We start from the raw sequence: 55,552 nt of genomic DNA, 5'->3' as shown, positions 1-55,552 counted from the left end.
ATCTGCATCTCATAGTCGAGATCGGTGCCGTCGCGCAGGCCGCGGATCATGATCGAGGCGCCATGCTTCCTGGCTGCGTCGATGACCAGCCCGTCGAAATCGACTACTTTGATACGCGCACCGTCGCTGCCGAATTCCGCCTTCGCGGCCGTTTCGATAAGATCGACCCGTTCCTCGAAGGAAAACAGCGGCTTCTTGCCGGGATGGATGCCGATCGCCGCGTAGATGGTATCCGCCACGGCCAGCGACGCCTTCAGCACGTCGAGATGGCCGTTGGTCAGCGGGTCGAAAGAGCCGGCATAAAGGGCGATGCGTTCGGTCATGGCAGGTGCTTCTAGCGAGCCTCTCCCCTAAACGCAAATCCGATCGGCAGGCCCGCCCCATGAACCTTTTGGCGACGTGAACGACAGATGAATGTGCCGCTCACAACGGCTTCACGCAGTGTTCACTAAGTTTGCAGCTGCAGAAGATGAAACCAAACACCCATCTAATCGTTGTTAGGCGCAGGAGAACACGCACATGCTGATCTACATGCTCGCCACCGCAATGACCGTCGCCATGCTGATCGCTACCGTATTCGGGTTGCATCAGGAAGCACAGCGCGTCCGCGCCAAGGCCAATACCAAGCGGTTCGAAGGCTTCGGCAACCGCAAGCCTTATCGCCACTTCTAGATTGCGGGGGTTTCTTCACAACGCCGGCCAATAGGGCTGGCGCCGCCGTGGCAAACTCACTCGACGGTAGTGTCAGGCTCCCCACCTTCGGCATCGGTAACAGCGCCAACTTCAACCTCGACACTCTCTTCGATCTCCTCGTCCGCTTGCGGCTCTGAAATCCGCTCCACCGAAACGACCTTCTCGCCCTCTGCGGTATTGAAGATGGTAACGCCCTTGGTGGCGCGGCTGGCGAAACGAATGCCGTTGACCGGGACGCGGATAACGGTGCCGCCATCCGAAACCAGCATGATCTGATCGTCATTGCCGACCGGGAAGGTCGCCACCAGGCGGCCGATTTCGGCCGTTTTCGACACGTCAGTGGCACGAATACCCTTGCCGCCACGGCCGGTCAGACGGAAATCGTAGGACGACGAACGCTTGCCGTAGCCATATTCCGTCACCGTCAGCACGAACTGCTCATGTGCCTTGAGGAATTCGTACCGCTCGTCGGAAAGCTCCGCCTCTTCGCCGACCTCCTCATTGGTGAGCTGGATTTCCTCCTCCTCGCCCGCCGCGATGTCGGCGGCAAGCCGGCGTTCGGCCACCACCCGCTTGAGGTAGGCGGCACGCTCGGCCGGCGGCGCATCGACATGCTCGATCACCGCCATCGAGATCACCCGGTCACCATCGGCCATCGCAATGCCGCGCACGCCGACCGAATTGCGGCTCTGGAAGACGCGCACGTCGCTGACCGGAAAGCGGATGCACTGGCCGGAACTTGCCGTCAAAAGCACGTCCTCATTGTCGGTGCAGGTCTCGACGCCGAGGATCTCGTCGCCTTCCTCGTCCAGCTTCATGGCAATCTTGCCGTTGCGGTTGACCTGGACGAAGTCCGAAAGCTTGTTGCGGCGCACGGTGCCGCGCGTGGTGGCAAACATCACGTCGAGCTCGCCCCAGCTCGTCTCATCCTCCGGCAGCGGCATGATGGTGGTGATGCGCTCGCCCTGTTCGAGCGGCAGCATATTGATCAGCGCCTTGCCGCGCGATTGCGGGTTGCCGATCGGCAGGCGCCAGACCTTTTCCTTGTAGACGATGCCGCGCGAGGAGAAGAACAGCACCGGCGTGTGCGTGTTCGCGACGAACAGCCGGGTGACGAAATCCTCTTCCTTGGTCGACATGCCGGAGCGGCCCTTGCCGCCGCGGCGCTGCGCCCGGTAGAGTGACAGCGGCACGCGCTTGATATAGCCGGAATGGCTCACCGTGACGACCATGTCCTCGCGCTGGATCAGATCCTCGTCTTCCATGTCCGCCCCGCCCTCGGCGAGCTCGGTGCGGCGCGGCGTGCCGAATTCGTCACGCACGGCGATGAGCTCGTCCTTGACGATCTGCTGGATGCGGGCGCGGGACGACAGGATATCGAGATAATCCTTGATCTCGTCGCCGATCGTGTTCAGTTCGTCGGCAATCTCGTCGCGGCCGAGCGCGGTCAGGCGCTGCAGGCGCAGTTCGAGGATGGCGCGCGCCTGTTCCTCGGAGAGATTGTAGGTGCCGTCCTCGTTGATGCGATGGCGCGGGTCGTCGATCAAAAGAATCAACGATTCCACGTCGCCCGAAGGCCAGCGCCGCTCCATCAACTGCTCGCGTGCCGTCTGCGGGTCCGGAGCGCTGCGGATCAGCTTGATGACTTCATCGATGTTGGCAACGGCGATGGCAAGGCCGACCAGCACATGGGCGCGGTCGCGCGCCTTGCGCAGCAGGAATTTCGTGCGCCGGCTGATCACCTCTTCACGGAAGGCGACGAACGCCTTCAGCATGTCGGTCAGCGTCAGCAATTCCGGCTTGCCGCCGTTCAGCGCCACCATGTTGGCGCCGAAGGACGTCTGCAGCGGGGTGAAGCGGTAGAGCTGGTTGAGGATGACATCGGCGACCGCGTCGCGCTTCAGTTCGATGACGACGCGGTAGCCCTGGCGGTCGCTCTCGTCGCGAATGTCGGAAATGCCTTCGATGCGCTTGTCGCGCACCAGCTCGGCCATCTTCTCGATCATCGACGCCTTGTTCACCTGATAGGGAACTTCGGTGATGACGATCGACTCACGGTCGTTGCCGCGCGCCTCGACGTTGACGCGGCCGCGCATGACGATGGAGCCGCGGCCGGTCGAATAGGCGCTGTAGATGCCGGAGCGGCCGAGCACGATGCCGCCGGTCGGGAAATCCGGCCCTGGAATGATCTCCATCAGTGCCGGCAGATCGATCGCCGGATTGTCGATGAGGGCAATGGCGCCGTTGCAGACCTCGCCCAGATTGTGCGGCGGGATGTTGGTGGCCATGCCGACGGCGATGCCGCCGGAGCCGTTGACCAACAGGTTCGGAAAGCGCGCCGGCAGGACTTTCGGTTCGCTGCCCGACGCATCGTAAGTGTCCTGGAAATCGACGGTGTCCTTGTCGATGTCTTCCAGCAACTCATGCGCGACCTTGGTCAGCCGCGATTCCGTGTAGCGCATCGCCGCCGGCGGATCGCCGTCGATCGAGCCGAAATTGCCCTGCCCGTCGATCAGCGGCACGCGCAGCGACCAGTCCTGCGCCATGCGCACCAAAGCGTCGTAGATCGAGGCGTCGCCATGCGGATGGTATTTACCCATCACGTCGGCGACCGGGCGTGCCGATTTCACATATTTGCGGTTCCAGTGATAGCCGCTCTCATGGGCGGCGTAGAGGATGCGGCGATGCACCGGCTTGAGGCCATCGCGCACGTCCGGCAGCGCGCGGCTGACGATCACGCTCATGGCGTAATCGAGATAGGAGCGCTGCATCTCCTCGATGATGGATATCGGCTCGATGCCGGTGGGGCCGCCGTCGGCGCCGCGCGGTGTCTTTTGGTCGGTCAAATCGGATCACAATCTAATCAGGAATCACTTGGTGCTTATATAGGAAGCCGGCCCGAAACTCCAACAATCGCGGCAGTTTTCCAGTGTCGTTTTTAGCGGCAAATTCAAAAGGATACACCAATTGCGACGATATGGCCGTGGCTCGCTTTCACGAGCGTCGCCGGCGGGCGCGATAAGTACCCGGCGCCTCGCCCATCAGCCGCCGGAAACGGCGATTGAAGGTCGACAGATCGTTGAATCCCGCCGCAAAGGCGATCGTCGAAATCGCCTGATCCGACGTCCGCAGCCGCACGGCTGCCCTGTGCAGCCGCGCTCTCAGCAGGAACTGGTAGGGCGTCATGCCGGCGACGTGCCGGAAGGTGCGCAGGAAATGGTAGGGGCTGGTAGCGGTCTCGTCGGCGAGTTCGGCAAGCGAGATCGGCCGGTCGGCATCGAGTTCGATGCGCCGCACCGCTTCGGCAACACGCTTCTGGTCACGGCGGCTCGGCGCGCTTTGTCCTTCCGTGGCACCGTAAGCCGCTGTCACCGCTGCACCAGCAATGCGCAGGGCGAGTTCCTCGAACGCGCCGGTGTCGGCCATCTCGCGCGCCGCCTCCGCGTCGGCGAGCAGCGGCACCAGCGCCGGCAAGGGCGGCAGGCGTGGCGTGCCGAAATCGAGCGTCTTCGCGCCCGGCACGTCGGCGACGATCCGCTCCATATAGGCCGGTCCGAAATGGAAGGAGAGGCAGCGGTCGCCAGCGCCATGCTCATGCCCGCATTCATAGCATGTGCCGGGATTGCCGAGCAGGAGCGCGCCCGGCGCCAGCATCGCCGTGCCCTGGCGCGCACGATAGCGGAAGGTGCCGCTGGTTACGGCGGCAATGCAGAAATCCCGATGCTCCTCCTCGAATGGCCTGTCGGCGGCGCTGGCGGTGCAGATGACATCCGACACCTGCCAGCCTCGGCCCGACGCCAGCCTGTGCGCGCTCGTCGCCATCGCCGAAATATAGCAATTTTTCCCAAGCGCAGAACCCCTGTCGGCCTCTATGCTTGCCGGTCTCCTGACAAGATGAGAGCGAAGCCATGTCCAATTCCTTTGCCAAGGCCCTGCATAGCGATGGACCCGTACCGGCTCTTGCCGAGAAACTGAACCTTTACGGCCGCTTCGTCGGCGCCTGGACGTTCGACGCCACGCGCCATCTCGAGGACGGCCAGGTGCTGACCGGGCGCGGCGAGGTGCATTTCGGCTGGGTGCTCGAAGGCCGCGCGATCCAGGACGTATGGATCCTGCCCGCCCGTGACGCCGGCGCCTCGCCGTCGCTCGGCAAATGGACCTTCTATGGCACGACGTTGCGCGTCTACGATCCCGGCGTCGACGCCTGGCACATCTTCTGGAGCGATCCGCGCAGCCAGTACTACAGCCGCCAGCTCGGCCGTGCCGAGGGCGACGCCATTATCCAGCAAGGCGCAGACGGCACCGGATCTGCTGTGCGCTGGAGCTTTTCGCGCATCACCGAAAATTCGTTCCGCTGGCTGGGCGAACGCTCACAGGACGACGGCGCCACCTGGCGTCTCGAAGTTGAGTTCCTGGCGCGCCGCGCCGCGAGCCCGTGATCCGCACGGTTTCCACTGGCTCCGCTTTGCTCTACCAATCCCGATATCCGGCATTGCCGGCGGGGGAGGGTCAGCATGCCGAGCTTCGACAGCCTGTTCAACGCCTTCGTCACCATACTTGTGACGATCGATCCGCCCGGCCTGGCGCCGCTCTTCCTCGCCGTGACCCGCGGCATGAACCGCGAGGAACGCAACCAGGTCTCCGTGCGCGCCTCGGTCATCGCCTTCCTGGTGGTGGCGTTGTTCGCAATCGCCGGCGCGTCGATCCTGTCAGTCTTCGGCATCACCCTGCCGGCCTTCCGCGTCGCCGGCGGCTTTCTGCTGTTCTTCATCGCCTTCGAAATGGTGTTCGAGCGCCGGCAGGACCGCAAGGAGAAGATCGGCGACGTCGCCATCACCAGGGATATGATCCACAACATCGCCGCCTTTCCGCTGGCGATCCCGCTTATTGCCGGTCCCGGCGCAATTTCGGCGACCGTCCTGCTCTCAAGCTCGTTTCAGGGTTTTGGCGCGCAGACAGCACTTGTCGGCATCATCGCCATCTGCCTTGTCATCACTTACCTGGTGTTCGTGCTGTCAGAGCGCATCGACCGTATCCTCGGCCAAACCGGCCGTTCGATCCTGACACGGCTGCTCGGCGTCATCCTGGCGGCGCTCGCCGTACAGTTCGTCGCCGACGGCATCAAGGCGCTGATGGCGACTTAGGAACTGCCCTACTTCGCTGTCGTTTCAATGACTTCGAAGTCGTGGGTAATCTCGGCGGTCTTGGCCATCATTGCCGAGGCCGAGCAGTATTTCTCGATCGAAAGCCCGATCGCCCGCTTCACCTTGTCGTGTGACAGCGCCCGGCCCTTGACGACAAAATGCATGTGGATGCGGGTGAACACCTTGGGATCGGCTTCTGCACGGTCGGCATCGAGTTCGACCACACAATCGTCAACCGCCTCGCGCCCCTTTTCGAGGATATGGACCACGTCATAGGCCGAGCAGCCGCCGGTACCGATCAGCACCAGTTCCATTGGGCTCGGCCCCGGCGTCTTGCCCTCCGGCCCGAACGCAGTGCCTAGCACCAGCTTGTGCCCACTGGCGGACTCGCCAACGAAGGTGCGCTCCTCGACCCATTTGACCCTTGCTTTCACTTGATACGTCCTTTCACCGCTCAAACGCATAACGTCCCGAAAATCCAAGACAGATTTCGGGACGCCATTTCGTGGCCAAGGTGCTGGCGCTTTTCGCCGCAAGGGCAGTCCGCCCCGAGAAATCAGAACGGGATTTCGTCGTCCAGCTCGCGCGACGAACCACCGCCGCCGCCCTTGTTGGCGCCACCGCGATTGAAACTTTCGCCCGGGCCGGACTGGCCGAAATCGGAACCGCGGCTCGCACCACCACCGGCATAGTTGCCGACCTGGCCGCCGCCCTCGCCCCGCGCATCGAGCATCTGCAGCTCGCCGCGGAATTTCTGCAACACGACCTCGGTCGTATAGCGGTCATTGCCGGTCTGGTCCTGCCATTTGCGCGTCTGCAGCTGGCCCTCGACATAGACCTTCATGCCCTTCTTCAGATACTGCTCGGCCACCTTGGCGATCTGGTCGTTGAAGATCACGACATTGTGCCACTCGGTCTTTTCCTTGCGCTCTCCGGATGTCTTGTCGCGCCAGCTTTCCGACGTCGCGATGCGAATGTTGACAACCGGGTCACCCGAATTCAGGCGGCGGATTTCAGGGTCCGCCCCGAGGTTGCCCACCAGAATGACCTTGTTGACGCTACCCGCCATGATACTTCTCCGCGCTCATCCGAAACCAGATTTCTGTCGCTGCACCTTACAGGCTACGGATAATCCCTGCCTGCCGTCGCTGCCTTTTCCCACAACGTTTTTGTTCTCTTTTCGTTCTACAGTACAGGCCCTGCACTGTCAATAGTTGTCAGTAAGAAGTAGTGTCTTGACGTCGAATTTCCACAGACCATGGGATCGAGGCGAACGCATGAAGATGGTTGCGCAAGACGATCAGCCGCAAGAAGAATGGCGGGCGGGAGTAAAGACCCGAATGCATGTCTCGGCCCGCAACGGCGCAACTCAACTTTGCATATTCGAACAATGGGTCGAACCAGCGGTTGGCGCCCCGACACATTGGCACCCGGTCGAGGAAGTGCTTACCGTCATCGCCGGCAGGGCCGAGATGTGGATCGACGAAGAGCATGTCGTCTTGACCGCCGGACAGTCGCTTGTTGTTGCCGCGCACAGGCAACATGGCTTCCGAAACGTCGGCTCCCAATATGCTTCATATCCATGCCGTGCTCGCGTCACCAGTTTTCGAGGCGACGTTCAACGGATCCCCCGACATGGTGAGACGCTGGCTTCCAGCGAGTTTGTAAAACCTCGCCTGTCTTTAAAAACACGGCTTGCCAAACCGATAAGTATTGACTTATGCTTTCGGCATGATCGAAGCAGAGATTTTTCGGGCACTGGCCGATCCAACGCGTCGCGCCGTCTATGAGCGGCTCGCCGACGGCGAGATGACGGTGTCTGAACTGCGCACTGGCATGCCGGTATCGCAGCCGGCGGTATCGCAACATCTCGCAGTGCTGCGCGGCGCCGGCCTCGTGGTCGAGCGCCGGGCCGGCCGCAACGCCTATTACCGCGCCGATCCGAAGGGGCTTGCGCCGCTGCTCGGCTGGATCGAACGCTACCGCGCGTTCTGGCCAGAGCGCATCGAAAGGCTCAAGACGGTTTTGAAGGACATGGACCAATGACCAGCCGAGGCAAAGAACGCGCGGAAATGGCGGCAGACAAGATCGAGTTCGAGTGCGAGCTGCCCGAGCCGCCGGAAAAGGTGTGGCGGGCGCTGACGGTGCCGGACCTGCTCGCGGCCTGGATGATGCCGAACGACATCAAGCCCGAAATCGGCAACCGCTTTGCCTTTAAAGCGCCGAATGCGCCGATCGAGTGCGAAATCCTCGACGCGGATCCCGGACGGCTGCTGCGCTATTCCTGGCGGGAGCGGGCGGCGCCCGGCGATACGCAAGTGCCGCCCGGCAACCCCCTGGACAGCCCAAAGAACGACAACCCAGTGGACAGCATCGTCACCTTTACGCTTGACCGCACCGTTTCCGGCGGCACGCATCTGCGCATCGTCCATGATGGTTTTGCTCGGGCAGCGATGCCGGAGATCGCGATGGTAGGTGCCGGTTGCCGGCTTTCGTTTGAAGCACGCGCTCCCAAGCATAAGCAGATCGCCGCAAACGCGCCGCGCCTCTTCCTGCGCGCGGCCTGAACGACAACAGTCAATGGAGACAAACGATGAGCGGCCTTGCCAATTTGGTGCCGATGGTGATCGAGCAGTCGAGCCGCGGTGAACGCGCCTTCGACATATTTTCGCGGCTGCTGCGCGAGCGCATCGTCTTCATCAACGGGCCGATCGATGACGGCACCTCGGCGCTGGTCTGCGCCCAGCTTCTGTCGCTGGAATCCGACAATCCCGACAAGGAGGTCTCGCTCTACATCAACTCGCCGGGCGGCGTGGTGACCAGCGGTTTCGCCATCTACGATACGATGCAGTATATCAGTTGCCCGGTCTCCACCGTTTGTATGGGTTTCGCCGCCTCGATGGCCTCGTTTCTTTTGATGGCCGGCACGCCAGGGCGGCGTATCGCGCTACCCAACACCAGCATCGTGCTGCATCAGCCTCTCGGCGGTTTCCAGGGCCAAGCCTCCGACATCCAGCGCCATGCCGAGGGCATCCTTCGCACCAAGCGGCGCATGACCGATCTTTACGCCCATCATTGCGGCCGCACCTACGAAGAAGTGGAACGCACGCTCGACCGCGACTTTTTCATGACTGCGCAGGAGGCCAAGGATTGGGGCCTCGTCGACCATGTTTTCGACACTCGCAAGCAGGCCGCGTGAAGCACCTTCGAACGGAACTGAGCGATATGAGGGCCGGCAACTCTCAGCGCCGCCGGTCTGGCTTCGGCGCTATCGCCGCACTATAGTCAGGTGATGACCGCCATTCGTTCATCCAGCCTATGCCTTGCCATTGCCGCCATTGTGGGCACGAACATGCTGGTGGGCATGGCACTTGCCCAAGATAATTCGACGTCTTCGCAAAAGGGCGCCCTGCCCGGTGTGACGAGTGACTATCGCATCGCCGAGCCAACTCCGCAGCCCGAGCCCGACGACGCGGTTCCAAGCAGCGGCAACGGTACGTTCAAGATCGGCGATACCGATGTTCGGATTTCCGGCAGCATCACCATCGATGTCGCTACCGGCGGGATCAGGCCCTCCAGCCGCTAAGTTCGCCTGGTGTGAACCACAAATATTGCGCTTCAAACGAACAGCCCCGCCATTGCTTTTGCAACTGACGGGGCTTCTTGGATCTAAAATCCAAATTGCCGGGAGTGTACTGCCGGCTTTTTATTTCGGATGCTTCGCGGCGTTCAGCCGACGATCCGACTAGCAGTCTCTGATTGTTGTGGGGATCGGCAGATCAACGTTGGCAGGTAGCGCTAAACGCCTGACCTGGCTACTTATACCTGCCGCGGCTCCAGCGACACGTGGAGCCTCAAGGAACTATCCGGTGGAGTCATGCCTCTGCTCTCCTTCTGTTCGTTGCGACTGTCGTCGTCGAAGCGCTCATCGCATAACCCGCAGCGTCTCGCAGGCTAGCCCCAGGCCGCGAGGCCATCGAAAGACGGCCAGCTTCGTTGACGTTTGGAGTCTGCCCCCGTGACGCATGGACGTCAACCTTGAATAGCCGATTACCGAAAAATGTGATCGCGAGACGCTTTGTGAAGCCGGCCGCACGGGCAGCTTTTGTCAGGAGCGTGTTCGGCCTTTGTTCTTTCCGCTTGCCCGTTCGCGCGAAAGACGGTTAAACGCTTTGGTCGAGAGTTGTGGCGTCTCTCGAAAAGGCGGCGAAATTTACCTACATAGGGGGTGGTCGGGAAAACCCGCCCATCCCATGAATTCCAGATTCTGAGGCGGCGACCGGCGATGGCCGACCATAAATATCTCTCCATTCGCGGGGCACGCGAACACAATCTGAAGAATGTCGATCTCGATCTGCCGCGTGACAGCCTGATCGTCATGACCGGCCTGTCGGGGTCGGGCAAGTCGTCGCTTGCCTTCGACACCATCTACGCCGAGGGCCAGCGCCGCTATGTCGAGAGCCTTTCGGCCTATGCACGGCAATTCCTCGAAATGATGCAGAAGCCGGACGTCGACCAGATCGACGGCCTGTCGCCAGCCATCTCCATCGAGCAGAAGACCACCTCGAAAAACCCACGTTCGACGGTCGGCACCGTCACCGAGATCTACGACTATATGCGGCTTTTGTTCGCCCGCGTCGGGGTACCCTATTCACCGGCCACCGGCCTGCCGATCGAGAGCCAGACGGTTTCGCAGATGGTCGACCGGGTGCTTGCAGTCGAGGAAGGCACCCGGTTGTTCATTCTGGCGCCGATGGTTCGCGGCCGCAAAGGCGAGTACCGCAAGGAATTGCTGGAGCTGCAGAAGAAGGGCTTTCAGCGCGTCAAGGTCGATGGCGTCTTCTACGAGATCGCCGACGTGCCGGCGCTGGACAAGAAGTACAAGCATGACATCGACGTTGTCGTCGACCGCATCGTCGTGCGCGGCGATCTGGCGACGCGGCTCGCCGATTCCATCGAGACCGCGCTGAAGCTGGCCGACGGACTGGCGGTAGCGGAATTTGCCGACAAGCCGCTCGACGCCAGCCAGACCGGCGAGGATTCGGTCAACAAGTCGAAGAACGAGACGCATGAACGCATGCTGTTCTCGGAAAAGTTCGCCTGCCCGGTGTCCGGTTTCACCATTCCCGAGATCGAGCCCAGGCTGTTCTCCTTCAACAATCCGTTCGGCGCCTGCCCAACCTGCGACGGGCTCGGCAGCCAGCGCGCCATCGATGCCAGCCTGGTCGTGCCCGACGAGAATGTTTCGCTGCGCGCTGGCGCCGTAAGCCCGTGGGCGAAGTCGACCTCGCCCTATTATGCGCAGACGCTGGAAGCGCTGGGCGTTGCCTATGGCTTCAAGCTCGGCGACAAGTTCAAGGATTTGAGCGAGGAGGCAAGGCAAGCCGTGCTGCACGGCACCGGCGAGCGCGAAATCACCTTCCACTACGATGACGGCCTGCGCTCCTACAAGACGACGAAAACCTTCGAGGGCGTCATCCCCAATCTCGAGCGCCGCTGGAAGGAAACCGAATCCGCCTGGATGCGCGAGGAGATCGAGCGCTTCATGTCGGCCACGCCCTGCCCGGCCTGCCGCGGCTATCGGCTGAAGCCCGAGGCGCTCGCGGTCAAGATCGCCGGCAAGCACATTGGCGAGGTCACCGAGCTGTCGATCCGCAAGGCCGACCAGTGGTTCACCGACCTGCCTGCTTCGCTCAATGACAAGCAGAACGAGATCGCGGTGCGCGTGCTCAAGGAAATCCGCGAGCGGCTGCGCTTCCTCAACGATGTCGGGCTCGACTACCTGACGCTGTCGCGCAACTCCGGCACGCTGTCGGGCGGCGAGAGCCAGCGCATCCGGCTTGCCTCGCAGATCGGCTCCGGCCTGACCGGCGTGCTTTACGTGCTGGACGAGCCGTCGATCGGTCTGCACCAGCGGGACAATGCCCGCCTGCTCGACACGCTGAAGCATCTGCGCGACATCGGCAACACAGTGATCGTCGTCGAGCATGACGAGGACGCCATCCTGCATGCCGACTACGTTGTCGATATCGGCCCGGCAGCCGGCATCCATGGCGGCCACATCATCGCCCAGGGCACGCCGCACCAGATCATGGCGACGCCCGCTTCGATCACCGGAAAATACCTGTCGGGCGAACTCGAAGTGGCGACGCCGGCCGTGCGGCGCGAGGCCAAGAAGAACCGCCGGCTGAAGGTCGTCGGCGCGCGCGGCAACAATCTGAAGAACGTCACCGCCGAAATCCCGCTCGGCACGTTTACCGCCGTCACCGGCGTGTCCGGCGGCGGCAAGTCGACCTTCCTGATCGAGACCCTGTTCAAGGCGGCGTCACGCCGCATCATGGGCTCGCGTGAACATCCGGCCGATCACGACCGCATCGAGGGGTTGGAATTCCTCGACAAGGTCATCGACATCGACCAGTCGCCGATCGGGCGCACCCCGCGCTCCAACCCTGCCACCTATACCGGCGCCTTCACGCCGATCCGGGACTGGTTCGCCGGCCTGCCGGAGGCCAAGGCGCGCGGCTACCAGCCGGGCCGCTTTTCGTTCAACGTCAAGGGCGGCCGCTGCGAGGCCTGCCAGGGCGACGGCGTCATCAAGATCGAGATGCACTTCCTGCCCGACGTCTACGTCACCTGCGACGTCTGCCACGGCAAGCGGTACAACCGCGAGACACTGGACGTCCTGTTCAAGGGCAAGTCGATCGCCGACGTTCTCGACATGACGGTCGAGGAAGGCGTCGATTTCTTCGCCGCCGTGCCCGGCGTGCGCGACAAGCTGGAGACGCTGAAGCGGGTCGGCCTCGGCTACATCCATGTTGGCCAGCAGGCAACGACTTTGTCGGGCGGCGAGGCGCAGCGCATCAAGCTGGCCAAGGAACTGTCGCGCAAGGCGACCGGCAAGACGCTCTACATTCTCGATGAGCCAACCACCGGCCTGCATTTCCACGACGTCGCCAAGCTGCTTGAGGTGCTGCACGAGCTGGTCGACCAGGGCAACACGGTCGTCGTCATCGAGCACAATCTAGAGGTGATAAAAACCGCCGATTGGGTGCTCGATCTCGGCCCCGAGGGCGGCGACGGCGGCGGCGAGTTGGTGGCGTCCGGCACGCCGGAGGACATCGTCCGCGAAAAACGCAGCTATACCGGGCAGTTCCTGAGGGAATTGCTGGAGCGGCGCCCCGGAGGCAAGCGCGAAGCGGCGGAGTGATGGCAAAGAACGGTCTCATCACGGTCCAAAGCAGCTTCGGCGTGGCCGAAACCATCGATCGCCTGGTCGAGACTGTGGAACGTGCAGGATTGCTGGTCTTCGCCCGCATTGACCACGCCGCCGGTGCGCGCAGTGTCGAAACATCACTGCGTCCAACCCAGCTCCTGATTTTCGGCAATCCGAAAGGCGGTACGCCACTGATGCAGGACCGGCAGCCTGCCGGCATCGATCTGCCGGTCAAGGCACTGGCTTGGGAGGACGAGCAAGGCAAGGTCTGGCTCTCCTACAATGACGCGCACTGGATGGCTGATCGCCACGGCTTGGGCGACGCCAGCCGCAATGCCGTCGCCGCGATCGCCGCCGGCATGGACAAGGTGATTGCGGCCGCTGGCGGTGCGGGCCAGTTTTGATCATGAGAGCCGCTCGGGCCGATGATCTCGCCACGGTGATCTCGCTCACCACCGACGCCTACGCGCCTTACACCGCGATGCTGGGAGCACCGCCGATCCCGATTACCGAAGACTATGCGCCGCGCATCGAGCGCGGCGAGGTCTGGCTTTCGGAGCAAGACGGGCAGACGGCTGGCCTGATCGTTCTCGAACGACATGCGGACCATACAATGATCTTCAGCGTCGCCGTTGCGCCCGCCTCTCAGGGCAAGGGTTTCGGCATCGGACTGCTCGATTGGGCCGAGCAACAGACGCGCCTATGGAGCTTGCCTGAAATCCGACTCTACACCAATGCCAGAATGGAACGGAACGTTTCGTTGTATAAGGCGTACGGCTTTCGCGAAACGGGTCGCCGGCCCAATCCATATCGGCCAGGATGGACGGTCGTCGACATGGCGAAAGCCGTCGAGACGACCGCCATCGCGTGATCCTTTTCTGCAAACCGGGAGGACTACCATGACTCAATCAGGAACAATCCGCGCCGGCATGGGGGGCTGGACCTTCGAGCCGTGGGACACGTCCTTCTACCCGGACAAGTTGTCGAAGGCCAAGCAGCTGAATCATGCCAGCCGGCAGGTGCCGACTATCGAGGTCAACGGCACCTATTATTCGAGCTTCAAGGAACCGACCTTCGTCAAATGGGCGAACGAAGCGCCGGATGGTTTCGTCTATTCGCTGAAGGGCAACCGCTTCGTCACCAACCGCCGCGTGCTCGGCGAGGCAGGCGAATCGATAATGCGCTTTCTCGGGTCGGGCGTCGCGGCACTTGGCGACAAGCTCGGGCCGATCCTGTGGCAATTCGCGCCGACCAAGAAATTCGACCCGGACGACTTCGAGGCCTTCCTGAAGCTGTTGCCGGAAAAGCAGGACGGCGTTGCGCTGCGCCACGCAGTCGAGGTGCGCAACGACAGCTTCGTCGTGCCGGAGTTCGCAGCCTTGGCGCGAAAGCACAAGGTCGCGATCGTCTATGCCGACCACGCCAAATATCCAGGGATTGCCGACGTCACCGGCGATTTCATCTATGCGCGGCTGCAGACCGGCAGCGACCACAATCCCGATTGTTACACGCCCAAGGCGCTCGATGAATGGGCGGCGCGCGCAAAAACCTGGGCGGAAGGCAAGGTGCCGGCCGACCTGCCGCGTGCCGATCCTTCAACCGACGCGCCGGTCAAGCCACGCGACGTGTTCGTCTACTTCATCACCGAGGGCAAGGTCCGCGCTCCATTCGGCGCCATCGCGCTGATGAAGCGGGTCGCAGGCTGACGCCCCCGCTGTCGGTGGTCTGCCTGGCCGGGTCCTCAACTACCGGCTATGCGGCGCGCTCGTCCGAACGCCGATCAACCCTGACGATCTCGTTGAAAGCATCGAGATCGACATAGAAGACCTTTGTGATCTCCGCGATGAGTTCGTCGTGGTCATACCCCTGCGATTTCAGAATGTTGATGGCTGTTAGGATGTCGACCCGCTCCGTGAGCCGTCGTTTCTGGTAGTCCTCGACATAGCGCTCCATCGACTGGCCCTAGCTCCCAAGCACCCGAAATGTTGGACGACAACAGATCGCTGGAAGGGAGCGGCTTGCGCGCAAGCATGCCGACGCGGCCCGCGCCTTCCCCTGATCTGCCAAGTTGGAACTGGTACGGAAAGCGGCCGACTCACCAAGGCCAAGCAAAATCTAGCACGCAATCTCCAGCGCGCCAGAGTTGCAAAGTAATGGAATCAATAAGAATTCAGACAGTCAGGAATTTGCGGACGTCCGCCCGGTCGAGATCCTCGGCGGGGCCGGTATGGACGATCTGGCCGCGGTCCATGATATTGACCTCGTCGGCCAATTCCCGGCAGAAATCGAGATATTGTTCGACCAAAAGCACGGCAATGCCGGCCTGGTCGCGCAGATAGCGAATGGCGCGGCCGATATCCTTGATGATCGACGGCTGGATGCCTTCGGTTGGCTCGTCGAGCACCAGCAGCTTCGGCCGCATCACCAGCGCCCTGCCAATGGCAAGCTGCTGCTGCTGGCCGCCGGAAAGGTCACCGCCGCGGCGCGCGAGCATCTGCTTCAGCACCGGAAACAATTCGAAGACGTGACCGGGAATATTGCGGTCGGCGCGCCTCAGCGGCGCGAAGCCCGATTCGAGGTTTTCCCGCACCGTAAGCAGCGGAAAAATCTCCCTGCCCTGCGGCACGAATGCGATGCCCGACCGGGCGCGATCATACGCCGCGCTCCGGTCGAGCGCCTTCCCCTCGAAGGCAACACTTCCGCTCGTCAGCCGATGATGGCCGACGATCGATCTCATCAAACTGGTCTTGCCGACGCCGTTGCGGCCGAGCACGCAGGTGATCTTGCCGGCGCCAGCCTTCAGCGAGACGCCGCGCAGCGCCTGGGCAGCGCCGTAATGCAACGTGGCATTGGAGACTTCGAGCATGGTCAGTGCTTTCTCCAACGCCTGAAGAACGAAAGGTCGAAATGATGGAACGGAACGCGCCAGACCATGTTCATCTCCCCAGGTAGACTTCGACGACGCGCTCGTCGGCCGAAACGAAATCGAGCGAACCTTCGGAAAGGACCGAGCCTTCGTGCAGGCAGGTGACCTTGACGCCGAGCTCGCGCACGAAATGCATGTCGTGCTCGACGACGATGACCGAATGGTCGCGCGCGATATCCCTAAGCAGCCGCGCGGTCTCTTCGGTCTCGGCGTCGGTCATGCCGGCAACCGGTTCGTCGACCAGCAGCAGCTTCGGATCCTGCGCCAGAAGCATGCCGATCTCGAGCCATTGTTTTTGGCCATGGCTCAAATTGGCGGCGAGCTCGTCGCGCTTGTCGCCAAGCCGGATGATGCCGAGAATGTCGTCGATCTGCCGCACGTCCGCGGCCGAGCGACGATGGAACAGTGCCGGGAAGATCGAGCGCGGGCCTTTCAGCGCCAGCATCAGATTGTCCTCGATCGTGTGGCTTTCGAAGACGGTCGGCTTCTGGAATTTACGGCCGATGCCCATCATGGCGATTTCGGCCTCGTCGTGTTTGGTCAGGTCGACCTCGCCGTCAAAGAAAACCTCGCCCGCGTCGGGCCGCGTCTTGCCGGTGACGATGTCCATCATCGTCGTCTTGCCGGCGCCGTTGGGGCCGATGATCGCCCGCATCTCGCCCTTATCGAGCACCAGCGACAGGTTGTTGATGGCGCGAAAACCATCAAAGGAAACCGACACGCCGTCGAGATAGAGGATGGTGTTGCTCTTCGACATCAGGCCATCACTCCGCCGGCTGCGGTTCGGCGCCGGAGGCCGACCAGTCGCCCGGCCTTCTCGCCGCCGAGCGATCGATTTTCGGCGGCACCGGCGCGTCGGGATCGATGCCGGCTTCCTCGGCGGCCGAGGCTGCCCGCATCGCCTTGGCGTTGCCGCGCCAGGAATCCCACATGCCGATGATGCCCTTGGGCAGGAACAGCGTGACGGCGACAAACAGTCCGCCCAGCGCAAACAGCCAGAATTCCGGCAGCACGCCGGTGAACCAGGATTTACCGGCATTGACTAGAAGCGCGCCGATGATCGGCCCGACGATGGTGCCGCGCCCGCCGACGGCCGCCCACACCACCACCTCGATCGAATTGGACGGCTCGAATTCGCCGGGGTTGATGATACCGACCTGCGGCACGTAAAGCGCACCGGCGATGCCGGCCATCACCGCCGACACGGTGAAGGCGAACAGTTTGACGTTCTCCGCCCGCCAACCGAGGAAGCGTGTGCGGCTCTCGGCATCGCGCACTGCCATCAAAAGCTTGCCGTATTTGGAACCGACGATTGCCCAGGTGACGAAGACGGCAAACGCCAGCATGACGGCGCTGGCCGCGAACAGCGCCGAGCGTGTCATGTCGGCCTGCACGTTGAAGCCTAAAATGTCCTTGAAATCAGTCAGGCCGTTATTGCCGCCGAAACCCATGTCGTTGCGGAAAAACGCAAGCAGCAGCGCATAGGTCATCGCCTGGGTGATGATCGACAGATAGACACCGGTGACGCGGCTGCGGAAGGCAAACCAGCCGAAGACGAAGGCGAGCAGGCCGGGTACCGCAAGCACCATGACCGCCGCGAACCAGAAATGGTCGAAACCATACCAGAACCACGGCAATGCCTTGTAGTTAAGGAATACCATGAAATCCGGCAGCAGCGGATTGCCGTAGACGCCGCGCGAGCCGATCTGGCGCATCAGATACATGCCCATCGCATAGCCGCCGAGCGCGAAGAAAGCGCCATGGCCGAGCGAGAGGATGCCGCAATAGCCCCAGACGAGATCGAGCGCCAAGGCGAGCAGTGCGTAGCACAGGTATTTGCCGGTGAGCGCGACGATATAGGACGGCACGTAAAACGCACTTGTCGGCGAGACCGCAAGATTGAGCAGCGGCACGACGATGGCAACCGCCAGCAGGATGAAGATGGTGATGGCGACGCGGCGGTCGGCGCCGGCGGCAAAGAAGCGTCCCGTGATCATGCTTCCACCGACCTGCCCTTTAGCGCGAACAGCCCGCGCGGGCGTTTCTGGATGAACAGGATGATCAGCACCAGGACGACGATCTTGCCGAGCACCGCTCCGGCATAAGGTTCGAGGAACTTGTTGACGATGCCGAGCGAGAAAGCGCCGACCAGCGTGCCCCAGAGATTGCCGACACCGCCGAAGACGACGACCATGAAGCTGTCGATGATGTAGCCGCGGCCGAGATTGGGCGAGACGTTGTCGATCTGGCTAAGCGCGACACCCGCGATGCCGGCAATGCCGGAGCCGAGTGCAAACGTTAGCGCATCGACCCAAGGCGTCCTGATGCCCATCGAGGCGGCCATGCGGCGATTGGCGGTGACGGCACGCATCTGCAGCCCCCAAGGCGTACGTTTCATCACGTAGAGCAGCACCGCGAACACGCCGAGCGCGAATACCAGGATCCAGAGCCGGTTCCAGGTCACGGCAAGCTGGCCGATATTGAACGAGCCGGACATCCATGACGGGTTGCCGACCTCCTGGTTGGTCGGCCCGAAGATGGTGCGTACGGCCTGCTGCAGGATCAGCGAGACACCCCATGTCGCCAGCAGCGTCTCCAGCGGCCGGCCGTAGAGGAAGCGGATCAGCCCGCGCTCGATGACGAGACCGACGAGCGCCGCCACCAGGAAGGCCAGCGGCAAGGCGATGACCAGCGACCAATCGAACAGGCCGGGAAAGGAATTGCGGATCACCTCCTGCACGACGAAGGTCGTGTAGGCGCCGAGCATGACCATCTCGCCATGCGCCATGTTGATGACGCCCATGACGCCGAAGGTGATGGCCAGGCCGATCGCCGCTAGCAGCAGCACCGATCCAAGCGATATGCCGTACCAGATATTCTGGCCGGCATCCCACAGCGCCAGCGTCGAATTGATGTTGGCGATCGCCGCCGTCGCCGCGTCCTTCACCGCACCTTCGGAATTGGCCTCTACCGACGTTAGCAGCGACACCGCATCGCGGTCGCCGCGCGCGCCGATGAGCGCGATCGCCGCCAGTTTGTCGGCCTCCGGCCTGTCTGAAACGAGAACCGACGCGGCGCGGGCCTGTTTGAGCAACGCCTTGACGCTTGCCACGCTCTCATTGGCGATGGCGGTGTCGAGCGGCTCAATGTTTGCCGCGTCCGGCGTCTTGAACATGGTCTCGGCGGCGGCAATGCGCACGGCCGGATCCTTGGAGCCAAGCGTCAGCGTGCCCAGCGCGTCGCGGATGACGCGGCGCAGCGTGTTGTTGACCTTGATCTTGGTGATGTCGCCCTTGGCAACTTCGCCCGATCTTTCGCCGGTGAGCGCATCGAGCAACTCGATGCTGTCGCCGCTGTCCTTGCCGACAAAGACCAGTGAATCGGCCTTGCGGACGTAAAGACTGCCCTCCGCAAGCGCGGCAAGCGGCCGTTCTACGGCCGGATCGCCGGAAGCCGCAAGCTCCCGCACGACGGCTTCGATCGCCGGAAAATTGGTGGCGGTGGCGAATTTGGCGATGACGGCGCGCAGATCCGCTTCGGCAGCGTTTGACGGCGGCAGCGTCCCCAGGAGGAGGAGCAGCATCAGGCCAATCGCGCGGATCAGGATCATTGGTTTCTGGTGGCTGTTGAAGGTTGAATGTCGCCTCCGGGCAGGCTGGAGGAGGAACCTGCCCGGAGGCTTGCGGGTCTGGGAGGACAGACCGGGAGGATCAGTTGGTTCCCTTGCCGCCGCATTTGCCGGTGGCAACGTTGAAGTTGCCGCAGGACAGAGGCGCGCGCCAATCGGAGATCAGGTCCTTGGAGTCAGGCAGGTAGTCGGACCACTCGTCGCCCATCACGAGGCCCGGCGTCTGTGAGACGGTTTCGAACTGGCCGTCGGCCTGGATTTCGCCGATCAGCACCGGCTTGGTGATATGATGGTTCGGCATCATGGTTGAATAACCGCCGGTCAGGTTCGGCACCGAGACGCCAACCATGGCGTCGATGACCTTGTCCGGATCGGTGGTGCCGGCCTTCTCGACCGCCTTCACCCACATGTTGAAGCCGATATAGTGGGCTTCCATCGGGTCGTTGGTGGTGCGCTTGTCGTTCTTGATGAACTTGTGCCAGTCGGCGATGAACTTCTCGTTCTCGGGCGTATCGACGCTTTCGAAATAGTTCCAGGCGGCGAGATGGCCGACCAGCGGCGCGGTGTCGAGACCGGCAAGCTCTTCCTCGCCGACCGAGAAGGCCATGACCGGGATGTCCTCGGCCTTGATGCCCTGGTTACCGAGTTCCTTGTAGAACGGCACGTTGGCGTCGCCGTTGACGGTCGACACGACGGCGGTCTTCTTGCCGGCCGAGCCGAACTTCTTGATCGCCGAGACTTCGGTCTGCCAGTCGGAGAAACCGAACGGCGTGTAGTTGACCATGATGTCTTCGGCAGCAACGCCCTTCGCCTTCAGATAGGCCTCGAGGATCTTGTTGGTGGTGCGCGGGTAGACGTAGTCGGTGCCTTCGAGCACCCAGCGCTTCACCGAACCGCCATCCTCGCTCATCAGATAATCGACGGCCGGAATGGCCTGCTGGTTCGGCGCCGCACCGGTGTAGAACACGTTGCGCTCGCTTTCCTCGCCCTCATACTGGACCGGGTAGAACAGGATGTTGTCGAGTTCGCTGAACACCGGCAGTACCGACTTGCGCGACACCGAGGTCCAGCAGCCGAACACCGCCGCGACCTTGTCCTTCGAGATCAGCTCGCGCGCCTTTTCGGCGAATAGCGGCCAGTTCGAAGCCGGATCGACGACCACCGCCTCGAGCTTCTTGCCGAGCAGGCCACCCTTGGCATTCTGCTCTTCGATGAGCATCAGCATGGCGTCCTTCAGCGTCGTCTCCGAGATCGCCATGGTTCCCGACAACGAATGGAGGATGCCGACCTTGATGGTGTCGTCGGCCGCCTTGGCGGGAACGCTCATCAGCAGGCCGGCGGTGACCACGCCGGCCGAAAACATTTTTGCTATTGTCGAGAAACTACCCCTCATACTTTTTAACTCCCAAGCTGGTTAACTGCATCGGAACAGACCATGCAACGGCTGTGCCAATCACGGGAGCAAGGTCGGAGGATTTGAGATTTCCCAGCTCTGTCAGTCGGTTAATGTATTAGCCGCAGGAGATGAACCTCGCCTGCCATGTTCGAAACGAGAAAGGATCACCCGTATCGGCCTAAGTTTTACTCACATATAGGCCAATGCCCTAATTTTGAGCAGCATCATATGAGCGCTGGCGAGGATTGCAGCGCCGGAGCGAAATGAGGCAAGTTCGAACCCTTAACGGGAGACTCCATGGCCTTCAGAGCTTCTTGCATTTTCACCGCCATGCTTCTGCTGGCGACGACGACCGTAGCGCGCGCCGGCTTCAGCGACGGCAAGCTGCCGGACGGCTCCTATCATTGCGAAGTCTACCTGCTTGGCATGTTCCTCAGCCTCGGCGACATCACCATCAAGGGAAACGTCTATAGCGGTCCGGTGAGCTTCGGCATCGCGCCGCAGAGCTACAATTACCAGATGGATGCGGACGGCGTGATCACCTGGCTAGGTCCGCTGGGCGGCTACACCAGTGGCGGCAACTCGATCTCGCTTACGCAAGCGACGCTGGAAAGCGGAACCACCCCGTCCTTCGACATTATCATGAAGCAGCCGGACGGCGCCTTTACCGCCTCGACTTGCACGAAGCGTTGAAAAAGTACGGAACCTTGCGAGGTTTCGTATCCCGAAGCAGAAAGCCGCCTAGCTCTCCGCCGCCAGATCGAGCGCCAGCCGGGTCATATCGGCGAAAAGCCCCTGGCGTTCGGAATAGTCGGTTTGCTCGCCGGTTGCCACGTTATCGACGACGGTCAGGATCGACAGCGCCCGGGCACCGAAATCGGCCGCAATGCGGTAGAGCGCGCTGGTTTCCATATCCACGGCGAGCGCGCCCTGGGCCTGCGCTTCGGCAAAGCGTTCGCGCCCCTGCGGATGATAGAAAATATCGCTGCAGATGGTCCGCCCGGCCCGATGGTCGATGCCGAGTTCCGAAGCCCGGGCCAACGCCTGGGCCAACAATACCGGATCGGGGTCGGCATCGGCACGATAGAGCCCAAAAATCTGGCCGCTCTCCGCATTTTCGCCGCGCACCGATTGCGCGATGACCAGGCTGCGCAGCGCCATCTCGGCGGTCAGGCCACCGCAGGTACCAGTGCGGATCAACGTTTTCGCACCATAGAAGTCCAGCAGCTCATGCACATAGACCAGGAATGACGGGACGCCGATGCCGGTGGATTGGATGCTGACAGGCTTGCCGCGAAACAACCCGGTAAAGCCGAGCGCGCCGCGTCGGCGGTTGACGCAGCGCGGCGCTTCCAGAAAAGTCTGCGCCATCCATTCAGCGCGCTGCGGATCGCCCGGCAGCAGCACCGTGCTTGCGTAGTCGCCCTTGCTTGCCTCGTTGTGTGGCGTCACGGCATGCTTTCCAAAACCCGTCGCCCGTTTCGCCTGCAATCATGGCAGTCTCACGACATTGCGCAAGCTGAGCATTGGAAGGGTCAGGATTCCAGCATGTCCTTTACGATGGTGGCCAATTGCTTGAGCGAAAACGGCTTCGGTAAGAAGCCGAAATGCGCGTCGGCCGGCAAGTTCTTAGCGAACGCGTCTTCGGCATAGCCGGACACGAAGATGAACTTGATGTCGGGCTGCCGTTTGCGCAATTCGCCAAGCAGCGTCGGGCCGTCCATTTCCGGCATCACCACGTCCGACACTACGATGTCGACCTTGCCGCCGAGCGCTTCGTAGACTTCAAGCGCCTCGACGCCCGAGGACGCCTCGTGGACGGTGTAGCCGCGCGATTTCAGCGCCCGCATGCCACCCATGCGCACGGCGTCCTCGTCTTCGACCAGCAGCACCGTGGCCGAGCCCGACAGATCCTTGGCTGAGTCGGCGATCTTGGCAGGGGCGGCCGGCACTTCTCCAGCCTCGCCCGCCTTTCTTGCCTCCGCAATGTGCCGCGGCAGGAAGATGCGGAACACGGATCCCTTGCCGACTTCGGAATCGCAGAAGATGAAGCCGCCTGTCTGCTTGATGATGCCATAGACCATGGACAGGCCGAGGCCGGTTCCCTTGCCAACCTCCTTTGTCGTGAAGAAGGGCTCGAAGATCTTTTTCAGCACATCAGGCGCGATGCCGCTGCCGCTGTCCTCGACCTCGACCAGCACATAGTCGGCCGGAGTAAGTTCGCGGTAGGAAAAGGTTTTGCACTCTCCGGCGCTGACATTGCGGGTGCGTACGGTGAGGTCGCCGCCAGCCGGCATCGCATCGCGCGCATTGACCGCCAGATTGACCACCACTTGCTCGAACTGCCCGATATCGACCCTGACCGGCCACAGGTCGCGGCCATGGTCGATCTTGAGCTTGATGTCGTTGCCGACCAGCCGGGCAAGCAGCATCCTGAGATCGGCGAGCACGTCGGTCAGGTTGAGCACCTCCGGCCGCAGGGTCTGCTTGCGCGAGAAGGCCAGCAACTGCCGCACCAACGAGGCCGCCCGGTTGGCATTCTGCTTGATGTTCATGATGTCCGGGAACGACGGATCGGACGGCCGGTGGTTGGTCAACAGCAGGTCCGAGGCCATGATGATGGCGGTCAGCACATTGTTGAAATCATGCGCGATGCCGCCGGCGAGCTGGCCGACCGCCTGCATCTTCTGGCTCTGCGCCATCTGGCCCTCGAGGGCTTTTTGCTCGGTGGTCTCGACGGCATAGACGATGGCCGATTCCTCGGCGCCTTCGCCGCCGGTACCGTCTGCGACCGCGTTGACGTAGAAGCGTATGTGGCGCTCCTCATTGCCGGGCAGCACCGTATCGATCGGCTCGATGTCAGCCTGTTGCTGGCGTGCCTTTTCGAACGCCGCGGCGAAAGCCGGCCGGTCGCGCTCGTGGATCACCGTATCCAGCCGCACACGCCGATCGACCGCGTCGCGGTCGACGACCGAGGAAAACAGCGACAGAAACGGCGCATTGGTGCGCAGGATGCGGCCGACGTGGTCGACGCCGGCTATCGCCATCGGCGTCGAGTTGAAGAACCGCGTGAAGCGTATTTCCGAGGCGCGGAGGTCAGCCGAAGCGTCCTCGCCTTGCGTCCGGTTGAGCACGATGGTGCGAGTCGGGCCGTTGAGGCCCTCTCGACTGGCCGAGACACGATGCATGAAGCGCACCGGCAGCGCCTCGCCGGTCATCGTCGTCAGATCGAGATCGATAACAGCATTGCGCGTGGTACCCGCATCGGCCTTGACCGAACGGACCAGCGCCATGCCGTCGCCGGCGACGATCTCCGGCAGCGTGATGGCGCCGGGGGTGAAGCTGGCCAGGTCGATGCCCAGCCACTCCGCGAGGGTCGCGTTGATATAGGTGACGCGGCCTTCCTGGTCGGCGGAAAAGAAACCGGCCGGCGCATGGTCGAGGTGATCGATGGCCTTTTGCAGGTCGAGAAAGAACCGCTCCTGCTCGGCCCGTTCCCGCGAGATATCGGCAAGCTGCCAGGCAAGCATCGGCAGCCGCTGGCCGGGAACGCTGAAGGCGCGGGCCCGGACGCGGTACCAGCGCGCGCCCGGTTCGGCGCCTGGCCGAATGGACTGCGCGAGCCGAAACTCGCCGTCGCCCGGCTGGCCGTCGCGCAGGCCTGACGCCAGCCGGTATATGGTCACCGAGGCCTCGGGAACGTCTGAAAGCAAACCTTCGACCGTCTTGAGGTCGGCGGCCGACTCGGCACCCGTCATATCAGCATAAGTCCGGTTGGCGTAGATGATACGGCCTTTGGTGTCGGTGACCAGGAGACCTTGCGACATCGAATCGACGAAAGCTTTCGACAGTTCGTCGCTTGTCGAGCGCGGCGTGATATGCACGAAGCCGATTGCAGTGGCGAATAGAAAGCCGACACCGATCATCGCCAGCACGCCAAGCATGCCGAGCAGGAATGGATCGCCAAGTCGCTCACGGAAAAGGCCGAAGACGATCGCTGCCCCTGTCAGGACGACGATGAAGACGATGAGCCGGGTGACCGCTCCCGGCCGCGTGTTCTGGTCGACGATAGGTACCGGATAGAAATCGCCGCGCGCTTCCTTGGCCATGTGCCCCCTGCTCGTGAATTCCGGTGTCGGTTGAATCATATTCTCAGGGTCGGGAAAAGGCCCGGCTGCAGATGTCCGCTAAAAATGACGCCGTTCGGCTCCCGGTGTTTCGAGCTGTTCACGAAGCGTGAAAGGCAACTTGCGGTCGCCTGCCGCAACAGTCTAGTGTCGCCTCTCTTCGAAAGCTGATTTTGGGGGAACCAATGCTGCAATGGCTGGATGGCGTGGCGGGTCCTGGTTATGCCGCAGCAATCCTATGGACGTTTGCAGTACTTGTCCTTCTGCTCATCATTCTTCTTATCATCAGGCTTGTCCGCAGCCTGACATTCGGAACATTCGTCGCCGGCGGCAGGAACCGCAAGACGCGGCTGGCTGTCATGGATGCCACAGCGGTCGACAGTCACCGGCGGCTAGTGCTGGTGCGCCGCGACGACATCGAGCACCTGCTCTTGATCGGTGGTCCGACCGATGTCGTCGTCGAGCGCGACATCAGGCTCTCGGCGCTGCGGCGCCCGGCATTGACCGGAGACAACAGCCACCAGCCGGCAGCAAGGTCGGCTTCGACCACAGCCGCGCCGGTGAGGCAAGCGCCGCCGCAGCCGGCAAGCGTGGCCGCAACCCCTGTCCGAGCCCGCCAGACGGCGACGATGCCCGCAACAATGCCGGCGCCCGCGCCGAAACCGGCATCGAACGTCACACCGTTGCCAAGTTATGGATCCGTCAACGCCAATGCCTCGCGACATGCGCCGCCGCCGGCAAAACAGGACTCCCCGGCAAGATACGAGCCGCCGGCACAGCATGAGTCCATCGACGATGCGCTGATGAAAGAGCTGGAGGTTTCCCTCGACGAGCCACGCTTCAGCCAAACGCCGAGCAAGCCGGCGGCGAAGGCATCGCCCTCTCTCGACGACGAGATGACGAAGCTCCTCGGCGAGTTGTCCAATCAGAAAAGATAGGCCGATAGCGACCGGCCAATGAAAATGGCCGGAAAACCGGCCATTTTGAACGCTTTACCGATGCCGCTGATTTTCCCGCCGACTCAGTCGTCGCGGTAGACCTTCTCGCGCCGCTCATGGCGCTCCTGTGCCTCGATCGACAACGTGGCGATCGGGCGCGCGTCGAGCCGCTTCAGTGCGATCGGCTCGCCCGTCTCCTCGCAATAACCGTAAGTGCCTTCGTCAAGGCGCTGGAGGGCGGAATCGATCTTCGAGATGAGTTTTCGCTGGCGATCGCGGGCGCGAAGTTCGATGGCGCGGTCGGTTTCCGAGGAGGCGCGATCGGCGAGGTCGGGGTGGTTAGCGTTTTCCTGCTGCAGGATTTCGAGAGTTTCGCGCGCTTCGCGCAAGATGTCGTTCTTCCAGGTGACGAGCTTCAGGCGAAAGTAGGATTTCTGCCGCTCGTTCATGAACGGCTCGTCTTCGGAGGGTACGTAATCGGCGGTAACGATGTCGTTCATTCGACTCACCCAACAAACCCCAAATTTGGCGCCTATATATTCGCGGACCGAAAACTGCACAAGATCAATCGACGACAGTTTCACGCAATTGTTAGTGCCGGACAAACCAGCATCTGCGATGCCCTTTTTGCGAAGAATACGACCGAATCCGTACATGATTCGCTATGCTTGAGGGGCGCTTGCCATTGCGCACGGAGCTCTTCTGATGGCAAATCCTGCGGCGTGTTGACGGGTTCGGTGCCCGGCACAACGGGAATCCGGTGACCAGACTTTATCTGCTGAGGCATGCGAAGGCCGGCTGGGCACTGCCTGGCGTGGCTGACTTCGACCGCCCGCTCGATGCATCCGGCTTCGCCGATGCCGAAGCGATGGGCGCGCTGATACGTTCCCGCAAATACGTACCGGGCCTCACCCTTTGCTCAAGCGCCAGGCGCGCCCGCCAGACGCTGGAAAGCTTGGCTGGCCACACCGACACGGGCCGGGTGCTGTTCCTTGACACGCTCTACAGCGACGATGCCGCCGCGTACCTCGCTGCCATCCGGCAGAATGGCGGGCTGGATGCCCTGCTTGTCATCGGCCACAATCCGATGATTGAGGATCTCGCCATGGCGCTCTCAGGCGACGGCGAGGAGACCGCGCGGGCCATGCTGAACCACGGCTTCCCGGCCTCCGCACTTGCGGCGGTCCGGTTCAACGGCAGTCTTGCCGAGGCTGCGCCGGGCGCCGGCTATCTCGAAGCCTTCCTGACGCCTGCCGATATCTGAGGCCATTTCAAAGCCGCGCATCAAAGCCTATATCGGATCCTGACCGGCCCGCGAGAACAGATTTGGCATCATCGCTGACGACTTTTACCGACGAGGCGAAGATTGCCTTGGATACGTTGTCAGGCCGCGCTGCCGGGCTTTTCGCTCCGTCGCTGCGCCTTGGCGTGACTGGGCTGTCCCGCGCCGGCAAGACGGTGTTCATCTCGGCCCTGGTGCACAATCTGGTCCATGGCGGACGCTTGCCGCTGTTTGAGGCACAAAAATCGGGGCGCATCGCCCGCGCTTTTCTCGAAGAGCAGCCGGACGACGCGGTACCACGCTTCCAGTACGAGGATCACATCGCGGCTCTTGTCGACGATCGGGTCTGGCCGGATTCGACGCGTGCGATTTCCGAACTGAGGCTCACCATCGAATACGAATCGGCCTCTGGCTGGAGCCGCATGTTTTCCGCCGGCAAATTGTCGGTCGACATCGTCGATTATCCCGGCGAATGGCTGCTCGACCTGCCGCTGCTCAGCAAGTCCTACGCCGATTTTTCGCGTGAGGCCTTCGAGATGGCCGTGTTGCCGGTTCGTGTCGATCTTTCGCGGGAATGGCGGGCGCTCTCCGATCCGGTCGACCCGAACGCCGACGCCGACGAGATGACGGCGCGCCGTCTCGCCGAGAGCTTCGCGGCCTATCTCAAGGCCTGCAAGCTCGACGAGCGGGCGCTTTCGACCTTGCCGCCCGGTCGCTTCCTGATGCCCGGCGATCTTGAAGGCTCGCCCGCTCTCACCTTCGCGCCGCTACCGAATCTGGGCGGCCGGCGCGCCCGCTCGGGATCGCTGCAGGCGATGATGGAGCGGCGCTATGAGGCTTACAAGACGCATGTCGTCAAACCGTTCTTTCGCGAACACATCACGCGTCTCGACCGCCAGATCGTGCTCATCGACGCATTGCAGGCATTGAACGCCGGCCCCGGCGCGATGGCCGATCTGGAACGTGCGGTCACCGAAATCCTGTCCTGTTTCCGCCCCGGCCGGGGCAACTTCCTGACCGACCTGTTTTCGAGGCGCATCGACCGCATATTGGTGGCCGCGACCAAGGCCGACCATCTGCACCACGAAAGCCACGACCGGCTGCAGGCGATCGTGCGGCGGCTAGCCGACCGCGCCGTGGCGCGAGCGAATTTCACCGGCGCCGACGTCGACGTCGTGGCCATGGCGGCCATGCGCGCGACCCGTGAAGGCACGGTCAAGCAGAGCCGCGAGACTTTGCCGGTCATTATCGGCACGCCATTGCGCGGCGAAAAAATCAATGGCGAAACCTTTGACGGAAAGACCGAAACAGCCATATTTCCCGGTGACTTGCCGAAGAAAGTTGATGCGGTGTTCGACGTTTCCGAATCGGCCCGCCGCCAGAACAATGACGACCCCGCGATCCGCTTCGTGCGCTTTCGCCCGCCGAAACTCGAGCGCACCGCCGAGGGCGTCACGCTGTCGCTGCCACATATCAGGCTCGACCGCGCGCTGCAGTTCCTGATCGGAGATCATCTCGCATGAGTGCGCCCCGCAGGCCGGCGGCCTTTCGCATCGAGCCAGAGCCCCAGCAGAAGGAGGATCCGACGGCTCGCCATGCCGCGTCCGAGGCCGCGCCGGCGCGAAAGCCGCGCACCGTGAAGGCGGATCTTGCCGTGGTCACACCGGCGGAGATCGACGTCTTCGAGGAGCCTGATATCGTCGCTGCCGAACCGCCGCCGGCGATTGCGCCGCGAAAACGTTCGCTGCTTGGCAGCCTGTTCTTCGGCGCGCTGGGCGTTCTGGTTTCGCTCGCCGTCGGCCTCTGGACCGACCAGCTGATTCGCGACCTGTTCGAGCGCGCCGAGTGGCTGGGCTGGCTGGCTGCCGGTATGGCCGCGATCGCCATCCTGGCGCTTCTGATCATCCTCGTGCGCGAGTTCATGGCGATTGCCCGCCTTGCCGAGGTCGAAAAGTTGCAAAAGCGGGCGCTCGATGCGATTGCCCGCGACGATCCGAAGGCCGCCCACGCCGTGGTCGACGAGTTGTCGGCATTTGTCGCGGCCAAGCCTGAAACCGCGGCCGGCAGGCGCTCGCTGGCCGAATTGCGCGGCGAGATCATTGACGGCGGCAATCTGGTGCGGCTGGCCGAGACCGAGATCCTCGGCCCGCTCGATGCCCGCGCCAGGGTGATGATTCTCGAAGCGGCGAAGCGCGTCTCCCTGGTGACCGCGGTCAGCCCCCGCGCGCTGGTCGACGTCGCTTACGTCGTGTTCGAAGCCGGCCGGCTGATTCGCCGCCTGTCGGAGCTCTATGGCGGCCGCCCCGGCACGCTTGGCTTTTTCCGCCTGGCGCGCAGCGTTCTCGCCCATCTCGCGGTCACCGGGTCGATCGCCGTCGGCGACAGTTTCGTCCAGCAGATTGTTGGCCACGGCCTTGCCGCCAGGCTCTCGGCCAAGCTCGGCGAAGGCGTCGTCAACGGCATGATGACTGCGCGCATCGGCATTGCAGCGATGGAAACCGCAAGGCCCCTGCCCTTTTACGCTGTCAGGCGGCCCGGATTGGGCGATTTCCTCTCCGCGCTGACCTCCTTTGCAGCAAAGAAAGAAAAAGAAACATCCGCTTCCGGAACGTGACTGTCGCCTTGGGGTGACAAAGCATTAACCAATCTTGTCCATGGTCGGAAGCGTCCAAACCAGTCTCTTTGTTGCCGGGTGTCGTCGATGAAAAGCGTTATTCTGTCCAGCGGGCTGCCCGTGGCGCTCGCGCTTGTCGCAACCGTCGGCATTGCCGGAAAGACCTCGGCGGCGGAACCGGACAAGCAGTTCTTTCGGTCGGTCGAAGGCAAATGGGTCGGCCCCGGGGAAATCGTTGCCGGCAAATACAAGGGCACGAAATTCACCTGCAGCTTCATCGGCTCGACGCCTGACGGCAAGGTTGGCATGTCGCTCGACGGCGGCTGCCGGGTAGGCATGTTCACCCAGCAGATGTCGGCAACGATCGAACACAAGGGCCGGCAGGGCTACAAGGGCAGCTTCATGGGCGGGGCCGCCGGCTCCGGCCTCGACATTATCGGTGGCAATGTCGTCGATGCGCACAAGGTGGTTTTCACCATAAATCGCAATCAGTTGCGCGGCGTTATGCAGGCGCTTGTCCCCGACGACAATTCGATGACGGTGACCGTTGCCGTGCGCGTCGACCAGCAGCTGGTACCGGTCATCGGCATGAAGTTGAAGCGGATCGACGCAGTCGAGGTCGGCTCCATAACTCCGAACTGACTTTCAGCGTGAGAAAGGCGGCGGCCAGACGGCGCCGCCGTCTTTTGATTTGCAATTAAGTGCTCAGCCCTTGATCGCGGCAATCACCTCGTCATAGGCCTTGCAGGCCTCGGCCGCTGTCGTGCCGCCCTGATATTTGGTTGTGACCGCCTGGACCTTGGCCGCGAGGTCGGCTGCCTTGGCTGGATCCTTGGTAATCGCAGCCTGAAGTGCCGCAGTCATGTCCTGAGCCTTCTTGGTCAGTATCTCGGTCGTGCACTCGGGTGCTTTCGAACAGGCAGAGCCGGCAAGTGCCGCGATGCCAACGGCAACCAGCAAAAACGTCTTCATGTCAGTCATCTCCTCAAAAAAGGGGCCGCGACTTGATCGTCGTTCACCCTCCACTGGCCGAAGCCGGGCGTCCTTAGCGCCGGATTGCTAGAACAAGCAACGCCAGGGAGACCATTATCCTGTGCAGTGCGCCTGCAATATCGCCTTCACAATGCGCTGCATTCGCACTGTTCGATCCGCCGCGAACCCCCTATCTTGGCCGCTTGTTGCAAGAGAGCGGAACGGCAGGCATGGCGGCAGAGGCATCGAACAGCGATCTGATCCAGGTGGTGGCGCTGCTTGCCGCCGGCGTCGTTGCGGTACCGATCTTCAGGCGCATGGGACTCGGCTCCATCCTCGGCTATTTGGCGGCCGGTGTCGTGATCGGCCCGTTCGGACTGCGCATTTTTTCCGAATCGGAAGCCATTCTTCATGTCGCCGAACTCGGCGTCGTCATGTTCCTGTTCATCATCGGGCTGGAGATGCAGCCGTCACGGCTATGGGGCCTGCGCCGCGAGATTTTCGGGCTTGGCGCGCTGCAGGTCGGCGTCTGCGCGGTCCTGCTGACCGGCGTCGGGCTGGCGGGAGGTTTTCCTATCGCGCAATCCTTCGTCGCCGGCGCCGGTTTCGTGCTCACCTCGACGGCCATCGTCATGCAATTGCTGGAAGAACGCGGCGAACTGGCCACGCCCAAGGGCCAGCGCATCGTTTCGGTCCTGCTTTTGGAAGACCTGGCCATCGTGCCATTGCTGGCGCTGATCGCCTTCCTCGCGCCGGGCGGCGCCGATATGAGCCTGTCGGATCGGTTGACGGAGGTCGGCATCGGCCTTGCCGCGATCATCGGGCTGGTGCTTGCAGGACGCTATCTGCTCAATCCGTTCTTCCGTATCCTGGCGGATGCGCGCGCCCGTGAGGTGATGACCGCTGCCGCCCTTCTGGTCGTTCTCGGGTCAGCGCTTGCCATGCAGCTTTCCGGCCTGTCGATGGCGATGGGCGCCTTCCTGGCCGGCGTGCTTTTGTCGGAATCGACCTTCCGCCACCAGCTGGAGGCCGACATCGAACCGTTCCGCGGTATTCTGCTCGGGCTGTTCTTCCTCGCCGTCGGCATGTCGCTCGACCTGCATGTGGTCGTCATCAACTGGCAACTCATTGCCATTTATGTCGTCGCCTACATGGTGATGAAAGCGATCGGCATCTATATCGTTGCCCGCATTCTCAAAACCGGCCACCGGGAAGGGCTCGAGCGCGCGGTCTTCATGGCGCAAGGCGGCGAATTCGCCTTCGTCCTCTATTCCGCAGCGGCGGCGGTCGGGATCATCGATAGCCAGGCCAATGCGATGCTGACCGCCATCGTCATCATTTCCATGGTGCTGACGCCGTTGGCGATCATAGTCCTGCGGTATCTGACGCCGCGCGACGAGCAGTCGCTTGAAGGCGTCGATGTCGCGCAGGGCCTGACCGGCAGCGTGCTGATCATCGGCTTTGGCCGGTTCGGCCAGATCGCCAGCCAGCCGCTTTTGTTGCGCGGGATCGACGTATCGATCATCGACAATGAGGTCGAAATGATCCAGGCGGCAGCCGATTTCGGCTTCAAGGTATATTATGGCGATGGCACGCGGCTGGATATCCTGCGGGCCGCGGGAGCCGGGCGGGCACGCGCCGTGCTGATCTGCGTCGACAAGCCCGATGCCGCCGTGCGCATCGCGGAACTGATCAAGGCGGAGTTTCCCTTGCTGACGGTGCTGGCACGGGCGTTCGACCGCGGCACGGCGTTGCAGCTCATTCGTGCCGGCGTCGACTATCAGCTCCGCGAGACGTTCGAATCGGCGCTTGTCTTCGGCGGCTCGACCCTGGAAGCCCTCGGCGTCGACCCGGAAGAAGTCGCCGAGGTAGTCGAGGACGTCCGCCGCCGCGACGCTGCCCGTTTCGAGCTTCAACAGGCCGAAGGCATCCGCGCCGGACGGCGCTTCCTCAAAGGCAATATCGGCACGCCCATCCCGACGCCGCTCAGCACGCCACGGCGCGCGGGCCAGGCGCTCAACGAGGAGACCGCCGGCGTGCTGCAGAAATCCGAACCGGCCGATTAAACCTTGGAACGACGCGAATGATGAACGAACTGGACGAGCGCGCTCTCTCCGTCACCGGATTCTGGCGCGACGCGGGGGAGGACGCGTGGTTCGAGAAGAACGACGCCTTTGATATCGACTTTCGCACCCGGTTTTTCGATCTGCACTTCGCCGCCGCCCGCCGCGAATGCGACGGCTGGTCTGAACACGCCGAAGGGTCGCTGGCACTGATGATCCTGTTCGACCAGTTTCCGCGAAACTGCTTTCGCGGCACCGGCCACGTGTACGCCACGGACCCGCTGGCGCGGCATTTCGCCGGGAAAGCGATCGCCGCCGGCCATGACCTGGCGCTCGACGAAAACCTCCGCGTCTTTCTTTATTTGCCCTATGAGCATTCGGAGGACCTCGCCGATCAGCTCAGATCGATGGAGCTTACCGCCGCCAAAGCCCCCTCCTACCTGAAATATGCGATCGAGCATCGCGACATCATCCAGCGCTTCGGCCGCTTTCCGCATCGAAACAGGATGCTTGGCCGCGAGACGACACCAGACGAACAATTGTTCCTCGACGGAGGTGGGTTTTCCGGCTGACTTCGGGCACCGATGGCGGCAGCGTCAGGCCTTCCACCAATCCCGGCCCGACGGCAGCCGTTCAATGCCCGATGTGTCGACGGCGGCCAGTCGCTCCGACACGCTCTTGCCGTCGACCACAAGCTCCGGCGCAATTTCTGCCAGCGGCGCCAGCACGAAGGCGCGCTCCAGCATGCGCGGATGCGGCACCTCCAGTCCGGTCTCGTGGATGATGCGGTCGCCGAACACCAGAATGTCGATATCGATCAGGCGTGGACCCCAGCGCTCCTCGCGCACCCGCTTCAGTTTTCGCTCGGCGTCGAGGCAAAGGTCGAGCAAAGCCCGCGGCGCGAGCGCGGTCGAGATTTCGGCCGCCGCGTTGAGGAAATCCGGCTGATCGAGCTTGCCCCAGGGCGGCGTGCGGTAGAGCGACGAAACGGCAATGACGCGCGTGCTCTCGTCGGCATCCAGAATGCCCAGTGCCGCAGCCATCGACTTCGCCGGATCGCCGAGATTGCCGCCAAGGCTGAGATAGACGGTGTTGTTGTTGTTACTATTCTGGCCAGACAACGGTCACCTCGACATGATCGAGCACACCCGGCACCGGGGCGTTCGGCTTGCGCACCGTGATCTCGGCCTTTTTGATCTGCGGAAACCGCGCCGTCAGCGCCCTCGCCACTTCGAGCGCCAGCGCTTCAATCAGAAAGCGCCGTTCGCCGGTAATGATCTTCTCGATGACCGCAAAGGCGATGCCGTAATTGACGGTGTCCTCGATGGAATCCTCGACCAGTGCCCGCCCGGGATCCACCGTGAGTGCCGCATCGACATAAAAGCGCTGGCCGAGCGTCTCTTCTTCGTCCAGCACACCGTGCCGGGCAAAGAAGGCGCAGTTCTTCATGCGGATGACATACATGGCTCAGCTTTCCCCGATCTCACGTGCCAGCATAGCATCGGCGATGGCCAACGCGTCCACGTTGATTGCGACATCGTGTACGCGAAAAAGATGCGCGCCTTTGAGCCTCAGGATTACGCTGGTGGCCGCGGTTCCGGCGCCTCTTGCGGCTGCGTCGCGGCCGGTGACGGTGCCGATAAAGCGCTTTCGCGATGTGCCTGCCATCAGTGGAAAACCTAGCGCACGAAGCTCGGAAAACCGTGCCATCAGGTCAAGATTTTCCGCGGCCGTCTCCTTGGCGAAGCCGAAGCCCGGATCGAGCACGACATGATCGTCGGCAACACCGCTCCGCCGCGCAATTTCCAGCGACGTCCTGAGGAAGAAAAGCTGATCGGCAATCACGTCGGGCAGTTTCTGTCGGTCCCGTCCCGTGTGCATGATGACAAGCCCGGCGCCGGTTTCGGCTGCGACGCGGGCAATGCCCGGTTCGCGCTGCAGGCCCCAGACGTCATTGACGATATGTGCGCCGGCTTGGACGGCAAGCTGGGCCGTAGCCTCGCGATAGGTATCGACCGAGATCAGCATTCCGCCAGACGTCGCGAGCGCCTCGATGACCGGCAATATGCGGGCCTGCTCTTCCTTTGCGGAGACCGCAGACGCCCCGGGACGTGTCGATTCTCCGCCGATGTCGATGACGGAGGCCCCCTCCTCCACCATGCGGCGCGCCTGGGCCGCCGCTTTTTCCGGCACATCGAACAGGCCGCCGTCGGAAAAACTGTCCGGCGTGACGTTGAGGATGCCGACGACCACGGCCTTACTGCCAAGGTCGAGATGGCGCCCATGCGCCAGCTGCCATCGCCCTGTCATCATTGCCCATCAACCATGTTCGATCCCGCGGCGTGGCCGGGGATCAATTCCGTTGCGCCGAGGACGGCGGTAAAGCAAGGTGGGGAAAGAGGCAACACGATGAAACGATCCCTCCTCTGCGCCCTGATGCTCGCTCTGACCGCATTCCCGGCCGGCGCTGCAACTCTCATCAAGACATATAGTTATTTCCCGATCGGCGGCAGGACGCTCGACGACATCGAGACCCAGCTGTCGAAACTCGGGCCTCAGGTGAAAAGCACCGGGTCGCGGCATCCAGGCGCTACCCAGATGGCGTTCACCACCCGCGTCAGCTATGCGCAAAACCCGGGCTCGTGCTGGATTGCCGACGCTGTCGTCACCGTCAAGGTCAAGGTCATCCTTCCCGAGTGGCGCCGTCCGCGCAAAGCCGATGCCGGCGTCAGGCTGTTCTGGGATACGTTATCCGCCGACATCAAGCGCCATGAGGAGCGCCACGTCGAGATTGCCAAGAACCATGGCCGCGAACTCGAAGACGCCCTGAAGGCAAGCTACCCGGAAAAGACCTGCGAACTGGCCAAGGCCAAGGCCGCGAAAATTACAGCGGTCATGCTTGCCAAGCACGACCAGGAGCAGATGCGCTTCGATCGTGTCGAAAGCGTCAATTTCCACAGCCGTATCCTGCGGCTTTTGCACTATCGCATCGAGCGCATTGAGAACGGCCGGCTCGCTCCCGGCTGAACTCCGCGTCGTTGGACAAAGCCAATTTGGAACAAAGCCAATTTTGCCGAAGCATGGTGCCAGCTTCGAAAAACTTTCGAGCCGCTGTCGAAATCGGCCTATAGCGAACGACATATGTCAAGTTCGCAAGGGTCAGTCCCAAAGGCACGAGTACACGGGCCAATCTGCACACTCGACGCACTCCAGCCGTCCCGGACGTGCATGCAAGTGTAATGGATGAATGGATATGGACCAGGCTATTGACAAGCAAGCGATGGTGGAAACCAGCACGCCGCTGACCGAAACCGAGAAAAACGCCATTATCGGCGGCGTGCTTTTGTCGATGCTGCTGGCGGCGCTCGACCAGACCATCGTTGCGCCGGCGATGCCGACGATGGCACGTCTGCTCGGGCATGCCGAATATCTGCCGTGGATCGTGACCGGCTATCTGCTGACCGCGACCGCCGTGGCGCCGCTCTACGGCAAGATCTCCGACATCTATGGCCGCCGGCCGACCGTCTATGCGGCAATCCTGATCTTTCTCGCCGGGTCGTTGGTCAGTGCCATGGCGCCCAATATGCTGATCCTTGTCGTTGGCCGGGCGATCCAGGGCGCTGGCGGCGGTGGTCTGTTCGCGCTGACACAGACCGTGATCGGCGACCTCGTGCCGCCGCGCGAGCGGGCCCGCTACGCCGCCTGGATCTCGGGCACCTGGGCCGTCGCCAGCATCGCCGGGCCGCTGCTCGGCGGCACCTTCGCCGAACATCTGCATTGGTCGCTGATCTTCTGGATCAACATCCCGCTCGGCCTGCTGGCCATGGCGATCATCAACAACCCGCTCAAGAAGCTGCCGATCGCCGCAAAGCATCACCGCATCGACGGCCTCGGCGCGCTCCTTCTGGTCGCGGCCACCTCGCTGCTGCTGCTTGCCTTGAACTGGGGCGGCAGCGAGTATCCGTGGCTGTCACCTGAAATCCTTGGACTGCTCGCCTGCTCGGCGGTGTTCTGGAGCGCGTTCGCACTGCGGCTCATGCGCGCGGCCGAACCGCTGATCTCGCTCGAAGTGCTCGGCAATCCGATCGTTCTCGCCGGCACGCTGTCGATGTTCCTGCTGCAGGCTGCCAATGTCGGCTTGTCGGTCTATCTGCCGGTCTACCTGCAATCGGTCGTCGGCCTGTCGGTCAGCGAATCGGGCACCGCGTTGCTTGGGCTGATGCTCGGCACGGTGGCCGGTGCGACGTTCAGCGCGCGAATGATCCCGCGCTTTTTCCACTATAAGCGCATTGCCATGATCGGCACCGTTTTCTCGATCCTGTGCCTTGGCGTGCTCAGCCTGATCGCCGGGAATGCCTCGCTATTGCTTGTCGAGGTGTTAACGACCTGCGTAGGGCTGGGCACAGGCACGACCTTTCCGGTTGCCACCGTCTCGGTCCAGAACGCCGTCGATCGTATGCACCTTGGCGTGGCGACCGGCGTTCTCACCTTCCTCCGCTCGCTGGGCAGTGCGCTTGGCGTCGCCATGCTTGGTGCCGTCGCCCTTGGCTACGGCCTGCCGCTGGCCAGCGAAGGCACGCAGCCGGCCGGCCATATCGCCTCCGCCACACCGTTCGTGATGATCTTTCTTGCCGCGGCCGCGACCTTGCTGCTGTCGTTCATCACGCTCTGGCTGATGCCGGAAAAAACGCTTCGCGGCCATGCCGAGGCTGTGGCCCCAGCCCTGGCGGAGTAGACCGGCCCGACGAGCGTATAGCGAGGTTCAGTCGACCACGCCGAGCTTCTTGTGCAGGCTGGTCGACGAGGTCGTATACTGGAATACAATGCGCTCGCCAGGGCTGACGATGCGCTTGGCTGCCTGCGCCATTAGAGCGACCTCATGGAAGCCCGACAGGATCAGCTTCAACTTGCCGGGATACCAGTTGATGTCGCCGACGGCGAAGATGCCGGGCACCGACGTCTGGAATTTTTCGGTGTCGACCGGGATCAGGTTCTCGTGGAGATTGAGGCCCCATTCGGCGATTGGGCCGAGCTTCATTGTCAGGCCGAAGAACGGCAGCATCCGCGTACACGGCACTTCGATATCGCCCTCCGGCCCCTTGATGATGGCGGTGGCGAGTTGGCCGTCGTTGCCGGTCAGGCCAGTCACCTGTCCAACCTGGAATTCCAGCTCCTTCATCTCCTGCATGGCATACATCTTGTTGACGCTGTCGGGCGCTGCCCGGAATTCGGGCCGCCGGTGCACCAGCGTCACGCTCTTGGCCACCGGCTGCAGATTCAGCGTCCAGTCGAGCGCCGAATCGCCGCCGCCCACGATGACGAGGTCATGGCCGCGAAAGTCCTCCATCCGACGCACCGAGTAGAATACGCTCTTGCCTTCATAGGGCTCGATACCGGGAATTGGCGGCCGCTTCGGCTGGAAAGAGCCGCCGCCGGCGGCAATCACCACAATTTTGGCTTCGAACACCTCGTTTTCGTCGGAAGTGACGCGGAAGCTGCCGTCCTCTAGCCTTTCCAGGCTCGAAACCATGCGGTTATAGGTGAATTCGGGCTTGAACGGCGCGATCTGCTCAAGCAGCTTGTCGACCAGACCTTGCGCCGAGATCGAGGGCCAGCCCGGAATGTCGTAGATCGGCTTTTCCGGATAGAGTTCGGCGCACTGCCCTCCGGGCCGGTCGAGTATGTCGATCAGATGGCACTTCATGTCGAAGAGGCCGAGCTCGAATACGGCAAACAGGCCGACAGGCCCTGCCCCGACAATGAGAACGTCCGTCTTGGTGATAGCGGTCATGAAGCATGCGCCTTTATGGGAAACGGCGCGACACTGCATGACCATTGGCCCGCTGCCAAGCGGCAGCGGCAAAAATCGGCGTCAGCCCTGGCGAGCCGGCACGCGCACGACCAGCCCGTCGAGGGCGTCGCGCACCTTGATCTGGCATGACAGCCGCGAGTTCGGCTGGACCTCGTAGGCGAAATCCAGCATGTCCTCTTCCATGGCTTCCGGCTCGCCGACCTCCGCCGTCCAGGCTTCGTCGACATAGACATGGCAGGTCGCGCAGGCGCAGGCGCCGCCGCATTCCGCTTCTATTCCCGGCACCGCATTGCGGATCGCATTTTCCATGACGGTCGAGCCGTTTTCGGCATCCACGTCAAAATGCGTGCCGTCATGGGCGATGAAGGTCAGCTTGGTCATTTGTCACCTGAAGGGAGTCTGAGCCGACATAATCACTCTGCCGGACAAGTCAACTGCGGCGCGAAAGCGCCGCTGCGTGGCGTTTTGGGAATAAGTTCTATCGGCTGATGGCGGCGACGAAGTCGCGTACTTCTTCGATCAGCGAGCCAAGCCGCTTCAGCGTGCTGGCGTCTTCGGGCCGGCATTCGATCGCACTGGCGCAATCGGCAATGGCGAAGGCGCCGACCCCGCGCGCCGAGCCTTTGAGCCCGTGTGCCAATAGCAGCCGCTGCCTGACATCCGCATCGACGATCTTGTCGCGCACCGACAGCGCCTGCTGCACGAACAGAGCCAACACCTCCTGCTCGAGGCTCCGATCGCCCATCGTCTGGCGCGCAAGGTGCGCCAGGTCGATCGGCCGCGCCCCGGCTGTCCCCGACACGTCGCCGCCGGGCATCGAGAAGGCAATGCCGTTTTCGCCACGTATCACTTTGAGACTCCGTTCTTCGATCGCCGCAAAAACTAGGCGTATCCGGTGGACAACGGGTTAATGATTGGCCCGGAAAAATGTCGCGATAACGGCGCCGGAATCACGGCTGTGTTAACCTTATATTTAAAGTTTTACGTATCGGGCGGAATGCATGTTTTCTTTACCCGGCTGTGTCATTACGATACGACAGGTCCATTTTCAGCCTCCTGCGCGGGACACGCTAGGCAGAATCAATAAGCAGAACCATAAGTCCCGCGGCAGCTTGTACAGGGTAGCGAAGGCATGGCGAAGAAACCAACGACGACAAGAACGCTCGACAGCGACGTAGCCAGGGAACTCGAAAAGGCACTTGATATCGATCTGAGCGGCGATGCCGGCGGCGACTTCGACATCGCGGCATCCATGGAAGATCTGGAAGCGCAAATATCGCAAGCCGCCGACGAACTGGCGCGCGAAGGTCGCAGCCAGAACGAAGGTCGCAGCCAGAACGAAGCGCCTGCCCCCGACCAAGCCCAGAACGCAGCACCTGCCGCCAATCAAAGCCAGAACATAAACCCCGCGCCGAAAGCCAAGCCGGCTGAGTTGCGTCCTGTCGCAACGCGCAATGGCTCGCAGCCGGCAGCTTTCTCGCCGGCCAACGACGATCGTCAAAAAGACTATAAGACGCTCCTGCACACCCTCAATCGGCGCGCCTCGAACACGATCTATTGGGTCGTGGCTTTCGTTTCGCTGGCCTGGATCGCCGGCGCTGGTGGCCTTGCGAACCTGTTGTTCGGACCTGGCATCTGGAACATCCGCACCTTCGATCAGTTTTTCGCCCGTCCCGAGCTGATCGGCCTGGCGGTCGCGGCAATTGTGCCCGTGATCCTGTTCTGGGCATTCGCAGTGATGATTCGCCGTGCTCAGGAGATGCGCCTTGCCGCGCAGTCGATGACCGAGGTGGCCTTCCGTCTGGCCGAGCCGGAAAATCTTGCCCAGGATCGCGTCATGATGATCGGCCAAGCGGTTCGCCGCGAGGTGGCGGCCATGGGCGAAGGCATCGAACGCACGCTTGCGCGTGCCGTCGAGCTCGAAACGCTGGTTCACAGCGAAGTGAACCAGATCGAGCGCTCCTATTCGGAGAACGAGTCCCGCATCCGCTCGCTGGTCGATGGGCTGGGCAGCGAGCGCGAAGCGGTCGTCACCCATGCCGAGCGCGTGCGCGCCTCGATCACCGGCGCCCACGAGACGCTGAAGGACGAGATCAACGCCGCCAGCGATATCATTCGCGACAGCATTCTCAACGCCTCGACCAAGCTGTCGATGACGATCAACGAATCCGGCGACACGCTGATCGACAGGATCAACGGGAGCTCGATGTCGATCTTCGATTCGGTCGAAGGCCGGCTCGAATCGATCACCGACCGGCTGTCGACGTCGGGCGAGGCCTTCGCCAGCCTGCTCGACACCCGCATCGCCAAGCTGACGGACACCACCGATGGCCTGACGCGGTCGCTGACCGACCTGCTCGACGACCGCACGACCGGCATGGTGTCGCTGCTCGGCGGTGCCGCCCGCACACTCAATTCCGAATTCGAAGCCAGCCTTAACGGCATCGAGCGGACGCTTGCTGAACGTGGCCAGGCGCTTATCAGCGAGTTCCAGACCCGCGCCGAGGCGCTCGACACCGGTACGCAGAAGCTCAACGCCGCGCTGGAGGCTCGCGCACGCCAGATCAACGAGACGCTGGTCGAGCGCGCGCGCGAAATCGCCCACACCTTCCAGGATAGCAAGGAGACGCTGTCGGCGATGATCGATCAGGGCAAGACCCAGATCGGCGCCGACATGGCCGACATCATTTCATCGACCTCGACCATGCTTGAAGCCCGCGCCGGCGATTTCGCCGGGCGCATGGAGGCGGCGCGCCATGTCGTATCGCGTTCGTTCGATACGGACATCCAGCGGCTTGCCGATGCTCGCGCCGGTATCGAGGAAGCCGTCGAAAACCACAGCCGCAAGCTTTCCGAAAGCCGCGACCGGATGGCGGCGGCAATGCAGGCCGATCTGGCGAAGTTCGCCGAGGGTCGCGCCGAAATCGACGCAGCGGTGGCCAACCAGGTGCAGAAGCTTGCCGAAGGCCGCGGCATGATCTCGCGCGCCCTTGAAGAGGATCTGCGCAAGGTCAACGAGTCGCGCGCAGCGATCGACGCTTCGCTGGGCAGCCATCTCGAAAGCCTTGAAGAGGGTCGCAACAGGCTTGCCCAGGCCTTGAACGAAGACTCTGGAAAACTCGTGCAAGCCCGCACGATAATTGATGAAATGGTTGCCGGGCACGTCGGCAAGCTCGCTGAAGGCCGCAGCATTCTTTCGCGCGCGCTCGAGGCCGACCTCGGCAAGCTGGCAGAGAGTCGCGCCAGCATCGACGGCCTTGTCGCCGGTCAAGTCGAAAAGGTCGCCGAGGGTCGCGCCATACTCGCCAGTGCGCTGGAAGCCGACATCGCCGGCATCAATGGCCTCATCGAGGCGCATTCGGCGAAATTGGCGCAAGACCGCAGCGGGCTTTCTCAGTCGCTCGATAACGACCTGTCCGACATCAGGAGCCTGATCGCCGATCATTCTGGCAGGCTCGCCGATGACCGCAGCCTGCTTTCGAAGACGCTTGAAGACGATCTTGCCAAGTTGGCCGAAAGCCGGTCGAGCATCGATGGGCTGGTTGCCGGCCAGGTCGAGAAGCTGGCCGAAGGCCGCGACATCCTCAAGCGCGCGCTTGAATCGGACCTGAACGCGATCAAGGGCGTCATCGCCAGCCAGTCCGAAAAGCTGGCGGAAGACCGTGGCCAGTTGTCACGGGCACTGGAGAGCGACCTGGAGGCTGTGCGGGGCGTTGTCTCCGATCACATGAACAAGCTCACGGAGGACCGTTCGACCCTTTCGAAGGCGCTCGAAGACGATCTCGCCAAGTTGGCCGAAAGCCGCTCGAGCATCGATGTGATGGTTGCCGGACAGGTCGAAAAGCTGGCCGAGGGCCGCGACATCCTCAAGCGCGCGCTCGAAGCCGATCTGAGCACCGTCAAGGGCGTCATCGCCAGTCAATCCGAGAAGCTGGCGGAGGATCGCGGTCAGCTGTCGCGGGCACTGGAGACCGATCTCGAGGCCGTGCGGGGCGTCGTCTCCGATCATATGAACAAGCTCGCCGACGACCGTTCGGCCCTTTCGAAGGCGCTCGAGGACGATCTCGCCAGGCTGGCAGAGAGCCGGTCGAGCATCGACGGGCTGGTCTCCGGCCAGGTCGAGAAGCTGGCCGAGGGTCGCGACATCCTCAAGCGCGCGCTGGAAGACGATCTTGCCAAGCTGGCCGAAAGCCGCTCGAGCATCGACGGACTGGTTTCCGGCCAAGTCGAGAAACTGGCCGAAGGCCGCGACATTCTCAAGCGGGCCTTGGAGGCCGATCTCAGCACGATCAGGGGCGCCATCGCCGATCAGTCGCAGCTATTGACCGACAATCGCGCACAGTTTTCGCGTGCCCTGGAAGCCGATCTCGGCAATGTCAACAACCTTGTCGCAACCCACGCAGAGAAGCTTGTCCAGGACCGCTCGACGCTGTCGAAGGCGCTCGAGGACGATCTCGCCAAGCTGGCCGAAAGCCGTTCGAGCATCGATGGGCTGGTTGCCGGCCATGTCGAGAAACTGGCCGAAGGCCGCGACATCCTCAGGCGCGCGTTGGAAGCCGATCTGGAGAGGCTTGCAATGAGCCGCAGCGAGGTGGACGAGATCGTCGCCGGTCATGTCGGCAAGCTGAGCGAGGGTCGCGACATGCTGACCCGCGCATTGCAGGATGATCTCTCCAGGCTCGCCGAAACGCGCAAGGATGTCGACCGTTCGCTGTCCGGCCATATCGACCAGATCGCCGCCAGGAGCACCGACATCTCCGATGCAATCGCTGCCGACGTAGAAAAGATCGAGCAGGTGTTCAGCCGGCAGACAGGCGTCATCGAGGAGCGCGCCAGCACCATGGAGCGGGCGCTGTCGACGGGTGTCGACAACGTTCGCAGTGTGCTCGAAAGAAGCGCGGTCTTCGTCGCCGGGGCGCTGCGCGAGAAGGTCATGGAAGTCACCAGTGCGCTGCATGAGCAGGCGGGCGCGGCATTCAGCGATGCCGACCGCAAGATCGCCGAGCGCGCCGAGCAGACCTCGGCGGCCCTGCTCGCCAGGGCGGAGGACATCGCCCGCACCTTTGAAGAGGCGGATCGTCGCCTTGCCGCGCGCGCCGAGGATACGTCGAGCGCACTGATTGCCCGCGTCGACGACACGTCGAACACCTTGCTGGCGCGTGCCCAGGAGACAGCCGATCAGCTGGCAGCCAGAGCAAGTGAGATTGCCGGCACCTTCGACGCGGCGGACCACAGGCTGGTCTCTCGCGCCATCGAAACGGCCCAGTCGCTGGCTGCACGTGCCGGCGACATCCTGCGCAATTTCGAAACAGCCGACGAGCGGCTGGGCGTGCGCATCGGCGAATCCGCCGAAGCTCTCGCGGCACGCGCGTCGGACCTCGGTCGCATTTTCGATGCCGCCGACCAGCAACTTATCTCGCGTATTGCCGAAGGGTCCGAAGCACTTTCGGCCCGCGCGTCCGAGATCGGCCGCATCTTCGAGGAGGCGGATCATCGCCTGGTGTCCCGTATCGCCGACAGCAGCACCGCCATCGGCGAACATGCCGACACCATTGTCGGCGCCTTCACCAGCACCGAGCAGCGGGTTGCCGAACGCGCCAGGCAGACTGGCCAGGAACTCGCCGTCCATGCCCGTGAAATCGAGCAGGTGCTTGCCGGTGCCGACGAACGCCTGGCATCGAGTGCTGCTGTTACAGCCGCCCGCGTCGAGGAGCAGGTCGCCAGCGTCGAGAACCGCCTCGCCTACTCCGCCGAGACAATGGGCCAAAAGCTCAACGAACAGGTTTCGAATGCCGAGGCGCAGCTGGTCTCGCGTGCCAACACGATCGCCGAAACCTTCACCGCGGTCGGCCAGCATATCGGCCAGAGCACCAACGACGCTGCAAAGACCATCGGTGCCAATACTCGCGAGCTCAGTACGATGCTTGCGGCACGTTCGGCCGAAATATCGAAAATCCTGGACGAGACGGCACGGCCTCTGGTCGAGCGCTTCGCCCAGGGCGGCTCCGAGCTGCAAAAGAGCATGGAAGAAGTCACCGAACGTGCGACCGAGAAGCTGCGCACTCAAAACGTCGCCCTCGTCGACGCCCTCGCCAGCCGCACGGCCGAAACCCTGTCGGCCGTCGAAGGCGCGCGCTCGACGCTTGCCGACAGCGTTGCCGATCTCATCGGCCGCATGACCGCCTCCAGCTCGCAGCTCGGTCAATTGATCGAGCAGGCGGCGACCAATCTCGGCCAGGTTGACGAACGCCTGACCGGCAGCACGCAAAGCTTCGCAGCGACTACCGAAAAGACGGCGCAGACCTTCGCCAGCTCGGCGCGTCTGGTCGATTCGAACACGACGCGGCTCACCGAGCTGTCGTCCTCGACCTTGCGCGAGGTTGCCTCTATCGCCACCAAGTTCGACGAGCACAGCCGGTTACTTTCCAGTGCCTCGGACCTGTTGAGCTCGGCCCAGAGCAATCTCGAGCACACGCTCGAAAGGCAATCGTCGCTGGAAGACCTCGCCGTCGGCCTTGTCAAGAAATCGGAAGATCTCGAAAGAGTTATGCGCTCGTTCGAGAACCTGGTCGGCCAGACGCTGCAGAACGCCGAAGGCAAGACGCTGGAATCCGCCGACAAGATCCGCACCGCGATTTCCGAAGTGGTCGATTCGGCCACCAAGCGCTTTGCCGATGCGACCGAGGAGATGCGGCGCACCGCCGGCTCGATCAAGAGCGAGCTCGATCTCACCCGGGCCGAGCTCAAGAAAGGCGTCATCGAGATGCCGGAAGAGGCAAAGGAATCAACCACGGCTATCCGCCGTGCCGTTTCCGAGCAGATCAACGCGCTGAAGGAACTTTCTGAAATCGTTGCGAAATCTGGCCGCAGCACCGACAGTTCGGAACAGCGCAACCTGCGTCCGGCGCCGCCAGCACCTGCCGCACGCGCCGCCGAACCGCCACGTCGCCCGGCTCCGGCTCCGGAACAGCGCCGTGCACCGCAGGCGCCTTCGGGCGAGACGGCGCTGCGCGGCACGCTCGACCTCGAACGTCCCGCAGACCAAGCGCCGCGCCAGCGCGACCCCAACGGCCGTACGCCACAAGGCGGCTGGGTGCGCGACCTCCTGACCGGTGCATCGCGCGAAGACGACGCCAGACCGGCGGCGGCGGCTGCCGAAGCGCCGCGCCCGGCTCCCGCTGCGCGTTCGCCGCTTCATGTCGTGGAATCGCTGAACTCGCTCTCGGTCGATATCGCACGCGCCATCGATCACGATGCCTCGATCGAGCTGTGGAACCGCTACCGGCGCGGCGAGCGCGACGTCTTCACGCGCCGACTTTACACGCTGAAGGGCCAGCAGACATTCGACGAGATCCGCCGCAAATATCAGTCGGAGGCGGAGTTCCGCGCTGCTGTCGATCGTTACTGCGATGATTTCGAAAAGCTGCTCAAGGATGTGTCGCGCAACGACCGCGACAACATCATGGCGCAGACCTACCTGACGTCGGATACCGGCAAGGTCTACACCATGCTGGCCCACGCCAGCGGCCGCCTGCACTAAGAGGGCGACAGAAAAACAGAAAGGGCGCTCTGCCCTTTCCGTTTGAACCCGATACTGAAAAGATAGTCCAACTCTGCAAATCTCTTGATTTGGCCGGATGTTTGCGCCTAGGAGCAGAGGCTGGGATCTCGTGGCAATGCAGACAATTCGCGGTGATCTGCTCCAGCTTGCGCTCGACGGAACGTTCGATGTCATTGTGCATGGATGCAACTGCTAGTGCCAAATGGGCAAAGGAATTGCTCTTTCCATAAAGCAGCGTTTTCCCGAAGCATATGCTGCGGATTGCGCGACATTGAAGGGCGACCCAGCCAAGCTGGGAAGCATATCCGTTGCCGAAATCAAGCGAGGCAGCCGCACTTTCCAGGTCGTCAACGGCTACACCCAGTTCCATTGGCAGGGCAAAGGCGTGAAAGCCGACTACCAGGCAATCCGAAAAGTCATGCAGGCCGTCAAAGGTAGATTCGCGGGCAAAAGAATCGGTTACCCGAAAATTGGTGCGGGGCTGGCTGGAGGTGATTGGGAAACCATAGTGTCAATCATCAACGATGAACTCGCGGGCGAAGATCATAGGCTTGTCGAATACGCTCCGTGAGCTGCTTCGATCTCAGCCGCCTCATAGCAGCTAGCCCGGTTCAGATCACAGTGTCGGTCCAGCGGACGATTTGCCCGGCCGCATCGCCGAACGCGGCGTCGAGCGCGCCGACATAGGCCTGGTTGCCGCCGCCCGAAACGGGCGCGAGGGCGCTAAACGTCTTCGAAGCGCGCACTTCACCGTTGCGGTCGTTCAACAGGCGCACGAACAGCTCGACCTCGGCATGTTCGCCGCCATCGACACGCACCTCGAACGAGCGGATCTCGACGATCACCTGATAGTCGATCGCCAGCCCCTCGCCTGGCTTGCCGACGCCGGTGAAGCTGCCCGAGCGCTGGAACGTCTCTGCCAGCCGCGCCTGTACGATCATCGGCAGCCGGTCGGCCCATTGCGCGCCCTTGAGATACTGGATCGAGCGCGGCGATGGCTTGATGACGATGTTCTGGCTATCCAGCGCCTTGAGCGCCGACGGCTGGGCGATGAGGATCTGGCGACGGCTGTGGGCACGCGCTTCCAGCGACGGCGCCGAAAGCTCGAACGTATCCAGCGGCGCCGGTCTGCCGCCAGGCAAGGCCGCGCAGCTTGGTAGCGAAAGCGCCAGCAACACCGCCCAAACCTTAGACCCACCCGATGTGATGCTGCCTGAACTGATCGACTTCAAACGCGATCCCCCCCGGATCGTGGAAACAACGCGCATCTGCAAGCTATGTTCTTGCGGTGGTCGGGGATCGAAGTCAACGGCGCACCCTGCCGTCGAACTGCCGGACCTCGCCCTCGCCGCCGGACAAGATCCTTTGTGGGTTGCGGCTGAGATCGGTTACCGCCTCTTCGATGCGGGTGATCGAACGACGGCTGTCCTGGACCAGCGCTTCGACGTTTTGCAGCCCCTGTCCCGAGAATCGCGCCAGATTGTCGGTGATGGTACCGAGGCGGGCGTTCAGCGTATCGGCGACCTGCTTGAACGATTTCAGCGTCGCTCTGGCGTCGGCCATGACGCCGTCGGCCTGGCCGGAGCCGAGCAGTTTGTCGACCTTGGCAAGGATGCCGTCGACTCGCACCGAGGCATCGTTGAGGCGTCCTGCGAGCTGGTGCGCGTCTTTGATGGTTTCATCGATGTCGTCGGCTCGGTTGGCGAACTTGTTGGTCACCTTGGCAATGTCGGCGGCAGCCTCGTTGGCGTTTTCGCTGGCCTTCTGGATATTGGCCAGCGCGGTGCGAACCTCAGCCGGATCGATGCCGTCGAGAACGCCGTCGACCTTGGCCAGCGTGCCTTGCGTCTTCTGGGCGAAGTCGTTGATCGAGCCGACCGCAGTGTCGACGTTCTTGATGACCGTGTCGAACTGCTTGCTGGTTTCCTTGAGGTTGGAAGTGACCGTGTCGACATTGGCGACGATGCTCTTGATCTGGTCCTTGTCGACGGCGTTGAGTAGCCCTTCCGCCGCCTTCAGGGTGCCGTCGAGCTTGCCCGAAACACCCTTCAATTCGTCCGCCAGCGAGCTGACGCTGGCCAGGAACTTGTCGACGCCGTCCGAATTCCTGGCCAGTGCATCGGAGAAGGTCTGGACATTGGCGACGGTCTGCGTCAGCGGCCCGCGAACATCCTTGGTGAAGCCTTCGAGCTCCGAAAGGACCTTGTCGGCGCGGGTGAAGATGTTCTGCGCTGTCTGCAGCAGATTGGTGACCGCCGACGGGTTGGCAACGATCTCGGCGACACGGCCTTCCTTTTCCGCCTCATCGAGAAGTTTTGGCTCTTTGGGGTCGGCGCCCTTGAGCTCGATGTTGGCCTGGCCGGTGAGGCCGGCAAGCCCGATATCGGCCTGCGTCGACTTGGTGATAGGCGTATTCCGGTCTATTTCTGTGTCGGCGATAGCAGCGGTCGGATTGTCGACGTCGATATAGACACGACGCACGTCGCCGACTTTGACGCCATTGAACAGCACGAAGCTGCCACGGCCAAGCCCCGAAGCGGAGCCTGGAATGCGCACGCGCAGCACCGTCGTCTCACCCTTTTCGCCGATTGCCGCCGTCCAATAGACGAAAGCGAAAGCCGCGAGGATCGCGGCCAGCGTGAAAATGCCGACAATGACGTAGTTGGCCCTGGTTTCCATCGCTCACTTATGGCTATGCGCGCGTCGCAAGATCAAGTTGCCGGGCGCGTTTTCCGCGGAAATAGGATTTTACCCAGGGTTCCTCGCTCCTGAGCATGTCGTCGATCGTGCCCTCGACCAGCACTTTCTTGTTGCCAAGCACCGCCACGCGGTCGCACGCCGTAAACAGCGTGTCGAGATCGTGCGTGACCATATACACGGTCAAATCCATCGTATCACGCAGCTTGACGACCAATTCGTCGAACTCAGCTGCGCTGATCGGATCGAGCCCGGACGTCGGCTCGTCGAGGAAAACGATATCCGGATCGAGCGCCAGGGCGCGCGCCAAGGCGGCACGCTTGATCATGCCGCCGGAGAGCTCAGAGGGGAATTTCTGCGCCGCATCCGGAGGCAATCCGACCAGCTCGACCTTGAGCATGGCAAGTTCGTCCATCAGCTTCTTCGGCAAATCGAGATATTCGCGCATCGGAACCTGGACGTTTTCGAGGACCGTCAGCGCTGAAAAAAGGGCCCCATGCTGGAACAGCACGCCAAGCCGCATGTCGATGCGAAGGCGCTCCCTTTCGGTTGCCTTCTCGACGTCGACCCCGAACAGTTTGATTGTTCCCGATTGCTTGCGCGTCAAACCAAGGATGGTGCGCAAGAGAACAGATTTGCCGGCACCGGAGGCGCCGACGAAGCCGAGAATCTCCCCGCGCCAGATATCGAGCGTCAATTTGTCGAGAACGACCTGGTCGGCGAACGACACCGTGATGTCGTGCGCCGACAGCACGATCTCGTCTTCTTTGGCTTTCTCGGCCACCTTGGTCGTATTTGTGCCCGGCAGCGCCATGTCAGAACTCGATCGCTGCATAGAACATGGCGAAAAGCCCGTCGAGGATAATGACCACGAAGATCGACTTCACCACTGAGGCGGTCACATGCTGGCCAAGTGATTCGGCGCTGCCGCCAACCTTCATGCCCTCGACCGAGGCAATTATGCCGATGATCATGGCCATGAACGGCGCCTTGATCAGGCCGGCAAAGATGGTGCTGAGGTCGATTGCGACACGTAGCCGGTCGATGAACGCTGCCGGTGCAATATCGGAGTAGAGCCATGCAGCCAGAATGCCGCCGCCGAGCGCGGCAAAGTTGGCGATGATCGTCAGGCAAGGCAGTGCGATCACCAGCGCGACCAACCGCGGAAACACCAGCACGCCGATGGGATTGAGGCCAATGACCTTCAGCGCATCGACCTCCTCGCGCATTTTCATCGAGCCGATCTCGGCGGTGATCGCGCTACCGGAGCGGCCGGCGATCATGATCGCCGTCATCAGCACGCCGAGCTCGCGCAGGATCAGCACGCCGACCAGGTCGACGACGAAGATGTCGGCGCCGAAATAGCTGAGCTGATAGGCGCCTTGCTGGGCAACGATTGCGCCAACGATAGCCGACATCAGCACGACTACCGGTATGGCGCCGACGCCCATGCGATCGATCTGGTTGAAGATCGCCGCCATATTGACGCCATGGCCGCGGCCAAGCTTCATCTGCGAGCCGCGTATCGTGGCGCCGAGGATGTTCATTGCGGCCAGGAAATCGTCGCGCATCTCATAAACACGCCGGCCAACCGCCTCGAGCCCACGAATGATGAAGTTGGGCGGCTTTGCCGGACCTGATTCGGGCTCGCGTCGAACCGCATCACCGACGGCGCCAAGCAGGATCGAGGCAATCTCGCTTTGCCCCTGCGTCGTGATCTCGACGCCCTTCTTTTCGAAGCTGCTGACCAGGCGGTCGATCAGCCAGGCCCCGGCAGTGTCCATCTTCTCGATTTGTGAAAGGTCGAGCGCCAGCGTCTTGAAACCGCCGCGCTTTTCGATCTTGCGCATCTCGGCATCGACCAGCGCCACGGTACGTGTCGTCCAGGTTCCCGAGAAAGCGCAGCCGAGAACGTCGCCCTCCTCGCCGATCGCGATGCGCGGCTGGTGGTCGGACTCCTTGGCAGGGCCGCTTGCGTCGCGTTTGCGGATGGTCAACATGGCGTCCTGTTTAGCCTGACGGGGCCGACCTGTCGATTTGCCAACATCCTCCTTGTTGCACAGCCGGAGCAGAAAAATATGGCGCGTGTCATTTCGGTCGAGGCCGAGCGCTTTCCCATCGCCGGGACATTCACCATTTCGCGCGGCTCGAAGACCGAAGCTGAGGTGATTTCCTGCGCCATTGCCGAAAACGGCCGTACAGGGCGCGGCGAATGCGTCCCTTATAAGCGCTATGGCGAGACCATGGAGGGTGTGCGCGGCGCGATCGAGGCGATGCGCAGTGAGATCGCGCACGGCATCAGCCGCATCGCCCTGCTCGGTGCCATGCCTGCCGGCGCGGCACGCAACGCCATCGACTGCGCGCTCTGGGACCTGGAAGCGAAGATCAGCGGAACACCGGTGGCGCATACGATACGAACCGTTCCGTTACGGGCGCTTCAGACGGCGTACACACTGTCGCTCGCCGAGCCGGAGGCGATGGCGGCGCAGGCCCGCACCAACGCCCAGCGCCCGCTGCTCAAGGTCAAGATCGGCGGCGACAACGACATCGCCCGCATCCGTGCAGTGACGGCGGCGGCACCGGACAGCCGAATCATTCTCGACGCCAATGAGGGCTGGAATGACGACAATATCGTCGCAAACCTCGCGTTTGCCGCCGAGCACGGTATCGCCTTGATCGAACAGCCGCTGCCGGCGGGACATGACGGTATTCTTCGCCACATCGCGCATCCGGTGCCGATCTGTGCCGACGAAAGCGTGCACGAGGCGAAGGACCTCGACGCGCTTGTCGGCCTTTACGACGCCGTCAACATCAAGCTCGACAAATCGGGTGGCCTGACCGCAGCACTCGCGCTTCGCGACCGCGCCCGCGAACTGGGTCTTGGCGTCATGGTCGGCTGCATGGTCGGCACGTCACTTGCGATGGCGCCGGCCGTGCTATTGGCGCAGGATGCCGATTTCGTCGATCTCGACGGTCCGTTGCTGCTAGCCCGCGACCGCGTTCCAGGTCTGGTCTACCAAGGTTCGCTGGTATCACCGCCCGAGCCGGCTCTGTGGGGCTGAACGCGCGGCAAGCCCGATCAGCGTCAGGCCCGTCAGGGCAATGGGGATCATCGCAAAGAAGCCATTCGCGCCGAAGCGATCGTAAAGAGGACCTGAAATCAGCGTTGCCACCGCCATGAAGAAACCATTGGAGAAATAGGCGATGCCTTGCGCCGCCCCGGTGCGTTCTTCCGCGATTGTCTCACCGATCATCTTTTGCAGGCCGATCAGCACCAGTGCCACCGAGACGGCGTGCAGTGTCTGGATCGCGAAAAACCCGCCAACGCCAAGCCCAAGCGGCCAGATCAGAGGGAAAGCGATCCAGCGCACGATCGCGCCTATCCCGGCAATCAGCATGATCGAGACGACCGAGAAGGAGGCGAAAGCCCGGGTGAAGACGACGAACATGCATATCTCGGCGACGACGCCCCACCCCCACAGCAGCCCGACAACCGAATCAGTGATGCCGATCGACTTCCAGTAGATCGACACGAAGCCGTAGAGAAATGCGTGGCTGGCGGTGATGACGCCGACACCCGTCGAAAAATAGAGGAAATAAGGGTTCAGGAGTTTCGGTACCGATTGCTGCATATCAGCGGCGGAAAGCGGCGAGGCGCGGCGCGGACGGCCGAGGCGCGGCGCGATCAGTCCGGCGGCTAGCGCGGCACACAGCGCCGCGAAGATGATCACCGGGACAGCCTGCGCACCGCTTGCCGAGAGGATGAAACCGCCGGCGAGATTGGCGCAGAGATAGGAGATCGAGCCCCATTTGCGCATGCCGGCGTAGTTCGAGCCGAAGCGGCGAACACCTGAAAGGGCGAGCGAATCGGCAATCGGCGAATGCGGCGTCCAGACGACCGTCAGGGCCAGGGACACGGCAAGTACCGTGGCGTAGGTCGGCGGCAGGAAGTAGCCGGCGGACAGGATCAGCGATGCGGCGACCAGCGCAACATAGACATTGGCGCGGTCGCTCGCTTTGTCTGCCAGCGCGGTAAGAAGAGGCGTCGTCACCACGCGCAGGAACATCGGCGCGGCGAGGATCACGGCTATCTGCTCGGCGTGGAACCCCTTCGCCTGCAGCCACAGCGGGAAATACGGCACATGCGTCCCGAGCGGAACGAAGAGCGTAAAGAAGATCAAGCTCATGCGCAGTTCGAAATGGCGTGGCTTGACGAGCTGTTCGGGCGAAAACGGCGGCAGCGAGGACATTAACAGGCGATCCGTCGGCACGGCATTCAGCCGGGTCGGCCCGCCACACCTGCCGCTGCTTAACACGGCGAAAAAGTCGATGAAACCGCTGGACTAACCGATTAAAGCGAGATGAGGCCGCATTTCGTCAAGCCGCCTGGACTGCCCTGCCCTTGATGTCGATCGGCACGAGCACCTCGCTGCCGACCGGAGTCTCCGGCAGGACATGCGCCCAGTGCAGGATCTCCATCCGGCCGTCAAAATGCTCGACCACCGCCGTGCAGCTCTCCACCCAATCGCCGGTGTTGATGTATTGCACGTCCTCGTAGCTTTCGATCGCGGCATGGTGGATGTGCCCGCAGATCACGCCGTCGACATGCGAGCGGCGCGCCTCCTCGGTCAGCACGGTCTGGAACGAGCCGATGAAATTCACCGCCTTCTTGACCTTGACTTTGGCCCAGGACGAGAACGACCAGTAAGGCAGGCCGAGCACCTGGCGCAGGCGCGTGATGACGCGGTTGACCAGCATAGCCGCGTCATAGGCGTAGTCGCCGAGATAGGCCAGCCAACGCGCATTATGGACGACGGTGTCGAACTGGTCGCCATGGATGACAAGAAGGCGTTTGCCATCGGCAGTCTCGTGGATGGCACGATCGGCAACGACAATGCCGCCGAAATGAACGCCCTGGAACTGGCGCGCGAACTCGTCATGGTTGCCGGCGATGTAGGTGATGCTGGCGCCCTTGCGCGCCTTGCGCAGCAATTTCTGGACCACGTCGTTGTGGCTCTGCGGCCAGTGCCAGCTTCGTCGCAGGCGCCAGCCGTCGACGATGTCGCCGACGAGATAGATGATATCGGCATCGTGATGGCGCAGGAAATCGATCAGGAACTCGGCCTTCGCTGCCTTCGATCCGAGATGGACGTCGGAGATGAACATGCTGCGGAAAGTGCGGGGCTCTGCGCCGGACATCATTTGTCACCGTTGCTTTCGCCTGAGGCTATGCCCCGATTCATGCAACAACCGTATGACGGTTGCGATTGGTCCAGCCATACGGGTAGGTTGCCGCGGCAATCAGAGGAGAAAATCACCATGGACCTCGGCATTCGCGGCAAGACGGCCATAGTCTGCGCCTCGAGCAAGGGGCTGGGACGCGGCTGCGCCATGGCACTGGCGGAGGCAGGCTGCGATCTGGTCGTCAACGGCCGCAACGCCGACGTGTTGGCCAAAACCGCCGCTGAACTGCGCGAGAAATTCGGCGTCAAGGTGACCGAGATCGCCGGCGACATATCGAAGCCCGACGTCCAGAAGGCGCTGCTTGCCGCCTGCCCCGATCCCGACATCCTCGTCAACAACAATGGCGGTCCGCCGTTTCGCGATTTCCGTGCGCTCGACCGCGAAAAGATCCTCGAGGGCGTCACCCAGAACATGGTGACCCCTGTCGAGCTGGTTCAGGCCGTGATCGACGGCATGGCGGCGCGCGGCTTCGGCCGCATCGTCAACATCACCTCGCTGTCGGTCTATGTTCCTATCCCCGGCCTCGACCTGTCGTCCGGCGCCCGCGCCGGCCTCACTTCGTTCCTCGCCGGCGTCGCGCGGACGGTGATCGACCGCAATGTGACGATCAACAACATGCTGCCGGGCAAGCTCGACACCGACCGGCTGCGCGGCCCGCACGAGGCCGGCACGCCCGAAGATCCGGCCGCCGCCGCCGCGCGCAAGGCGCAAGCAGCGGCCAATGTTCCGGCCAAGCGACTCGGCACGCCGGAGGAATTCGGCCAGATCTGCGCCTTCCTGTGCTCGGTTCACGCCGGCTACCTGACCGGACAGAACATACCGGTCGACGGCGGCCTCTACGTCAGCGCGTTCTGAACGGCGGAGAGGAAAAGACCTGAATAGCACGGCAGGATTTTAGCACAACTAACTGAAACAAATCGATTTTACTCGTTTCGCAAAGCAAAATGGCGGTTGCGTCATTTGGCGTCGTGAAAAACCAATGCTGCATGCTAAAAGGCTTCAAGGCAGGATCGCAGGAGGCCCGGCATGATAGGCGAAAGCAAGAAGGCGGCGCGATCCGACCTCGACGAAGCAGCGCTCTATTTCCACAAGCACCCCCGTCCCGGAAAGCTTGAAATCCAGGCGACGAAGCCGCTCGGCAATCAGCGCGACCTGGCGCTTGCCTATTCGCCGGGGGTCGCCGCCCCCTGCCTTGAAATCCGCGACGATCCGGCAACCGCCGCCGACTATACAGCCCGCGCC

At 62.5% G+C, this 55,552-nt stretch carries 55 protein-coding genes (2 of these 55 running past the window's edge); 27 read left to right on the top strand and 28 right to left on the bottom strand.

Annotated elements, in window-relative coordinates:
- A protein-coding gene (gene coaD / locus NKJ40_RS13465; protein ID WP_292653457.1) for a pantetheine-phosphate adenylyltransferase crosses the window boundary here: on the bottom strand, nucleotides 1–323 show its 5' portion. 178 nt of this gene lie to the left of the window's left edge; 323 of the gene's 501 nt are visible here — the first part of the coding sequence; it begins with the start codon at nucleotides 321–323; its stop codon lies beyond the left edge, outside the window.
- 196 nt (nucleotides 324–519) lie between these two features.
- On the opposite strand from coaD, the gene NKJ40_RS13460 reads away from it, so the two are divergent.
- The gene (locus NKJ40_RS13460; protein WP_254817366.1) at nucleotides 520–672 is read left to right on the top strand and encodes a hypothetical protein; all 153 of its coding nucleotides are present in this window, start codon (nucleotides 520–522) and stop codon (nucleotides 670–672) included.
- Between the two features lie 56 nt (nucleotides 673–728).
- Here NKJ40_RS13460 and gyrA read toward each other — a convergent pair whose 3' ends face one another.
- Together gyrA and NKJ40_RS13450 are read right to left on the bottom strand one after the other, a co-directional pair.
- The gene (gyrA, locus tag NKJ40_RS13455) at nucleotides 729–3,539 is read right to left on the bottom strand and encodes a DNA gyrase subunit A (RefSeq protein WP_352466431.1); all 2,811 of its coding nucleotides are present in this window, start codon (nucleotides 3,537–3,539) and stop codon (nucleotides 729–731) included.
- A 148-nt stretch (nucleotides 3,540–3,687) separates the two neighbouring features.
- Complete coding sequence (locus NKJ40_RS13450) at nucleotides 3,688–4,515, bottom strand: helix-turn-helix transcriptional regulator (protein WP_352466430.1); 828 nt, start codon at nucleotides 4,513–4,515, stop codon at nucleotides 3,688–3,690.
- Nucleotides 4,516–4,601: 86 nt separating this feature from the next.
- Here NKJ40_RS13450 and NKJ40_RS13445 point away from each other — a divergent pair, with 86 nt between their 5' ends.
- A complete protein-coding gene (locus NKJ40_RS13445; protein ID WP_352466429.1) occupies nucleotides 4,602–5,132 on the top strand; it encodes a hypothetical protein in 531 nt (176 codons plus the stop codon).
- Nucleotides 5,133–5,207: 75 nt separating this feature from the next.
- The gene (locus NKJ40_RS13440) at nucleotides 5,208–5,837 is read left to right on the top strand and encodes a MarC family protein (protein WP_352466428.1); all 630 of its coding nucleotides are present in this window, start codon (nucleotides 5,208–5,210) and stop codon (nucleotides 5,835–5,837) included.
- A gap of 8 nt (nucleotides 5,838–5,845) precedes the next feature.
- Here NKJ40_RS13440 and NKJ40_RS13435 read toward each other — a convergent pair whose 3' ends face one another.
- From NKJ40_RS13435 to NKJ40_RS13425, 3 genes are all read right to left on the bottom strand, one after another.
- The gene (locus tag NKJ40_RS13435) at nucleotides 5,846–6,271 is read right to left on the bottom strand and encodes an OsmC family protein (protein ID WP_352466427.1); all 426 of its coding nucleotides are present in this window, start codon (nucleotides 6,269–6,271) and stop codon (nucleotides 5,846–5,848) included.
- Nucleotides 6,272–6,393: 122 nt separating this feature from the next.
- On the bottom strand, nucleotides 6,394–6,906 hold the full coding sequence (locus NKJ40_RS13430) for a single-stranded DNA-binding protein (RefSeq protein WP_023674867.1): 513 nt from the start codon (nucleotides 6,904–6,906) through the stop codon (nucleotides 6,394–6,396).
- Nucleotides 6,907–7,054: 148 nt separating this feature from the next.
- On the bottom strand, nucleotides 7,055–7,405 hold the full coding sequence (locus tag NKJ40_RS13425) for a hypothetical protein (RefSeq protein ID WP_352466482.1): 351 nt from the start codon (nucleotides 7,403–7,405) through the stop codon (nucleotides 7,055–7,057).
- On the opposite strand from NKJ40_RS13425, the gene NKJ40_RS13420 reads away from it, so the two are divergent.
- The 9 genes from NKJ40_RS13420 (at nucleotide 7,292) to NKJ40_RS13380 (ending at nucleotide 14,756) form a co-directional block, all read left to right on the top strand.
- Entirely contained in the window at nucleotides 7,292–7,627 is a 336-nt protein-coding gene (locus NKJ40_RS13420; protein WP_352466480.1) for a cupin domain-containing protein, read from the top strand. The genes NKJ40_RS13425 and NKJ40_RS13420 overlap by 114 nt on opposite strands.
- Entirely contained in the window at nucleotides 7,569–7,883 is a 315-nt protein-coding gene (locus NKJ40_RS13415; RefSeq protein ID WP_292653450.1) for an ArsR/SmtB family transcription factor, read from the top strand. The genes NKJ40_RS13420 and NKJ40_RS13415 overlap by 59 nt, the downstream gene beginning before the upstream one ends.
- Nucleotides 7,880–8,404, top strand: coding sequence for an SRPBCC family protein (locus tag NKJ40_RS13410; protein ID WP_352466426.1), 525 nt, complete (start codon nucleotides 7,880–7,882; stop codon nucleotides 8,402–8,404). Before NKJ40_RS13415 ends, NKJ40_RS13410 begins: the two co-directional genes overlap by 4 nt.
- Nucleotides 8,405–8,430: 26 nt before the next feature.
- Nucleotides 8,431–9,036 (top strand): ATP-dependent Clp protease proteolytic subunit, encoded by a 606-nt coding sequence (locus NKJ40_RS13405; RefSeq protein WP_254817374.1) that lies wholly within the window; start codon nucleotides 8,431–8,433, stop codon nucleotides 9,034–9,036.
- A gap of 93 nt (nucleotides 9,037–9,129) precedes the next feature.
- Nucleotides 9,130–9,423: a hypothetical protein gene (locus NKJ40_RS13400; RefSeq protein ID WP_352466425.1), complete on the top strand. Its 294-nt coding sequence runs from the start codon at nucleotides 9,130–9,132 to the stop codon at nucleotides 9,421–9,423.
- Between the two features lie 699 nt (nucleotides 9,424–10,122).
- Entirely contained in the window at nucleotides 10,123–13,044 is a 2,922-nt protein-coding gene (uvrA, locus tag NKJ40_RS13395; protein ID WP_352466424.1) for an excinuclease ABC subunit UvrA, read from the top strand.
- The gene (locus tag NKJ40_RS13390) at nucleotides 13,044–13,454 is read left to right on the top strand and encodes a DUF302 domain-containing protein (protein ID WP_352466423.1); all 411 of its coding nucleotides are present in this window, start codon (nucleotides 13,044–13,046) and stop codon (nucleotides 13,452–13,454) included. The genes uvrA and NKJ40_RS13390 overlap by 1 nt, the downstream gene beginning before the upstream one ends.
- On the top strand, nucleotides 13,451–13,921 hold the full coding sequence (locus NKJ40_RS13385) for a GNAT family N-acetyltransferase (protein WP_352466422.1): 471 nt from the start codon (nucleotides 13,451–13,453) through the stop codon (nucleotides 13,919–13,921). Before NKJ40_RS13390 ends, NKJ40_RS13385 begins: the two co-directional genes overlap by 4 nt.
- A 28-nt stretch (nucleotides 13,922–13,949) precedes the next feature.
- Nucleotides 13,950–14,756, top strand: a complete 807-nt coding sequence (locus NKJ40_RS13380; protein ID WP_352466421.1) for a DUF72 domain-containing protein — start codon at nucleotides 13,950–13,952, stop codon at nucleotides 14,754–14,756.
- Nucleotides 14,757–14,802: 46 nt separating this feature from the next.
- Here NKJ40_RS13380 and NKJ40_RS13375 read toward each other — a convergent pair whose 3' ends face one another.
- From NKJ40_RS13375 to urtA, 6 genes are all read right to left on the bottom strand, one after another.
- Nucleotides 14,803–15,003: a hypothetical protein gene (locus NKJ40_RS13375; RefSeq protein ID WP_352466420.1), complete on the bottom strand. Its 201-nt coding sequence runs from the start codon at nucleotides 15,001–15,003 to the stop codon at nucleotides 14,803–14,805.
- A 217-nt stretch (nucleotides 15,004–15,220) separates the two neighbouring features.
- Nucleotides 15,221–15,916, bottom strand: coding sequence for an urea ABC transporter ATP-binding subunit UrtE (gene urtE, locus NKJ40_RS13370; RefSeq protein ID WP_292653442.1), 696 nt, complete (start codon nucleotides 15,914–15,916; stop codon nucleotides 15,221–15,223).
- 70 nt (nucleotides 15,917–15,986) lie between these two features.
- On the bottom strand, nucleotides 15,987–16,733 hold the full coding sequence (gene urtD, locus NKJ40_RS13365) for an urea ABC transporter ATP-binding protein UrtD (RefSeq protein WP_352466419.1): 747 nt from the start codon (nucleotides 16,731–16,733) through the stop codon (nucleotides 15,987–15,989).
- Between the two features lie 7 nt (nucleotides 16,734–16,740).
- Nucleotides 16,741–17,973: an urea ABC transporter permease subunit UrtC gene (gene urtC / locus NKJ40_RS13360; protein ID WP_352466418.1), complete on the bottom strand. Its 1,233-nt coding sequence runs from the start codon at nucleotides 17,971–17,973 to the stop codon at nucleotides 16,741–16,743.
- Nucleotides 17,970–19,586, bottom strand: coding sequence for an urea ABC transporter permease subunit UrtB (urtB, locus tag NKJ40_RS13355; protein ID WP_352466417.1), 1,617 nt, complete (start codon nucleotides 19,584–19,586; stop codon nucleotides 17,970–17,972). Before urtB ends, urtC begins: the two co-directional genes overlap by 4 nt.
- Nucleotides 19,587–19,686: 100 nt before the next feature.
- Nucleotides 19,687–20,997 carry an urea ABC transporter substrate-binding protein gene (gene urtA / locus NKJ40_RS13350; protein ID WP_376704326.1) on the bottom strand — a complete coding sequence of 437 codons (1,311 nt, stop codon included), beginning with the start codon at nucleotides 20,995–20,997 and terminating at the stop codon, nucleotides 19,687–19,689.
- Between the two features lie 300 nt (nucleotides 20,998–21,297).
- Here urtA and NKJ40_RS13345 point away from each other — a divergent pair, with 300 nt between their 5' ends.
- Entirely contained in the window at nucleotides 21,298–21,693 is a 396-nt protein-coding gene (locus tag NKJ40_RS13345) for a hypothetical protein (protein ID WP_352466416.1), read from the top strand.
- 48 nt (nucleotides 21,694–21,741) lie between these two features.
- On the opposite strand, the gene NKJ40_RS13340 is transcribed toward NKJ40_RS13345, so the two are convergent.
- Entirely contained in the window at nucleotides 21,742–22,452 is a 711-nt protein-coding gene (locus NKJ40_RS13340; RefSeq protein ID WP_352466415.1) for a purine-nucleoside phosphorylase, read from the bottom strand.
- A gap of 83 nt (nucleotides 22,453–22,535) precedes the next feature.
- Nucleotides 22,536–25,109 carry a cell cycle histidine kinase CckA gene (gene cckA, locus NKJ40_RS13335; protein WP_352466414.1) on the bottom strand — a complete coding sequence of 858 codons (2,574 nt, stop codon included), beginning with the start codon at nucleotides 25,107–25,109 and terminating at the stop codon, nucleotides 22,536–22,538.
- Between the two features lie 203 nt (nucleotides 25,110–25,312).
- On the opposite strand from cckA, the gene NKJ40_RS13330 reads away from it, so the two are divergent.
- Nucleotides 25,313–26,065: a hypothetical protein gene (locus tag NKJ40_RS13330; RefSeq protein ID WP_352466413.1), complete on the top strand. Its 753-nt coding sequence runs from the start codon at nucleotides 25,313–25,315 to the stop codon at nucleotides 26,063–26,065.
- An 83-nt stretch (nucleotides 26,066–26,148) separates the two neighbouring features.
- Here NKJ40_RS13330 and dksA read toward each other — a convergent pair whose 3' ends face one another.
- Nucleotides 26,149–26,565: an RNA polymerase-binding protein DksA gene (gene dksA, locus NKJ40_RS13325; protein ID WP_023717816.1), complete on the bottom strand. Its 417-nt coding sequence runs from the start codon at nucleotides 26,563–26,565 to the stop codon at nucleotides 26,149–26,151.
- 260 nt (nucleotides 26,566–26,825) lie between these two features.
- Between dksA and NKJ40_RS13320 the strand changes: the two genes are divergently transcribed.
- The 4 genes from NKJ40_RS13320 to NKJ40_RS13305 all read left to right on the top strand — a co-directional run bounded on the left by NKJ40_RS13320 (nucleotide 26,826) and on the right by NKJ40_RS13305 (nucleotide 30,603).
- Nucleotides 26,826–27,329 carry a SixA phosphatase family protein gene (locus tag NKJ40_RS13320; RefSeq protein WP_352466412.1) on the top strand — a complete coding sequence of 168 codons (504 nt, stop codon included), beginning with the start codon at nucleotides 26,826–26,828 and terminating at the stop codon, nucleotides 27,327–27,329.
- Nucleotides 27,330–27,391: 62 nt separating this feature from the next.
- The gene (locus NKJ40_RS13315) at nucleotides 27,392–28,870 is read left to right on the top strand and encodes a YcjX family GTP-binding protein (protein ID WP_352466411.1); all 1,479 of its coding nucleotides are present in this window, start codon (nucleotides 27,392–27,394) and stop codon (nucleotides 28,868–28,870) included.
- Nucleotides 28,867–29,961, top strand: a complete 1,095-nt coding sequence (locus NKJ40_RS13310; RefSeq protein ID WP_352466410.1) for a YcjF family protein — start codon at nucleotides 28,867–28,869, stop codon at nucleotides 29,959–29,961. Before NKJ40_RS13315 ends, NKJ40_RS13310 begins: the two co-directional genes overlap by 4 nt.
- Before the next feature lie 87 nt (nucleotides 29,962–30,048).
- Entirely contained in the window at nucleotides 30,049–30,603 is a 555-nt protein-coding gene (locus NKJ40_RS13305; RefSeq protein WP_023674843.1) for a hypothetical protein, read from the top strand.
- 63 nt (nucleotides 30,604–30,666) lie between these two features.
- Here the strand turns inward: NKJ40_RS13305 and NKJ40_RS13300 are convergent, their stop codons facing one another.
- A complete protein-coding gene (locus tag NKJ40_RS13300) occupies nucleotides 30,667–30,933 on the bottom strand; it encodes a hypothetical protein (RefSeq protein WP_352466409.1) in 267 nt (88 codons plus the stop codon).
- A 230-nt stretch (nucleotides 30,934–31,163) separates the two neighbouring features.
- On the opposite strand from NKJ40_RS13300, the gene NKJ40_RS13295 reads away from it, so the two are divergent.
- Nucleotides 31,164–32,999 carry a monovalent cation:proton antiporter-2 (CPA2) family protein gene (locus NKJ40_RS13295; protein WP_352466408.1) on the top strand — a complete coding sequence of 612 codons (1,836 nt, stop codon included), beginning with the start codon at nucleotides 31,164–31,166 and terminating at the stop codon, nucleotides 32,997–32,999.
- Between the two features lie 17 nt (nucleotides 33,000–33,016).
- A complete protein-coding gene (locus NKJ40_RS13290) occupies nucleotides 33,017–33,568 on the top strand; it encodes a DUF924 family protein (RefSeq protein ID WP_502903707.1) in 552 nt (183 codons plus the stop codon).
- Between the two features lie 24 nt (nucleotides 33,569–33,592).
- Here the strand turns inward: NKJ40_RS13290 and folK are convergent, their stop codons facing one another.
- Genes folK through folP form a run of 3 tightly spaced genes read right to left on the bottom strand, consistent with a single transcriptional unit; the run spans nucleotide 33,593 to nucleotide 35,309 of the window.
- Nucleotides 33,593–34,117: a 2-amino-4-hydroxy-6-hydroxymethyldihydropteridine diphosphokinase gene (gene folK / locus NKJ40_RS13285; RefSeq protein ID WP_352466407.1), complete on the bottom strand. Its 525-nt coding sequence runs from the start codon at nucleotides 34,115–34,117 to the stop codon at nucleotides 33,593–33,595.
- On the bottom strand, nucleotides 34,101–34,460 hold the full coding sequence (folB, locus tag NKJ40_RS13280) for a dihydroneopterin aldolase (RefSeq protein ID WP_023674838.1): 360 nt from the start codon (nucleotides 34,458–34,460) through the stop codon (nucleotides 34,101–34,103). The genes folK and folB overlap by 17 nt, the downstream gene beginning before the upstream one ends.
- Nucleotides 34,461–34,463: 3 nt before the next feature.
- Nucleotides 34,464–35,309: a dihydropteroate synthase gene (gene folP / locus NKJ40_RS13275; protein WP_352466406.1), complete on the bottom strand. Its 846-nt coding sequence runs from the start codon at nucleotides 35,307–35,309 to the stop codon at nucleotides 34,464–34,466.
- A gap of 96 nt (nucleotides 35,310–35,405) precedes the next feature.
- On the opposite strand from folP, the gene NKJ40_RS13270 reads away from it, so the two are divergent.
- The gene (locus tag NKJ40_RS13270) at nucleotides 35,406–36,023 is read left to right on the top strand and encodes a DUF922 domain-containing Zn-dependent protease (protein WP_352466405.1); all 618 of its coding nucleotides are present in this window, start codon (nucleotides 35,406–35,408) and stop codon (nucleotides 36,021–36,023) included.
- 226 nt (nucleotides 36,024–36,249) lie between these two features.
- Entirely contained in the window at nucleotides 36,250–37,731 is a 1,482-nt protein-coding gene (locus tag NKJ40_RS13265; protein WP_352466404.1) for an MDR family MFS transporter, read from the top strand.
- A 27-nt stretch (nucleotides 37,732–37,758) separates the two neighbouring features.
- Here the strand turns inward: NKJ40_RS13265 and NKJ40_RS13260 are convergent, their stop codons facing one another.
- From NKJ40_RS13260 to NKJ40_RS13250, 3 genes are all read right to left on the bottom strand, one after another.
- The gene (locus tag NKJ40_RS13260; RefSeq protein ID WP_352466403.1) at nucleotides 37,759–38,787 is read right to left on the bottom strand and encodes an NAD(P)/FAD-dependent oxidoreductase; all 1,029 of its coding nucleotides are present in this window, start codon (nucleotides 38,785–38,787) and stop codon (nucleotides 37,759–37,761) included.
- Nucleotides 38,788–38,868: 81 nt separating this feature from the next.
- Nucleotides 38,869–39,189: a 2Fe-2S iron-sulfur cluster-binding protein gene (locus NKJ40_RS13255; RefSeq protein ID WP_023674833.1), complete on the bottom strand. Its 321-nt coding sequence runs from the start codon at nucleotides 39,187–39,189 to the stop codon at nucleotides 38,869–38,871.
- 97 nt (nucleotides 39,190–39,286) lie between these two features.
- Nucleotides 39,287–39,655, bottom strand: a complete 369-nt coding sequence (locus tag NKJ40_RS13250) for an Hpt domain-containing protein (RefSeq protein WP_292660938.1) — start codon at nucleotides 39,653–39,655, stop codon at nucleotides 39,287–39,289.
- Nucleotides 39,656–39,940: 285 nt separating this feature from the next.
- Here NKJ40_RS13250 and NKJ40_RS13245 point away from each other — a divergent pair, with 285 nt between their 5' ends.
- Nucleotides 39,941–46,348 (top strand): apolipoprotein A-IV repeat region-like domain-containing protein, encoded by a 6,408-nt coding sequence (locus tag NKJ40_RS13245; RefSeq protein WP_352466402.1) that lies wholly within the window; start codon nucleotides 39,941–39,943, stop codon nucleotides 46,346–46,348.
- Between the two features lie 223 nt (nucleotides 46,349–46,571).
- The gene (locus NKJ40_RS13240) at nucleotides 46,572–46,940 is read left to right on the top strand and encodes a macro domain-containing protein (RefSeq protein WP_352466401.1); all 369 of its coding nucleotides are present in this window, start codon (nucleotides 46,572–46,574) and stop codon (nucleotides 46,938–46,940) included.
- Nucleotides 46,941–46,980: 40 nt separating this feature from the next.
- On the opposite strand, the gene NKJ40_RS13235 is transcribed toward NKJ40_RS13240, so the two are convergent.
- Genes NKJ40_RS13235 through NKJ40_RS13220 form a run of 4 tightly spaced genes read right to left on the bottom strand, consistent with a single transcriptional unit; the run spans nucleotide 46,981 to nucleotide 51,066 of the window.
- On the bottom strand, nucleotides 46,981–47,637 hold the full coding sequence (locus NKJ40_RS13235; protein WP_352466400.1) for an ABC-type transport auxiliary lipoprotein family protein: 657 nt from the start codon (nucleotides 47,635–47,637) through the stop codon (nucleotides 46,981–46,983).
- Between the two features lie 37 nt (nucleotides 47,638–47,674).
- Nucleotides 47,675–49,048 (bottom strand): MlaD family protein, encoded by a 1,374-nt coding sequence (locus NKJ40_RS13230; protein ID WP_352466399.1) that lies wholly within the window; start codon nucleotides 49,046–49,048, stop codon nucleotides 47,675–47,677.
- 13 nt (nucleotides 49,049–49,061) lie between these two features.
- Complete coding sequence (locus NKJ40_RS13225) at nucleotides 49,062–49,880, bottom strand: ABC transporter ATP-binding protein (RefSeq protein ID WP_292660913.1); 819 nt, start codon at nucleotides 49,878–49,880, stop codon at nucleotides 49,062–49,064.
- A 1-nt stretch (nucleotide 49,881) separates the two neighbouring features.
- Nucleotides 49,882–51,066 carry an MlaE family ABC transporter permease gene (locus NKJ40_RS13220; protein WP_352466398.1) on the bottom strand — a complete coding sequence of 395 codons (1,185 nt, stop codon included), beginning with the start codon at nucleotides 51,064–51,066 and terminating at the stop codon, nucleotides 49,882–49,884.
- A gap of 78 nt (nucleotides 51,067–51,144) precedes the next feature.
- On the opposite strand from NKJ40_RS13220, the gene dgcA reads away from it, so the two are divergent.
- A complete protein-coding gene (gene dgcA, locus NKJ40_RS13215) occupies nucleotides 51,145–52,128 on the top strand; it encodes an N-acetyl-D-Glu racemase DgcA (protein ID WP_352466397.1) in 984 nt (327 codons plus the stop codon).
- Here the strand turns inward: dgcA and NKJ40_RS13210 are convergent.
- Together NKJ40_RS13210 and NKJ40_RS13205 are read right to left on the bottom strand one after the other, a co-directional pair.
- Complete coding sequence (locus NKJ40_RS13210) at nucleotides 52,099–53,316, bottom strand: MFS transporter (protein WP_352466396.1); 1,218 nt, start codon at nucleotides 53,314–53,316, stop codon at nucleotides 52,099–52,101. The genes dgcA and NKJ40_RS13210 overlap by 30 nt on opposite strands.
- A 127-nt stretch (nucleotides 53,317–53,443) precedes the next feature.
- Nucleotides 53,444–54,265: a UDP-2,3-diacylglucosamine diphosphatase gene (locus NKJ40_RS13205; protein ID WP_023720072.1), complete on the bottom strand. Its 822-nt coding sequence runs from the start codon at nucleotides 54,263–54,265 to the stop codon at nucleotides 53,444–53,446.
- Nucleotides 54,266–54,385: 120 nt separating this feature from the next.
- On the opposite strand from NKJ40_RS13205, the gene NKJ40_RS13200 reads away from it, so the two are divergent.
- Together NKJ40_RS13200 and NKJ40_RS13195 are read left to right on the top strand one after the other, a co-directional pair.
- A complete protein-coding gene (locus NKJ40_RS13200) occupies nucleotides 54,386–55,165 on the top strand; it encodes an SDR family oxidoreductase (protein WP_352466395.1) in 780 nt (259 codons plus the stop codon).
- A 171-nt stretch (nucleotides 55,166–55,336) separates the two neighbouring features.
- On the top strand, nucleotides 55,337–55,552 hold the 5' end (the start) of the coding sequence (locus tag NKJ40_RS13195; RefSeq protein ID WP_352466394.1) for an NADP-dependent malic enzyme. 2,109 nt of this gene lie beyond the right edge of the window; 216 of the gene's 2,325 nt are visible here — the first part of the coding sequence; the start codon lies at nucleotides 55,337–55,339; the stop codon falls past the right edge of the window.

The sequence above is a fragment of the Mesorhizobium sp. M0119 genome (genome assembly GCF_040322615.1).
Lineage (GTDB): Bacteria > Pseudomonadota > Alphaproteobacteria > Rhizobiales > Rhizobiaceae > Mesorhizobium.
Note: the sequence above shows the minus strand (reverse complement) of the source record. Positions and strands in the feature narration are given on the sequence as shown.

What these genes read in the sequence shown, in the direction of transcription:
- NKJ40_RS13220 (WP_352466398.1), bottom strand. Translation starts at nt 51,066, where the DNA reads ATGTTGACCATCCGCAAACGCGACGCAAGCGGCCCTGCCAAGGAGTCC.
- NKJ40_RS13430 (WP_023674867.1), bottom strand. Translation starts at nt 6,906, where the DNA reads ATGGCGGGTAGCGTCAACAAGGTCATTCTGGTGGGCAACCTCGGGGCG.
- NKJ40_RS13210 (WP_352466396.1), bottom strand. Translation starts at nt 53,316, where the DNA reads ATGTCCTCGCTGCCGCCGTTTTCGCCCGAACAGCTCGTCAAGCCACGC.
- folB (WP_023674838.1), bottom strand. Translation starts at nt 34,460, where the DNA reads ATGTATGTCATCCGCATGAAGAACTGCGCCTTCTTTGCCCGGCACGGT.
- urtB (WP_352466417.1), bottom strand. Translation starts at nt 19,586, where the DNA reads ATGATCCTGATCCGCGCGATTGGCCTGATGCTGCTCCTCCTCCTGGGG.
- NKJ40_RS13415 (WP_292653450.1), top strand. Translation starts at nt 7,569, where the DNA reads ATGATCGAAGCAGAGATTTTTCGGGCACTGGCCGATCCAACGCGTCGC.
- NKJ40_RS13270 (WP_352466405.1), top strand. Translation starts at nt 35,406, where the DNA reads ATGAAACGATCCCTCCTCTGCGCCCTGATGCTCGCTCTGACCGCATTC.
- NKJ40_RS13440 (WP_352466428.1), top strand. Translation starts at nt 5,208, where the DNA reads ATGCCGAGCTTCGACAGCCTGTTCAACGCCTTCGTCACCATACTTGTG.
- NKJ40_RS13235 (WP_352466400.1), bottom strand. Translation starts at nt 47,637, where the DNA reads ATGCGCGTTGTTTCCACGATCCGGGGGGGATCGCGTTTGAAGTCGATC.
- urtE (WP_292653442.1), bottom strand. Translation starts at nt 15,916, where the DNA reads ATGCTCGAAGTCTCCAATGCCACGTTGCATTACGGCGCTGCCCAGGCG.
- NKJ40_RS13380 (WP_352466421.1), top strand. Translation starts at nt 13,950, where the DNA reads ATGACTCAATCAGGAACAATCCGCGCCGGCATGGGGGGCTGGACCTTC.
- NKJ40_RS13300 (WP_352466409.1), bottom strand. Translation starts at nt 30,933, where the DNA reads ATGAAGACGTTTTTGCTGGTTGCCGTTGGCATCGCGGCACTTGCCGGC.
- urtC (WP_352466418.1), bottom strand. Translation starts at nt 17,973, where the DNA reads ATGATCACGGGACGCTTCTTTGCCGCCGGCGCCGACCGCCGCGTCGCC.
- NKJ40_RS13330 (WP_352466413.1), top strand. Translation starts at nt 25,313, where the DNA reads ATGCTGCAATGGCTGGATGGCGTGGCGGGTCCTGGTTATGCCGCAGCA.
- NKJ40_RS13345 (WP_352466416.1), top strand. Translation starts at nt 21,298, where the DNA reads ATGGCCTTCAGAGCTTCTTGCATTTTCACCGCCATGCTTCTGCTGGCG.
- NKJ40_RS13410 (WP_352466426.1), top strand. Translation starts at nt 7,880, where the DNA reads ATGACCAGCCGAGGCAAAGAACGCGCGGAAATGGCGGCAGACAAGATC.
- NKJ40_RS13295 (WP_352466408.1), top strand. Translation starts at nt 31,164, where the DNA reads ATGGCGGCAGAGGCATCGAACAGCGATCTGATCCAGGTGGTGGCGCTG.
- NKJ40_RS13240 (WP_352466401.1), top strand. Translation starts at nt 46,572, where the DNA reads ATGGGCAAAGGAATTGCTCTTTCCATAAAGCAGCGTTTTCCCGAAGCA.
- folP (WP_352466406.1), bottom strand. Translation starts at nt 35,309, where the DNA reads ATGATGACAGGGCGATGGCAGCTGGCGCATGGGCGCCATCTCGACCTT.
- NKJ40_RS13255 (WP_023674833.1), bottom strand. Translation starts at nt 39,189, where the DNA reads ATGACCAAGCTGACCTTCATCGCCCATGACGGCACGCATTTTGACGTG.
- NKJ40_RS13445 (WP_352466429.1), top strand. Translation starts at nt 4,602, where the DNA reads ATGTCCAATTCCTTTGCCAAGGCCCTGCATAGCGATGGACCCGTACCG.
- NKJ40_RS13375 (WP_352466420.1), bottom strand. Translation starts at nt 15,003, where the DNA reads ATGGAGCGCTATGTCGAGGACTACCAGAAACGACGGCTCACGGAGCGG.
- NKJ40_RS13400 (WP_352466425.1), top strand. Translation starts at nt 9,130, where the DNA reads ATGACCGCCATTCGTTCATCCAGCCTATGCCTTGCCATTGCCGCCATT.
- cckA (WP_352466414.1), bottom strand. Translation starts at nt 25,109, where the DNA reads ATGGCCAAGGAAGCGCGCGGCGATTTCTATCCGGTACCTATCGTCGAC.
- NKJ40_RS13245 (WP_352466402.1), top strand. Translation starts at nt 39,941, where the DNA reads ATGGCGAAGAAACCAACGACGACAAGAACGCTCGACAGCGACGTAGCC.
- urtD (WP_352466419.1), bottom strand. Translation starts at nt 16,733, where the DNA reads ATGTCGAAGAGCAACACCATCCTCTATCTCGACGGCGTGTCGGTTTCC.
- dksA (WP_023717816.1), bottom strand. Translation starts at nt 26,565, where the DNA reads ATGAACGACATCGTTACCGCCGATTACGTACCCTCCGAAGACGAGCCG.
- NKJ40_RS13310 (WP_352466410.1), top strand. Translation starts at nt 28,867, where the DNA reads ATGAGTGCGCCCCGCAGGCCGGCGGCCTTTCGCATCGAGCCAGAGCCC.
- NKJ40_RS13225 (WP_292660913.1), bottom strand. Translation starts at nt 49,880, where the DNA reads ATGGCGCTGCCGGGCACAAATACGACCAAGGTGGCCGAGAAAGCCAAA.
- NKJ40_RS13260 (WP_352466403.1), bottom strand. Translation starts at nt 38,787, where the DNA reads ATGACCGCTATCACCAAGACGGACGTTCTCATTGTCGGGGCAGGGCCT.
- NKJ40_RS13450 (WP_352466430.1), bottom strand. Translation starts at nt 4,515, where the DNA reads ATGGCGACGAGCGCGCACAGGCTGGCGTCGGGCCGAGGCTGGCAGGTG.
- NKJ40_RS13205 (WP_023720072.1), bottom strand. Translation starts at nt 54,265, where the DNA reads ATGTCCGGCGCAGAGCCCCGCACTTTCCGCAGCATGTTCATCTCCGAC.
- NKJ40_RS13405 (WP_254817374.1), top strand. Translation starts at nt 8,431, where the DNA reads ATGAGCGGCCTTGCCAATTTGGTGCCGATGGTGATCGAGCAGTCGAGC.
- dgcA (WP_352466397.1), top strand. Translation starts at nt 51,145, where the DNA reads ATGGCGCGTGTCATTTCGGTCGAGGCCGAGCGCTTTCCCATCGCCGGG.
- NKJ40_RS13265 (WP_352466404.1), top strand. Translation starts at nt 36,250, where the DNA reads ATGGACCAGGCTATTGACAAGCAAGCGATGGTGGAAACCAGCACGCCG.
- NKJ40_RS13460 (WP_254817366.1), top strand. Translation starts at nt 520, where the DNA reads ATGCTGATCTACATGCTCGCCACCGCAATGACCGTCGCCATGCTGATC.
- NKJ40_RS13305 (WP_023674843.1), top strand. Translation starts at nt 30,049, where the DNA reads ATGAAAAGCGTTATTCTGTCCAGCGGGCTGCCCGTGGCGCTCGCGCTT.
- NKJ40_RS13200 (WP_352466395.1), top strand. Translation starts at nt 54,386, where the DNA reads ATGGACCTCGGCATTCGCGGCAAGACGGCCATAGTCTGCGCCTCGAGC.
- NKJ40_RS13390 (WP_352466423.1), top strand. Translation starts at nt 13,044, where the DNA reads ATGGCAAAGAACGGTCTCATCACGGTCCAAAGCAGCTTCGGCGTGGCC.
- NKJ40_RS13230 (WP_352466399.1), bottom strand. Translation starts at nt 49,048, where the DNA reads ATGGAAACCAGGGCCAACTACGTCATTGTCGGCATTTTCACGCTGGCC.
- uvrA (WP_352466424.1), top strand. Translation starts at nt 10,123, where the DNA reads ATGGCCGACCATAAATATCTCTCCATTCGCGGGGCACGCGAACACAAT.
- NKJ40_RS13290 (WP_502903707.1), top strand. Translation starts at nt 33,017, where the DNA reads ATGATGAACGAACTGGACGAGCGCGCTCTCTCCGTCACCGGATTCTGG.
- urtA (WP_376704326.1), bottom strand. Translation starts at nt 20,997, where the DNA reads ATGAGGGGTAGTTTCTCGACAATAGCAAAAATGTTTTCGGCCGGCGTG.